Here is a 43,188-nt window from a genome sequence, read left to right on the forward strand (position 1 = left end):
CCTGCGGTTGCTCGAGCAGGCGCGAGCACATCATCGGCGTGAGCGTGAGCGAGACCACGAGCGACACGGCGATCGCGAGCGAGAGCGTGAGCGCGAACTCGCGAAACAGGCGCCCGACGATGCCGCCCATCAGCAAAATGGGCAGGAACACGGCCACCAGCGAGACGCTGATCGAGAGCACCGTGAAGCCCACCTCGCGCGCGCCGAGCAGCGCGGCCTTCATGCGCGGCACGCCGTTCTCGATGTGCCGCGAGATGTTCTCGAGCACGACGATGGCGTCGTCCACCACGAAGCCTGTCGCGATGGTGAGCGCCATCAGCGAGAGGTTGTCGAGCGAGAAGCCCATCAGGTACATGGCCGCGAAGGTGCCGATGATCGAGATCGGCACCGCCACGCTCGGGATCAGCGTCGCGCGCCAGTTGCGCAGGAACAGGAACACCACCATCACGACGAGCGCCACGGCGATCATGAGCGTGTGCTCGGTGTCCTTGAGCGAGGCGCGGATCGTGACCGAGCGGTCCGAGGCGGGGATCACGTCGACGTTGGCGGGCAGCGAGGCCTTCAGTTGCGGCAGCATCGCGATCACGCGGTCGACCGTCTCGATGATGTTCGCGCCGGGCTGGCGGTAGATGATCACGAGCACCGAGTGCTTGCCGTTGGTGAGGCCCAGGTTGCGCAGGTCTTCGACCGAATCGACGACTTCGCTCACGTCGGAGAGCTTCACGCCCGCGCCGTTGCGATAGGCGATGATGAGGTCCTTGTACTGGCTCGCCTTGCTCGCCTGGTCGTTGGTATAGAGCTGGAAGCGCTGCGGGCCGAACTCGATGTCGCCCTTGGGGCTGTTCGCGTTCGCCGAGGCGAGCGCCGCGCGCACGTCTTCGAGGCCAATGCCGTAGTGAAACAGCGCGTGCGGCTCCAGTTCCACGCGCACTGCCGGGTTGGCCGAGCCGTTCACGTCGACTTCGCCCACGCCGTCCACCTGCGAGAGCGACTGCTGCAGCACCGTGGCCGCCGAGTCGTAGAGCTGGCCCGCGCTGAGCGTGGGCGAGGTGAGCGCGAGGATCAGGATCGGCGCGTCGGCGGGATTGACCTTGTGGTAGGTCGGGTTCTGCCTGAGGCTCGTCGGCAGGTCGGCGCGCGCGGCGTTGATGGCGGCCTGCACGTCGCGCGCGGCCCCGTCGATGTCGCGGTTCAGGCCGAACTGCAGCGTGATGCGCGTGCTGCCCACCGAGCTTTGCGAGGTCATCTCGGTGACGTCGGCGATCGAGCCCAGGTGCCGCTCCAGCGGGCTCGCCACGCTGGTGGCCACGGTTTCGGGGCTCGCGCCGGGCAGCGTCGCCTGCACGGAGATGGTGGGGAAGTCCACTTGCGGCAGCGGCGCGACGGGCAGCTTCGCGAATGCGAAGAGGCCCGCGAGCGCGATGCCGATCGCGAGCAGCGTGGTGGCGACGGGGCGGTTGATGAACGGGCGCGAGAGATTCATCGCGTCAGTGCTCCGTCGACGAAGGCGCAGGCGAGGGCGAGCCGCCGCCGAAGCGCTGGCGCATGCGGCCGGCGATGCGGTCGAACGCCAGGTAGATCACGGGCGTGGTGAAGAGCGTGAGCGCCTGGCTCACGATCAGGCCGCCCGCAATCGCGATGCCAAGTGGCCGCCGCAGCTCCGAGCCCGCGCCGGTGCCCAGCATCAGCGGCAGCGCGCCCAGCAGCGCGGCCATCGTCGTCATCATGATCGGGCGGAAACGCAGCAGGCACGCCTGATAGATCGCCTCGCGCGGCGCCTTGCCTTCGTTGCGCTCGGCGTCGAGCGCGAAGTCGATCATCATGATCGCGTTCTTCTTCACGATGCCGATCAGCAGCACGATGCCGATGATGCCGATGATGTCGAGGTCGTGCCCGGTCATGATCAGCGCGAGCAGCGCGCCGATCCCCGCGGACGGCAGCGTCGAGAGAATCGTGATCGGATGCACGAAGCTCTCGTAGAGCACGCCCAGCACGATATACATCGTCACGATGGCCGCGAGGATCAGGAACAGCTCGTTGGCGAGCGACGCCTGGAACGCGAGTGCCGCGCCCTGGAAGCGTGTCTGGAACGACCCCGGCAGGCCGACGTCTTTCTCGGCCTGCTCGATCGCGTTGACCGCCGCGCCCAGCGAAGCGCCAGGCGCGAGGTTGAACGAGATGGTCGTGGCCGGGAACTGCGAGAGATGCGTGACGAGCAGCGGCGCGGGACGCTCGTGGAACTTGGCGATGGCCGAGAGCGGCACCTGGCCCGTGGTCGAGGTCGAGGAGGGCAGGTAGATCCCGTTCAGCGAATCCGTGTAGTGCTGCATCACCGGATCGGCTTCGAGAATCACGCGGTACTGGTTCGACTGCGTGAAGATCGTCGAGATGATGCGCTGCCCGAACGCGTCGTAGAGCGCGTTATCCACGGTCGCCGGCGTGATGCCATAGCGCGCGGCGCTCGCGCGGTCGATCTCGATATACACCGACTGGCCCTGGTCCTGCAGGTCGGTCGCGACATCGGCGAGCTCGGGAATCTGCTCGAGACGGTGCACGAGCTTGGGCACCCAGGTCGTGAAGTCCTGGATATTGGGCGTCGTGAGCATGAACTGGTATTGCGTCGGGCTCACGGTCGAGTCGATCGTCAGGTCCTGCACCGGCTGCATATAGAGCTTCGCGCCCGAGATATGCGAGACCGAGTGCTGCAAGTCGCGGATGATCTGGCTCGCCGTCTCGCTGCGGTCGTCGCGCGGCTTCAGGTTGATGAGCATGCGGCCGCTGTTGAGCGTGATGTTGGTGCCATCCACGCCGATGAACGAGGTGAGGCTATCGACGTTCTCGTTCTTGAGAATCTCGGTGGCGAGCGCCTGCTGGCGCTCGGCCATCGACGCGTACGAGACCGATTGTGGCGCCTGCGTGATTGCCTGGATCACGCCGGTGTCCTGCACGGGGAAGAAGCCCTTGGGCACGATCACGTAGAGCACGCCGGTGAGCACGAAGGTGATGGCGAACACGATCATCGTGAGACGCTGGCGCGCGAGGACCCATTCGAGCGCGACGCCGTAACGGCCGATGATGTAGTCGAAGAAACCATGCACGCGCGCCTCGAACCGGTGGCTCTCGGGCGGCGGCGTATGGCGCAGCATCTTCGCGCACATCATCGGCACTAGCGTGAGCGAGACCACGGCCGAGATCACGATGGTCACGGCAAGCGTGATCGCGAACTCGTGAAAGAGCCGGCCCACCACGTCGCCCATGAAGAGCAGCGGAATCAGCACCGCGATCAGCGAAACCGTGAGCGAGATGATCGTGAAGCCGATCTGTTTCGAGCCCTTGAGCGCGGCTTCGAGCGGCGTTTCGCCGTCCTCGACGTAGCGCGCGATGTTCTCGATCATGACGATGGCGTCGTCCACCACGAAGCCGGTCGCGATCGTGAGCGCCATCAGCGAGAGGTTGTCGAGCGAGAAGCCGCAAAGGTACATGACCGCGAGCGTGCCGATCAGCGAGAGCGGCACCGAAAGGCTCGGAATGATGGTGGCGTAGATGTTGGCGAGGAACAGGTACATCACCAGCACCACCAGCACGACCGACATCAGCAGCTCGAATTGCACGTCGCGCACCGAGGCGCGGATCGTGGTGGTGCGGTCGGTGACGATCTGCACGTCGAGCGAGGCGGGCAGCGCTTCCTGCAATTGCGGCAGCAGCGCCTTGACGCTGTCCACCACCTGGATCACGTTCGCGCCGGGCTGGCGCTGCACGTTCAGGATGATCGCAGGCGTGTTGTTGACCCACGCGCCGAGCTTGGTGTTCTCGGCGCCCTGCACGATGTTCGCCACGTCCGTGAGCATGACCGGGCGGCCGTTGCGGTAGGCGATCACGGCGTCCTTGTAGGCGTCGGCGTCGGTGAGCTGATCGTTCGCGTTGATCGTGTAGGCGCGCGTCGGGCCGTCGAAGTTGCCCTTCGGCGTGTTGACGTTCAGGTTCGAGATGGTCGTGCGCAAGTCGTCGAGATTCAGGCCGTAGGCCGCGAGCGCGCGCGGGTTCGCCTGGATGCGCACGGCGGGGCGCTGGCCGCCCGTGAGGCTCACGAGGCCCACGCCCGCGACCTGCGAGATCTTCTGTGCGAGACGCGTGTCGGCAAGGTCCTGGACCTGGGTGAGCGGCAGCGTCTTCGAGGTGATCGCGAGCGTGAGGATCGGCGCGTCAGCAGGGTTGACCTTCGCGTAGATCGGCGGCGCGGGCAGGTCGGAAGGCAGCAGGTTGCCGGCCGCGTTGATGGCCGCCTGCACTTCCTGCTCGGCCACGTCGAGCGACAGATCGAGGCTGAACTGCAGCGTGATGACCGAGGCGCCCGCCGAGCTTTGCGACGACATCTGGTTAAGCGACGGCATCTGCCCGAACTGGCGCTCGAGCGGCGCCGTGACCGAGGACGTCATCACGTCCGGGCTCGCGCCCGGATAGAAGGTCTGCACCTGGATGGTCGGGTAATCGACTTCGGGCAGCGCGGACAGCGGCAGGAAACGCAGCGCGACGAGGCCGACCAGCATGATCGCCGCCATGAGCAGCGCCGTGCCGACCGGACGCAGAATAAAGACGCGGGAGGGATTCATGCGGCTTACTGGCTCTGAGCCTCAGAGGCCTTGCGGTGATGGCCGTGGTGCGCCGAGGCGCCCGATGCCGCGCCGGCCCAGGATGCCCCCTTTGCACCGGACGCATGTTTGGGCCGCTCGGCGGGAATCGTGATCTTCGAGCCTTCGCGCAGGCGGTCCGAGCCGTCGGTCACGACGCGCTCGCCCACGGCGAGGCCCGAGGCGATGCTGGTGCGCTCGGCGTCGACCGGGCCCACCTTCACGAGCTGCACGGTCACGGTGTTGTCGGGCTTGATCACATAGACATACGAGCCTTGCGAGCCGTTGAGCACGGCCGAGGTGGGCACGATCACCGCATCGTGGATCGTGTCGACGAGCAGGCGCGCATTGACGAACTGGTTCGGGAACAGCGACTGGTCGTCGTTGGCGAAGCTCGCGCGCAGCTTCACGGTGCCGGTCGTGGTGTCGATCTGGTTGTCGATGGTCTGCAGGACGCCGCTTTCGAGCAGCGTGGTGTTGCTGCGGTCGTAGGCCGAGACCGACATTTTCGTGCCCGTGCGCAACGGCTTCATGATGCTCGGCAGATTGTCTTCGGAGGTCGTGAAGATCACGCTGATCGGCTGCAGCTGCGTAAGCACGACGATGCCGTTGGTGTCGCCGGGCGTGACGTAGTTGCCGGCATCGACCTGACGCAGGCCCACGCGCCCCGACACCGGCGCCGTGATGCGCGCATAGGTGAGGTCGAGCTTGTAGGTGTCGATGTTGGCCTGATCCGACTTGACGGTGCCCTCGTACTGCTTGACGAGCGAGGCCTGCGTGTCCACCTGCTGGCTCGCGATCGAGTCTTGCGCGAGCAGCGTCTGGTAGCGCTTGAGGTCGAGGCGGGCGGTGGCGAGCAGCGCCTGATCGCGCGCGAGCTGGCCTTCGGCGTTGGCGAGCGAGATCTGATAGGGGCGCGGGTCGATCTGCGCGAGCACGTCGCCCTTCTTCACCATCTGGCCTTCCTCGAAGTTCACGCTCTGCAGCGTGCCGGAAAGTTGCGTGCGCACCGTGACGTCGGCGAGCGGCGTGACCGTGCCGAGCGCCGTGATGACGATGGGCATGTCGCCGGACCTGGCGGTCGCCACGCTGACCGGCTGCGGCATGTTCGCCATCGCGCCGGGGCCGCCATGGCGCATGCGGCCGCCGCTCGCGGCGGCGGGGCTGGCAGCACCGCTGGGGTCCTTGCTCCAGGGCTGCCAGCGCAGCAGCACGAAGGCGGCGACGATCAGCACGATGGCGAGCGCGATCAGCTTGCCGCGGCCCTTGCGTGGCGCCGGGCCGCCCGAAGGGGCGGGGGCAGACGCGGGCGGTGTATTTCGACGAAGGGAATCCGGGCGCTTTTCTTCTTTATCCATCGGTCAGGTCGGTAACAAAATCGGTGACGTGCTTGTCGGTTGAGCGGATTGGTCGGGTGCGCGAGCGGTCGGCCGGGGGGCGGCGTGTGCCGCCTCCCTTAGCCACATCCGCTCACGTATGACGCGATGCTACGCGAGACGCGCGAAAGGTTGATGTCAGGTGCCTGTTGGGCGCCTGTTGGGCGCCGGTTGGCGGGCCGTCCGCGGCCATTGACACCTGACGGGACGGGCGACCAGCGCGGGCTACCGGACAGAGGTTGCCGGCGCGTCGCCGCGCCGATGCCTTGCACGCCGCGCGCGCTCACCGCGCAAAGGCGCCTGCCGCGGCCGGCGCAAGGCTAACCGATGTCAGGCCGGGTGCCAATCAGCCAAAAAGCATGATGCTACGTCGGTGCCTCCGTTACAGTCCAGCCCTGTATCTTTCGAGACGTTACGGCGGTTACAGCTTGTCCCATCTGTTGCAGGAAAGCGTGAAGGAATGTCGGAGAAATCGGAGAGCACGGATGCGGTAGAGGCGGGCGGGAAATGGCACAGAAATATTTGATGGCTCGCGTATTCTGGCGAGATTTTGCTTGACTTAGTCAGCGGCTGGATAAAAAATTCAACCTGATTTCGACCAGAACTAGAACTGAGAACCCCGCCCATCTTGTCATGCGGGGTTTTTAAGCGTTCCGGAGTATGCATTTCGCATAAATCTGGCGCTGATCCCGTGGTCGAATACCGTCTCTCAGGTTCTAGCACGGCCCTCGGAATGGCTAGAACTTTTCAAAGCGTCACGTTCGCACGTGGCGCTTTTTTTTCGTCGACAAGAAAGGACCTGGCGAGATCCCGACCACGGCGTGCGCTACGCGTGGCGCATGCGCGTCGCTGTTTTCGAACTAGCGCGCGATTAACCGCTCCACTTCGCTTACCGCCGTCGCCAGGCCATCTTCGCCAGCCATGCGGCTGCCCAGCGCGGCCGCTCGCGCCTTGACGTCGTCGCGCTCCGCGTAAGCAATCGCCTGTTTCAACGCCGCGGCGCGCAGGCGTCTGCCGTCGACGGCGGGCGGCGCCACGCCCAGCGCGGCGAGACGGTGCGCCCAGAAGAACTGGTCGCCCGCGAACGGCACGGCTACGGAAGGCACGCCGGCCCGGCAAGCCGAATGGGTCGTGCCCGAGCCGCAGTGATGAACGACCGCGCTCACGCGCGCGAAGAGCCAGTCATGCGGCGTCTCGCCGATCACGCAAAAATTCTCCGGCAACCGTGCGGTATCCACGCCGCTCCAGCCCGGATAAAAGAGCACGCGGCGTCCGTCGGCGGCCTCGGTCAGCGCCGTCACGAGCCCTGTGCGGTCGAACCCGGCCATGCTGCCGAAGCCGATGTAGAGCGGCGGTTCACCCGTGGCAAGAAAGCGGGCGAGGTGGTCGGGCGGCGTCCAGTCGCCCGATGGCGCTCGCCATTGACCGCAGACCGAGGCGTTCGCGGGCCAGTCGCGCGGGCGCGGCAGCAGATTCGGCGAGACGCCGTAGAGCATGGGATGGTCGGTCCATACGCCGCCGCGCGGCTCGAGACCACAGACCCGCGCACGCGCCGCGTTGGTCGCGCGCCGGAATGCCCGCCACAGCATGCCGTTCACCAGCCGATGGCTGGCATGGTTGAGCCAGCGCGGCATCTTGCCCGGCGGCAGGAACGGCGATGCGAAGCTGCCCGTGGGCGTGAGCGGGATCAGGCCCGCGCCAAGCACCGGAACGCGCCGGTATTCGGCCACCGAGAGCCCGACGAACGCAGCCAGCCCCGAGACGATGATGGCGTCGCTGCCGGCCGAGGCGTCGGCCGTCTCCTGCATCCACGCGTGCGTGCTGGCGTTCGCGATCGACGCGAGCGCCTTCGCCGTGGCGTTAAAGCGCGCCTTGCCACTCACCACGGAGCCGAGCGTTGCGCCGGGCATGAGCGCCGCGCGGATGTCGCCGGAAAGCGCCGACGCGGGGACGCCGAGCGCCACGGCCGAACCGAGTGTGGCGCGCTCGGCGAGCAGATGCGTTTCGTGCCCGGCGTCCATGAGGGCCCGGCAGAACGCGGCGAGCGGGCGGGTATCGCCTTCGGTTCCATAGGTGACGACGGTGAGCTTCATCGGATGATCTTCGTGCGTATGACGTCGTTCGTGTTGAAATCAGGTAATGTGCACGACGTATAATAATGCACACTGTGCAGATAACTCAAAGAGCGGGATCATGGAAGCTTTGCAGGAGAACGAGGGGCGGCGTGCGCGCAAGCGTCAGCAGATGCTGGCGCATCTGAGCACGGCGGCGGCGGCGCTATTCGAGGCCGCCGGCTACGACGCCGTCACGATGGAGCAGATCGCCGACCGGGCCGATGTCGCGCGGCGCACGCTCTACAACCACTTCGCGACCAAGGAGGCGGTGCTCGCATATTGGCTCGAGGCGGAGCTGGCGCGCGATCTCGCGCATCTGGAGCGCGAAGTGACGCGGCGCCGGAGCTTTGTTGCGCGGGTGAATTGCGTGCTCGATGCGTCGGCGCAATGGTGCGAGCGCCATCCGGCGTATCTGATGGCGTACCTGCGCCATCGTTTCTCGACCATCGGCGGTGGGGAAGGCGAAACGCCTGAGGGGGCCGGCGACATCGTTGCGATGTGGCGTCAGCTCATCGCCGCGGGACAGCGGGACGGCGAGCTGAGCAAGGGGGGCGATCCGGCGCAGCTGGCCGTGTGGTTCCATCACCTTTATCTGGCCGCGCTGCTGCGCTGGCTGAGCACGCCGGGCGTCGTGCTGCGCAAGGAGTTTCGGGCGATCGTGCGGCTGTTCGTGGACGGAGCCCGTGCGCGCGGGCCGAAGGCGGGCGCGCCGGATTGAGAGGAGGCGGTCGGGCGTACGCGGGCCGCGTGGGCGGCGCGCCATGCCTCGCCGCCGCCCACGCGCCCCAAAGCCTCAGGACACCGCTTCGCGCTCCGGCGTCGCGGTGATCTTGTGGATCGAGAGGTCGGCGCCGTTGTATTCGTCCTCCTGATCGATGCGCAAGCCCACGGTGGCGCGCAGCGCGCCATAGACCACGAAGCCGCCGAGCGAGGCGATCACGATGCCGGCTATCGTCCCGACAATCTGGGCGCCGAGCGAGATGCCGCCGGTTCCGCCCAGCGCGTGCGCGCCGAAGATGCCGGCCGCGATGCCGCCCCATGCGCCGCACAGGCCGTGCAGCGGCCACACGCCGAGCACGTCGTCGATGCGCCAGCGGTTCTGCACGCAGGTGAACATGTAGACGAACAGCACGCCGGCCACCGCGCCCGTCGCCAGCGCGCCGAGCGGATGCATCACGTCCGAACCCGCGCACACGGCCACGAGCCCCGCGAGCGGTCCGTTATAGGTGAAGCCCGGGTCGTTGTGGCCCGCGAGCCAGGCGGCGAGCGTGCCGCCCACCATCGCCATCAGCGAGTTCACGGCGACGAGGCCGCTGATCTTGTCGATGGTCTGCGCGCTCATCACGTTGAAGCCGAACCAGCCCACCGCGAGCACCCAGGCGCCGAGTGCGAGAAACGGGATGTTCGACGGCGGATGGGCGGCCACGCGTCCATCGCGCGAATAGCGCCCGTGGCGCGGGCCGAGCAGCAGCACGGCGGGCAGCGCGACCCAGCCGCCGAACGCGTGCACCACCACCGAACCGGCGAAGTCGTGAAACGGCACGCCGAACACGTGCGTGATCGCATCCTGGAAGTGCAGGCGGTTGTTCCACACCATGCCTTCGAAGAACGGATAGATGAAGCCGACGATCACGAAGGTCGCGAACAGCTGCGGGTTGAACTTAGAGCGTTCCGCGATGCCGCCCGAGACGATGGCCGGAATCGCCGCCGCGAAGGTGAGCAGGAAGAAGAAGCGCACGAGCTGATAGCCGTTGTGCTCGGCGAGCACGTCGGCATGCGAGAAAAACTGCACGCCATAGGCGAGCGTGTAGCCGATGAAGAAGTACGCGATCGTCGAGACCGAGAAGTCGACGAGGATCTTCACGAGCGCGTTGACCTGATTCTTCTTGCGCACGGTGCCGAGTTCGAGAAACGCGAACCCTGCGTGCATGGCGAACACCATGGCGGCGCCTAGCAGCAGAAATAGCGTGTCGGTACCGGTCTTGAGATTGTCCATCCTTGTGTCCTGCCCTTTGCCCAACATGAGCGCATAAATGGGCGCACACCTGAGCAAGATGCGGGCCAGCTTCGCGCCAAACTGGTGAGCGACGCCGCGCGGCAGGCCTTTTTACGGTGCGTGCGTGCACCGGAGCGGCTAGATCATGCGCCGCGGTTGCGCGCACGAAAGCTGTGCGCACGCGGTGGGTGCAGGCAGGCGCGGCACAATTGCAGTGCTCGCGCGCCAAGTTGGTGAGATAGCGCGCCAGATCGGGGCGAGTTATTCGATTTTCCTTTCTTGATCAGAGATTTGTCGGCGATTCGAAATATTGGGGCGGGCGGTGCGGATGCCGCGCTCGAGAATGCAGCACTTAGGCCGCACGTGGGGCGCAAACGCCGACATAATGGTCGAACTATTTCCTCAGTCGTCCGGACGCCCCGAACCGCCACTCAATGCGCCTCACCACCAAAGGGCTGCTGCTGATCGCGATCCCAGCCGTCTTCGAATTGACGCTGCTGTCGGCTATCGTGAAGGCCGAAGCCGACGCGGAAAGCGCCGAGTTTTTGGGCCAGCACAGCCAGGCCGTGCTCGCGCAGGCGGGCCGCGTGCTCGAGCCGGTGCTGGTCGAGTCGGTGCAGCTGCGCGGCGCGGTGGCCGCCGGCAATGCGCAGTTTTCGACGCCGGTCGAGATGTGGATGGATGTCGACCGCCGCATCGACCGGCTCGCGGAGCTCGTCGCCGACAATCCGTCGCAGGTCGAGCGCGCCGTGCAGATCCGCCAGGCGGTGCAAAGCTATCGCCAGTGGTCGGACCGCATTCAGGATCTGCTGCACTCGGGGCGCCGCGCCGACCTCGTCGAGCGCTTTCGCGCCTCCACGGACTTCGATGCGCTCGACCGAGTGCGCACCCAGGTCACCGCGTTCCAGACCGAGGAGCGGCGCCTCGACGTGATGCGCGTGACTGCCGCCGAGCAGGCCCGCGCCCAGCAGCAGTCCCTCATGATGATCGCGGTGATCGGCTCGATCATGCTGGTGGCGCTGGCCGTCTGGCTCTTCACGCGCGGCGTGCGCGGGCGGCTCGATGCGCTTTCCGACAATGCGGGGCGGCTCGCGGGCAACGAGCCGCTCGCGCCGCTTGCGACCGGCAACGACGAGATCGCCGAGCTCGATCTCACGCTGCATCAGATCAGCCAGCGGCTAGTCGAGGCGGAGCGGCTGCGGCTTGGCTTTCAGGCCGACCTCGCGCGGCGCGCCGAGCAGCTCGCGCGCATCAACGAGAATCTGCGCCAGCAGACCCAGGAAAACGAGATGTTCATTCACAGCGTGTCGCACGATTTGCGCGCGCCGCTCGTGAACCTCCAGGGCTTTTCGCGCGAGCTCAACCACGCCTGCGACGACTTGCGCGAGCGCGTGGAGCGCTCGCCGCTTCATCCCGAAGCGCGCGCGCGCATCGAACGGATCATCAACGAGGACATCGGCGAGGCGCTGCGCTATCTGCAGACGGCGGTGCTGCGCGCCTCGCATATCATCGATGCGCTGTTGCGGCTCGCGCGCGTGGGGCGTGTGGAGTACCGGCGGCAGCGCGTCAACGTGCGCGAGCTGGTGCAGCGGGTGGTCGACGCCATGCATGCATCGGTGCGCGCGCGCAACGCCCAGGTGAGCGTGCGCGAGCTGCCGCCGGTGTGGGGCGACCCCACAGCGCTCGAGCAGGTTTTCGCGAATCTGATCGGCAATGCGCTGAACTATCTCGATCCCTCGCGCGAGGGGCGCATCGAGATCGGCACGGCGAGCGCGCCGCCTGGGGTGGAGACGCTGCAGATTTTCTACGTGCGCGACAACGGTCTGGGCATTCCCGAGGTGGCCCAGCCGCGCCTCTTTCAGGCGTTCCAGCGCATGCACGGCAACGTCGCGCCCGGCGAGGGCATCGGGCTCGCGCTGGTGCGCCGCATGGTCGAGCGGCATGGCGGGCGCATCTGGGTGGAATCGGTCGAAGGCGAGGGCACGACGTTCTATCTTTCGCTGCCCGACGCGCTGGCCGTCGTGCCGCCGGCGCCGGGCGTGGCCGCGGCGCTCGTGACCGCGCACGAGCGCTCGCGCGAGCGGTACGGCGAGGGCACGGCCGAAGACGCTGCGGGTGGCGGCGTGACGTTGTCGACGGATACGGCCGGCAATGGCGTGCCGGGCGGCGCGGCTGTGGCCGGTGCTCCGGATGCCGGCCGGCCAGGGGCGGGTCGATAGACCAGACAGCAGGCCATGCAGCGGGCCATTCAGGAAGCCGCGCGAGAAGCCGGTTCGGGTTCGACCGGCACGCGGCTGACCGCCTGAATCGCCAGCCGGATCAGCAGGCGAAAATGCGTCGCGGCTTGAGCAGGCTGCGGCCGCGGATCGACCACAGGCAGCCCGCGACGGCCAGTGCGAGCACGACGGCCAGCGCCGCGTGAGGATTCAGATGCCCGATGGGCAAGCTGCCCGGCGAGACGAGGGTGCGCTCGAGCATGAACAGGGCGCTCCATAGCGCGATGGCGGCCTGAATCAGCATGCGCGTGCCGCGTGCATGGCGCGCACGTTCGGCCGTGGTCGCGCGCCGGCCCGTGCGCTTGCAAAAGAACGCGATTGCCATCAAGGCAATTGCGAGTAGAACAATCCAATCCGTCAGATCCATCGCCGCACATTCCTGCAATCAAAACGATATTGTCGGAAGGACGGGGAGGGGCTGACATCGGAGTGGTCTTAATCTTCGCGCAATTGGGTTAAAGATTGTCAGACCCGGCCAGCATGGCCCGAGGGGCGATGCTGGCGGATGAGGCACGCCGTCCGCGCACGGCGGCGGCGCGTGGCAGAGGCTTCAGGGCTCGATGCGGGTGCCGAGCAGTGCGAGGAATTGCCGCAGCCATTCCGGATGCGCAGGCCAGGCCGGCGCGGTGACAAAGGGCGCATCGGTCACGGCGCTGTCGATGGCGATATCGGCATATTCGCCGCCTGCGAGCCGGACTTCGGGCGCGCATGCCGGGTAGGCCGAAATGCGCTTGCCGCGGATGACCTCGGCGGCGGCGAGCAACTGTGCCGCGTGGCAGATCGCGGCGACCGGCTTGTTCGCGTGCGCGAAGTGCTGCACGAGCTCGATCACCTTCGGGTTCAGGCGCAGGTACTCGGGCGCGCGGCCGCCCGCAATGGCGAGCGCGTCGTAATCGCTGGGATCGATCTCGTCGAAGCTCGCGTTCAGCGCGAACTGATGGCCCGGTTTTTCGGTATAGGTCTGGTCGCCCTCGAAGTCGTGGATCGCGGTCTTCACGCGCTCGCCGGCCTTCTTGCCGGGGCAGACGGCATCGACCTTGTGGCCTACGGCCTGCAGCGCCTGAAATGGCACCATCGTTTCATAGTCTTCGGCAAAATCGCCCGTGAGGAAGAGGATCTTCTTGACTGCCATCGCCTGGCTCCTGTGGTGGTGGGACGGTGGAACGCAACGGGTGCCCACGCAGTCTACTCCAGCATGCTTGACGATTTGACGAAGGCCGGCACGGCCGATCCGCACACCCAGCGCGCGCATGACGCCGTGCTCTGGCGCGCGTACGTGGCGCAGCAAGACGCGGCGCCGCTCGCGGCGCTGTTTCGCGACGCCATCCTGACGCTCGCGGCGCCCCACTATGACGCCGCGCAGCGCGCGGCCTGGGCCTCGGCGGCCGACGACCTCGATGCGTTCGACGCCCGTCTCGCGCGTGGCGTGACGCTCGTTGCCTGGCACGCGGGCCAGCCGGTCGCGTTCGGGCAACTCTTGCCCTGCGATCACGTGGAGATGCTCTACGTCGCGCCGGCCTGGACGCGGCGGGGTCTCGCGTCCGCGCTCATCGCGCGCTTCGAGGTGCTCGCGCGCGAAGCGGGCGCAAGCACGCTCGACACCGACGCCAGTGCGCTGGCGCGCCCCGTGTTCGAGCGCGCGGGCTTTTCGCTGGTCGCAGAAGAGATCGTGCGGCGCGGCAGCGTATCATTGCCGCGCTTTCATCTTTGCAAGCCGCTCGATGCGGCATCTTTTTCAGGATGACTATGTCTTTGAAGGTTTCAAAATGGTTGGGCATCGTGCCGGTTCTGCTGTGCGTGGCGCTCGCCGCCGGCTGCGACAAGCAGAATGCGACGGTGTCCGATCTGAGCAAGAAGTCAGCCGATGCCGCGCAGCAGGCTGCTCAGCTCGCTGCGAGCCAGGCCGCTGCGCAGGCGGCGCAGACGCTGGACAAGGCCGCGAGCTACGTGAACCAGCAGCTCGACGCTGCGCAGCGCAAGCTCGATCAGGCCGCTTCACAGACGCAAGCGCAGGTGCAGCCTCAGTCGCAAGGCGAGGGCGCCAGCGCATCGATTGCAGAGGGCGCGAGCGCCTCGGCCGACGCGCTCGCCTCGCAGGCGCGCGGGCAGTGGCAAGCGGCGGCGAGCGCGGCCCACGCGATGCTCGGCAACGCGGCGGCGGCCACCGGCACGGGTCTGTCGATGGCGGGCAGTTCGCTGCAGCGCTGGGCCTCGAGCAGCAGCGCTGCAGCGCCCGGCCCGGCTTCGGACGGCAGCCAATGAGCGGCGCTGCGAAGACTCATGGGTTGACGGGCGGAATTAATGTAATTATGATGGTTACACTTTATCTCGCCGTGATTCCCGCGGCCGGTGTGTTGTGAATACGAGTAGCCGTTTTGCGTTTGCGGTCCATGTGCTTGCGCTACTGGCGTTGCAGGAGGGCGTGCCGCTGTCCTCGGAGATCATCGCGGGCAGCGTGAACACGAATCCCGCGCTGATCCGGCGGCTCCTGACGATGCTCGCCAATGCGGGGCTCACTGCGTCGCAGCTTGGCGCGGGCGGCGGGGCGCTGCTGGCGCGCGAGCCGCGCACGATCGCGCTGCTGGACATCTACCGTGCGGTGGACGACGCACAGCTCTTTGCCATGCATCGCGAAGAGCCCAATCCGGACTGCATGGTGGGGCGGCACATCCAGGAGACGCTGCGCGGCATCATCAGCGATGCGCAGCGCGCCATGGAGGCGTCGCTCGCCACGCGTACGCTCGCCGACGTCGTCGAGGACATGCAGCGCAACGAACGCAAGCTCGAACGCGCGCGTGTGGCGAAGGCGCCGCGACGGGCGTGAGCGCTACAAAGTCTGCACGCCAGGTGCAGACGCATATCGTGACGGGGCGTTGCCCCGTTTTTTTGGGTCTTTAACTGTAACTAGTGTAGTTACATAAATATTTCGTACAGGAGTCTGGAAATGAGCAAGTCACTGAAGATCGCCTTGTTTGGTGCAACCGGCATGATCGGCTCGCGCATTGCCGCGGAAGCGGCACGGCGCGGCCATCAGGTGAGCGCGCTGGTGCGCCAGCCCGAGCGCGTCGCGGCGGCGCCGAACGTCCACGCCGCGAAGGCCGATCTGCTCGACGCCGCGAACGTGGCGGCGGCGGTGCGGGGCCACGACGTGGTGGCGAGCGCCTATGCGCCGCCCGCGAACCAGCTCGACGACCTCCAGAAGGCAACCGATGCGCTCATCGAAGGCACGCGGGCCGCGGGCCTCAAGCGCCTCGTGGTGGTGGGCGGCGCGGGCTCGCTCGAAGTCGCGCCGGGCGTGCAGCTTGTCGATACCGCGGGCTTCCCCGACGCCTATAAGCCGATCGCGCTGGCGCATCGCATCGCGTTCAACGAATACCGCAAGGTGACGGATCTGGACTGGACCTTCTTCGCGCCGGCCGCGCTGATCGCGCCGGGCGAGCGCACCGGTACGTTCCGTACGGGTGCAAACACGTTGATCGCCGACGCCAATGGCGAAAGCCGTATCTCCGCCGAGGACTACGCCGTTGCGTTCGTCGACGAACTGGAGCAAGGGCGCTTCATCCGCGAGATTGCGACCGTGGCGTATTGAAGGGCGCAATGGCTAGATCGGCAGGGCAATCGGCGGCTCTACGGCGCGCTTGCTCTACCGCATTGAGTGGAAGGGCGCGGGCCGGGGCGCTCCCGGCGGCCGCTTGCATTCTGTTACGCACCCGTGACGCGTGCGCATGCCGACTGCGGCTACACTGAAGCGTCCTGATTGAGCCCCTTCGTCATGATTTCACGCTCCGGACGGGACGATGCGGGGGCGCAACCTGCCGCATCGCTTGCGTCACCCGCAAGGGATTGCGGACCATATCCACGCGTCGCTGGCACGACGCACCGCAGGCATTGGCTTTTGCGTCACGCCTGTGCGCTATGCGTGTGGCTCACACTTTGCCTCACCGCCTGCATGCCTGTGAAGGCGCTGGCCGCTGGCCCAGCGGCCAGCCCCGTGCTGCCCGCGCTGAAAAGCCTCATCACGGGCGCGCCCGCGTCGGCCTCGGGCGCCTCCGCGGCGCAGGCGGCTTCCGCCCCCTCGCCAGCGAGCCAGGCCGAGTTCACGCGTTCGCTCGACAGCGTGATCGCCACGCTCGACAACGATCGCCAGCGCAATGCGCTCGTCTCCCAGCTCAAGAAGCTGCGCAACGCCTCGCAGAGCGTCGCGCCCGCGCCGGCCTCGGGCGCCGTCGCCACGGCCACTTCGGGCCTGCTCGGCGCCATCGCATCGGGACTCGCGTCGGTCGAGTCGGACGCCCGCCGTGGACGCAGCCCGCTGCACTACTGGGCCGGCCGCTTCAGCGCGGCGGGCGTGGAGCTCTATGCGCTCGCGTCGGGCGGCGAGGGCGAGAGCCCGGGACGCATCGTCTTCGACATGGTCGCGATGCTGGTGGGCTGGGGCGCGTGCGCCGCCGTGCTGCGCTGGCTCGAACGGCGGCTCCTGCGGCGCCTGTCGATGGCGACGGGTCTGCGGCCCAATCCCACCACGCTCGAACTGGTGTTCTTCGCGTTGCACCGCGTGGCGCCATGGATCGTCGCCTTCGTCGGCGCGCTCGTGGTCGAGCGTTCGATGTCCCAGGCGCTCGGGCGCACGGTGGGCCTCGTCATCGCTTATGCGATGGTCGCGGGCGCGGTGTTCTCGGCGATCTGCCTGATCATGTTCTCGCTGTTCGGGGCGGGGCACCGGCGTGCCGCCGTGCATGTGCTGATCCGCGACTCGCGCCGTCTGCTCTTCGCGATCGGCGTGCTCGCCGCGCTCGGCGATGCCGCCACCAATTACGAAGTCGCGCATCAGCTCGGCGTGAGCCTGGCCGCGCTCGTCTCGACCTTCGCGAACATGACCGCCGCCGTGCTCACGGCCGTGTTCGCGATCGCATTCCGGCGCCCGGTCGCGCATCTCATCCGCAACCGCAGCTATACGCTGCGCCACGATCACAAGGCGCTGACCGAGATCTTCGATGTGCTCGCCTCGCTCTGGCAGTTGCCGATGCTGCTGCTGGCCGCCGCGTCGATCGTCGCGACGCTGGGCGGCTTGAGCAGCAACGAGAACGTGCTGCAGATCTCGGTCGTCACGGCGCTGTTGCTCGTGCTCGCGTTCTTCCTCTCGGCGGTGATCATGCGCATCACGCGGCCGAACCCCGCGCGGGTGCGGCGCCGCTCGCCCTACCTGCGCCGCCTGTTGCGCTTCGTGGGCACGCTGCTCGTGCTGTTCGTGTGGCTCGCGTTCTTCGAGTCGTGCGCGCGTCTCTGGGACATTTCGCTCGCGGCGATCATCGAGGCGAGCGTGGCCGCGCGCGGCATCGCGCACGCGATCTTCGCGATCCTCGCGACGGTGTTCCTCGCGTGGCTCGTGTGGATCGTGCTCGACACCGCGATCCTCGAAGCGCTCAATCCAAGCGGGCCGCGCACGAAGGGCCGCGCGCCCAGCACGCGCGCGCGCACCATGCTGCCGCTCGTGCGCAATGCGCTGCTCGTGACGATCCTCACGATCGCGGGCATCGTCACCGCCGCGAATCTCGGCATCAACGTGACGCCGCTGCTGGCCGGCGCGGGCGTGATCGGTCTCGCGATCGGCTTTGGCGCCCAGTCGCTCGTGACCGACCTCATCACGGGGCTGTTCATCATCATCGAGGAGACGATTTCGGTGGGCGACTGGATCGATCTCGACAACGGCCATGCCGGCACGGTCGAGCATCTGTCGATCCGCACCGTGCGCCTGCGCGACGGGCAGGGCGCGATCCACGCGATTCCGTTCTCGCAGATCAAGATCGTGAAGAACCTCTCGCGCGATTTCGCGTTCGCGGTGTTCGAGGTGCGCGTGCCGTTTTCGGTCGATCTCGACACGGTCACGCGCATCATTCGCGAGACGGGCGCCGAGCTCATCGCCGACTTCCGTTACCGGCGCGAGATCCTCGGTCCCGTGGAGGTATGGGGACTCGACCGCTTCGACCCGAACTGGATGGTCGTGAAAGGGCAGATCAAGACGCGGCCGCTGCAGCAGTGGAGCGTGGCGCGCGCGTTCAACGCACGTTTGAAGCGCCATATGGACGAGGCCGGTATCCAGACACCGGTGCCGCAGATGCAGGTGCATATGTCCTCGCGCAGCGGGGACGATGAGCGCTTCGACGAGCCGCGCGCGCAAGACGCGGACCATCCGGACCATGGGGGCCACGCGGGTCACGATCCCGCGGCGGCTCATGGCGTGAGCGCGCATGCGGATACGGCGGCACGCGGCGTGACGCGCGACGCCTCGCACGAACCGCGTCCGGCGCCGCCACCCACGGCGGGCCCCGAGGGTGCGCCACCGCAAATTCCCGCTGCCGGGCGGAGCTGAGCGCGTTTCGCGCACGCTGCGCGCCGCCGTGCGGCGCGGATTCGAGGCACATTTCGCAGAGCGAAACAGGTTAGCCATTCTGTTCGGCGCCGCGCGCCCCTATGCGAACATGACCGGCAAACATTCACTTGCCGGAGGCGACAGCGTGACTTCATCGATCCGCGCGATCCAGGTGGCCGAGTCGGAGGGGCGCGCACGCGGCGCGCTCGTGCAGATCGCTGCTGCCGAACGCGATACCGTCGCCGCTGGCGGTGTCGCTATCCGCACCGTGCACAGCGGCGTCAACTACAAGGATGCACTCGCCGTCACCGGGCGCGCGCCCATCATGCGGCGCTTGCCCTGCGTCGCGGGCATCGAGGCGTTCGGCATCGTCGAGGCGAGCGCCGACGCACGCTTTCGCCCGGGCGACGCGGTGATGGTGCACGGCTTCGGCATTGGCGTCGAGCACGACGGCGGCTTTGCCGAACGCGTATGCGTGCCGGCGGACTGGGTCATGCCGATACCGGCCGGGCTCGCGCTCTTCGACGCGGCGGCGATAGGCGTCGCGGGCTACACCGCTGCGCTCGCCATTCACCGGATGGAGCACAACGGCCTCACGCCCGGCGCGGGCCCCGTGGTCGTGACGGGGGCGACGGGCGGCGTCGCGAGCCTCGGCATCGCGATGCTGGCCGCCGCGGGCTATGAGGTCGTCGCGATCACGGGCAAGGACGATGCGGCGGCGTGGCTGCGCAGCCTCGGCGCGGCGAGCGTGCTGCCGCGCAGCGCCGTGGAGGCGCCGGGCAAGCCGTTGCGTCATGCGCGCTGGGCCGGCGCGCTCGACTCGGTGGGCGGCGAGACGCTCGCGTGGCTCGCCTCCACGATGCTTGAAGGCGCGCCCATTGCGGCCTTCGGCAATGCGGGCGGCCATGCCTTCGGCGGCAGCGTGCTGCCGTTCATCCTGCGCGGCGTGCAACTGATCGGCATCAACGCGAATAGCCCGATGCCGCTGCGCGAGACCGTGTGGGGCCGCATCGCGGGCGGTCTGCGTCCACGTGGGCTCGACGCCATCGCCCGCGTGATCCGTCTGGACGACGTCCTCGAGGTCTGCGAGCGCCAGGTGCGCGGCGAGACGCGCGGGCGTTCGATCATCGGCTTTCACTGAGCAGTTTTCACTGAGCCGCCGTGCCTGACCGGCCGTGCCTGGGCTGCGTGTTCGCGCACGCCGCAGCGGCACGCCGTCGTGACACGCCGACTGTCTTTCCCGCCGCCGTTCAAAACCAAGGAGACACCCTATGACCCGCCTGTTCAGCGAGCGCTTCCTGCACGCCCTCGAGCCCGACGAACTTCGGTTGCTCGAGACGACACGGCGTCTTTGCCGCGAGCGCATCGGACCGGATGCCGACGCCGTCGCGCGCGAGGACACGTTCGCCGCCGGGACGTTTCGCCTGCTCGTCGAGCATCGCATCGTCGCCACCGCGTTTCCGCGCCGCTTCGGCGGCAGCGAGGCGCGTCAGCGCTTGCGCATCCGCCTCGTCGAGGAACTCGGCCGCGTGTGCAGCGCAGCGGCCTCGCTCGTGACGGGTGCCGATCTGTCGTGCCGGGCGATCGTCGCGGGCGCGTCCGAGGCCGTGCAAGACCAGTTGCTCCCCGCGCTGTGCGAGGGCCGCCTGCAGGCGGCCTTCGCGCTCACGGAGCCGGGGGCGGGATCGGACGTGCGCAATCTCGCGACGGTGGCCGTGCGAGCGGGCGAGGGCTATCGCGTGAGCGGGCGCAAGAAGTTCATCACGCGCGCGAACGTGGCCGACTGGTTCGTCGTGGTCGCGCGTTGCCGCGATGAGCAGGCGCCGGCAGGCGCCAGCCCCGACGACCCCTTTGTCGCGCTGCTGATCCCGCGCGACGCGCCGGGCCTCACCGCCGGTCCCGCCGTCGACAAGCTCGGCTGGTTCGGCGTGCCGATCGCGGAGCTCGCATTCGAGGGTGTGGCCGTGGACGCGCGCTGGCGCCTGGGCGCCGAAGGCGAGGGCTTCGCGCTCGCACAGGACGCGCTCGTGCGGGCGCGCCTCGGCCACGCGTCGATGGCGCTGGGCCGCGCGATGGGCGCGGTGGAGATTGCCGCCGCGTACTGCTGCGAGCGCGACGTATTCGGCAAGCCGCTCGGCGCGCATCAGGGCGTGCAGTGGATGCTCGCCGACGCCATCACGCAGATCGAGGCATCGCGTGCGCTCGTGGACGCCGCGGCGGCCAGCTACGACCGCGGCGACGCCGACGCCGCCGTGCAGGCCTCGATGGCCAAGATGCACGCGACCGATCTCGGCATGAAGGTGTGCACGGATGCGCTGCAACTGACCGGTGGGCGCGGGTATCTGAAGGCGTTCCCGCTCGAGCGCTTCTTCAGGGATGCGAAATTGAACCAGATCGGCGAGGGTTCGAGCGAGGTGCATCGCACGGTGATCGGCCGCGACGCCGTGCGCCGCGCGGGCGAGGCGTCGCTCGAGCGCCACCCGTGCCTGCCTGCGGGCAAGCTCACGACCGACTTTTGAGCGAAGCGCCTTTCACCGCGACATGCGTCAGGACGGCGCGTGTCGCGGCGAAGGGGATTGGGCCCTGTTGTTAGCGTGAACAGGCCCTGGCCGCTTAAATCACCTGCTCGCTGCGCAACTGGGCGAGCGTTTGCGCATCGAGTCCCAGTGCGCCATACACCTCCTCGTTGTGCTCGCCGAGCGCCGGTCCGCTGCGCGGCGCCGGCACCGTGCGGCCCTTCACGCGCGGCACGATGCACGGCGCGGGCACCGTGCCCAACTCCGGATCGGGCAGCCGGATGATCGCCTCGCGTGCGATGAAATGCGGATCGGCGGCGATGTCGTCGATGGTGTAGATCTTCGTGTGCGGCACGCCCGCTTCGGTGAGGCGGGCGCTGAGCAGTTCGAACGGCAGCGCGGCGAATGCGCCCTGCAGCAGCGCGTCGAGCGCTGCTGCATGGGCGACGCGGCTGACGTTGTCGGCGAAGCGCGGATCGTCGGGCACGCCGCCGAGCTCGAGCGCCGCGCACAGCCGCCGGAAGATCGGCTGCGTTGACGCCACCAGCGAGAACGCCACGCCGTCCGCGCTGCGGTACATGTTCGAGGGCGCGGTATAGGTCGCACGATTGCCATGGTGGCCGCGCACGAGCCCCAACTGCTCGCGCTCGACAGCAAGTGGCTCGAGCATGCGAAAGAGCGCCTCGGTCGCGGAAAGATCGATTTCTACGCCGCTTGCCTCGGGGTCCGAGCGCATGCGCACCAATTCCGCGGCAATGGCGAATGCCGCGAACAGGCCCGCCACCGTGTCGCCGAGCGGAAAGTTCATGTGCAGCGGCGTGCCGTCGGCTTCGCCGGTGAGCTGCGTGAGACCGCTCATCGCCTCGAAGATGCGTGCGAAGCCGCCGCGCTGGCGGTATGGCCCGGTCTGGCCGAAGCCGGTCAGGCGCAGCACCACGAGACGCGGATTGGCCGCGTGCAGCGTCTCCACGTCGAGCCCCCATTCCTCCAGCTTGCCCGCGCGGAAGTTCTCGACGAGCACGTCGGTGTCCTGAACGAGCCGCAGGAACAGCGTGCGCCCGGCGGCCTTGCGCACGTCGAGCGTGATGCCGCGCTTGCCGCGGTTCGTCACTTTCCAATAGAGGGCCATGTCGTCCTTGACGGGCTGCAGCTTGCGCAGCGCGTCGCTGCCGTCGGGGAGCTCGATCTTCGTGACTTCGGCGCCGAGATCGGCGCAGAGCGTTGCGCCGAAGGGGCCGGCGACCACGGTCGAAAGATCGAGAATGCGTACGCCGGCTAGCGGGCCGCGCGGCGGCGAGGGTTGCGTGACCATCGTGTCTCCTGAAGTCCGTTTGGGAATCCGTAGTTCCAGACACACTAGGCGAGAGGGCCGCGCCAGTTCAACTGGCATACCGCAGAGCGAAACACTATGCTGATTTTCTTGACCAACTAAAGGCCTTTCTCGACTATGGGATCGTCATCTTCAAGGCCCGCTGCAAAGCGGCCCGCCAAGCGCAAAGCCACCATGCAAACCGAGCCGTCAACCGCTACCGCAAGCCGCGCCGTGCGTCCGGGCGCACCGGCGGCACAGGGCGAGAAGCCCGCGAATGCGCGCTCACGTGCGCACGCCGCCATGCCGGTGCCGGCGGCGGCGCACCGCGTGGGGGAGCCGCTCTTGCCCGTGCCGCCCGACGCCGAATCGACCGACCGCCAGTTCGCGATCAACCTCGCCCGCGGCCTGCAGGTGCTGCGCGCGTTCACCCCCGCCGAGCCGATGCTCGGCAACCGCGAACTCGCCGACCGCACGGGCTTGCCCAAGGCCACCATTTCGCGGCTCACCTACACGCTGACCTTGCTCGGCTACCTGAACCGCAGCGAGAAGTATCAGCGTTACCGGCTGGGCGCGGGCGTGCTCACGCTCGGCTACCCGATGCTCGCGGCCATGCAGGTGCGCCAGATTGCGCGTCCGTATATGGAGAAACTCGCGCGCGAGACGCGCTGCACCGTGAATCTGGGCATGCGCGACCGGCTCAATGTGGTCTATGTGGATACCTGTCGCCCTGGCCGCGACAACAATGCACAACCCGACATCGGCAGCACGCGGCCGCTGCTCGCGACCTCGATCGGGCGCGCGCTGCTGATCGCCGAGAGCGCGAAGGAGCGCGCGGCGGTGCTCAACCGGCTGCGTTTGAGCGACCCCGAGCGCTACGCACTCGACCGGGACATCTGGGAGGCCGACCGCGCCGCCTTCGCCGAGCGTGGCTTTACCCTGAGCCGCGGCGACTGGCTGCGCGACATCCACGCGATCGCCGTGCCGGTGCGCCAGCCGCCCGACGAGGAGCGCATCGCGCTGAACTGCACCGTGGTGAGCCGCCGTCTTGCCGACGATTGGCTCGAGCGCACGGTCGCGCCGCTCCTGCTCGAAGCCGCACTGCGTATCGAGCGCGCCTGCGGGGTGACCGATGCAAGCGCGGCGGGCATCAGGTAAGCCTCATTCGGCGTACCGCATACAAAACATCAGTATCACTAATCATATGAACAAGGAGACACGATGATTCGCGACGCCGCACGGCTCAATCACCTGCTGACGCAGCTCTACCGCTTCGTGCAGGACGAGTGCATCCCGCTCGAAGCCGAGATCGACCGCACCGATGTGCTGCCCGAAGCCATCGTCGCGCGCATGCGCGAGCTGGGTCTGTTCGGCCACAGCATTCCCGAAGCGTACGGCGGTTCGGGCCTCACGACCGAGGAGCTGGCGTGCGTGAACATGGTGGTCTCGCAGGCCGCGCCCACGTTCCGCGCGCGCTTTGGCGGCAACACGGGCATCGGGTCGGAGGCGCTGATCGCGGACGGCACCGAGGAGCAGAAGCGCCGCTATCTGCCGCGGCTCGCGAGCGGCGAGATCACGGGCTGTTTCGGCCTGACCGAGCCAGGCGCGGGCTCCGACGCCACCGCGCTCGCCACCACGGCGCGCCGCGAGGGCGACTATTACGTGCTCGACGGCAGCAAGTGCTACATCACCAATGCGCCCATCGCCGATCTATTCACGGTATTTGCGCGCACCGATCCCGACGACCCTGGCGCGAGCGGCATCTCGGCCTTCCTGATCGAGCGCGGGACGCCCGGTCTGACGACCTCGCCCGCGTACCGGATGATGGGGCAGCGCGGCTCGCCGGTGGGCGAGATTCATCTGGAAGGCTGCCGCGTGCATGCGTCGGCGCTGCTTGGCGGCGAGCCCGGACGCGGCTTTCGCAGCGCGATGAAGGCGCTCAACAAGCAGCGCATCAACCTGTCCGGCTTGTGCGTGGGGCCGGCCATTCGCCTGCTCGACGAGATGCTTGCCCGCGCGAAGTCGCGCGAGCAGTTCGGCAAGCCCATCGCCGATTTCCAGCTCGTGCAGCAGATGATCGCGCAGAGCAACACGGAGATCCATGCGGCGCGCGCGCTGGTGCTGGAGACCGCGCGTGCACGCGATCGCGGCGAGGACGTGACGATGACGGCTTCGATGTGCAAGCTGTTTGCCTCCGAGATGTGCGGGCGCGTTGCTGATCGCGCGGTGCAGGTTTACGGCGGTGGAGGCTTTATCGCCGATAACCCGGTCGAGCGGCTCTATCGCGACGTGCGCCTGTTCCGGCTCTACGAAGGCACGACGCAGATTCATGAGCTCAACATCGCGAAGCTCACGCTGCGTGCGCCCCTGCATGACGCGCGCCACCATCTGTTGCATCAGAGTGCCGAGTGAGCGGGTGCACATCGCACGCCGTTCACAACCCATAGTTAAGGACTCCGGAGACACCTCATGGCCCGCCTGGGACCCACCGCTATCTGCCGCGAGCTCGGCGTGCGCTATCCAATCTTCGGCTTCTCGCATTCGCCCGACGTGATCGTCGCGCTGGCCGAAGCGGGCGGCTTCGGCGTGCTGGGCCTCGCGCGCGAGATGCCGCAGGACATCGCGCCCCTCATCGCCGAGGTCGAGCGGCGGCTCGCCGGCAAGCCGTACGGTATCGATCTCATGCTGCCCGCGGGCGTGCCGAAGCAGGCCGACATCGTGAGCGTGCGCGCGCAATTGCCCGATGCCCACGTCGAATTCGTTGCGGGCCTGCGTTCGCGCTTTGGCCTCGACGCACCCACGCGGCCCGGCTTCTTCACGACCCAGGTGCGCAGCGAGGCGCTATTCGACGCCCAGATCGAAGCCGTGCTCGCATCTGGCGCGCGTGCGGTTGCGACCGCGATCGGCATACGGCCCGAGTTGATCGCCCGGGCGCGCGCAGCGGGCAAGTACACGATCTCGCTCGTGGGCTCGCCGCGCCATGCGCACAAGGCGCTCGCGCTCGGCGTCGATGCACTGGTCGCGCAAGGCGCCGATGCCGGCGGCCACACGGGGCCGATCGGCACGTTCTCGCTGGTGCCGCAGATCGTCGCCGCCGCGGCGGGGCGGCCCGTGCTCGCCGCGGGCGGGATCGGCACCGGCGCCCAAGTTGCAGCGTCGCTCGCGATGGGCGCGCAAGGCGCATGGCTTGGCACGCTCTGGCTCGCGGCCGCCGAGAACCATACGCCGCCCGCGTTGCTGAGCCGCCTGATCGATGCGCACAGCGAAGACACGCTCATCACGCGCGCCCACAGCGGCAAGCCGTGCCGCGTCGTGCGCAGTGCGTGGATCGACGCATGGCAGGAACAAGACGCACCCGCGCCTTTGCCGATGCCCCTGCAGCAGGCGCTCACGGGCGCCGACTTCAGCGCGATGCACGAGTACGACCGCGCGGACCTGATCTACGAGGCGGCGGGCCAGAGCGTGTTTGCGATCGACGCGCCAACCACGGTCGCCGCGCAGATGGCAACGCTCGTCGCGCAGGCCGACGCCGCGCTTGGGGCGCTGGAGGCGATGCTGCCCGCTTGATGTGACGGCGCGGCATGCACGATCAAAGAAGTCAGCAGACCAAAACAAAGCGACACGGAGACGACACAATGAGTGCAAGAGGTTCGACCCGCGCGTGGCTGATCGTAGCCATGCTGTTCCTGTTCATGGTGATCAATTTCGCCGACAAGGCCGTGTTCGGTCTCGCGGCCGTGCCGATCATGCATGACCTGAACCTGAGCCCACGCGAGTTCGGGCTCGTTGGCAGCAGCTTTTTCCTGCTGTTCTCGCTTTCGGGCATTGGCTTTGGATTCGTCGCCAACCGCGTGCAGAGCAAATGGCTGCTCGCGCTGCTCGCCGTGATCTGGAGCGCCGTGCAGTTCCCGCTCGTGACGGCGAGCGTGACCCTGCCGGTGCTGATCGTGTCGCGCGTGCTGCTTGGCGTCGGGGAGGGGCCCGCATTTCCGCTGGCGCAGCACGCCTGCTTCAAATGGTTCGACAATGCGCACCGCAACGTGCCGAACACCATCGTGCAGCAGGGCGCGAGCGCAGGCCTGATGCTGGCCGGGCCGATCCTCTCGTACATCATCGTGCGCTACGACTGGCACACGGCGTTCTTCGCGCTCGGGATTGTCGGCGTGGTGTGGACGGCGCTATGGCTGGTGATCGGGCGCGACGGTCCGGTGGGCGCCGCTGAGCCGGCTCGCGCGGGTCATGCGGCTGATACGGCCCATGCGGCCCATGCGGCCCATCAGGCTCCGGGTGCGGCGCAAGACAACGCCGGCGAGACGATCGCCTATCGCCACCTGCTGCTCAACCGCACGTTCATGGGTGTGCTGTTCATTTACTTCGTCGAGTACGCAGTCGTATCGCTCGCGTTTACGTGGTTTCCCGTCTATCTGCGGCTCGGCCTGGGCTACACGCCCATCGTCACAGGCTGGCTTTTCTCGACCATCGTCGGCTCGTTCATCCCGGTCACGCTGCTGCTCGCATGGGTCTCGCAGCGTTTGATCCGCAAGGGCGTCAGCTCGCGCCTCGCGCGCGGCGCGCTGGTGGGCGGCTTCGCGATGGCGGGGGGCGCGCTGTTCATCGCGATCTCGAGCGGCCTCGATCCGGTGCTCAAGGTCGCGTGCCTCGCGCTTGGCGGCGCGGCGAGTCAACTGGTGTTTTCATTCGGACCGCTGATGATCAGCGATATCGTCACGGTCAGGCAGCGCGGGGCGCTGCTCGGCATCAACAGCTCTATCGGCACGCTTGCGGGGCTGATCGCGCCGGCCTTGATGGGCGGCATCGTGCAGGCGAATCTCGGCAACCCTGCGCTCGGCTACGAGCACGGTTTTCTCGTGGTGGGCGCGTTGCTGCTCGTGAGCGGGGCGCTTGGGCTCGTGCTGCTGAACCCTGAGCAGTCGCGCCAGCGGATCCTCGACGCCGCACGGCGTACGCGCACGCAGCCGCTGGTTGGGGAGAGCCAGCAGCAACGCGCCGTGGCGCCGTCGATGGATTTGGGTCAGCGCTAGCTACGCCGGGCGTGCGTACCGGCGTGCCCGTTCGCCAGAGCGGGCTGCCTGCGCGGGCTTTGAGGGTTTCGGTCTTGAGTGGAACTCGTCAAACCGCGAGTGCCAAGATGTCGTTCACGTGGGTGGCCATCTGCTCGCCCGCTACGCCATAGACGTGCAGCGAAACGCAACTCGCGACGCTGTCGTTGGAAAGCCGATGAATGTTCGCGCGGCCGCTCGCACCGAAGGAGATGGCGCCCGGCGCGCGCGGGTGTGAGCGCACCGTGTCCGCGCCGCCGCGCGCCTCGTCCCAGCGATAAAGCGTTTCAGTCAGCGTGCCTTCGAGCACCGCGTAGCCGCACCACGTTTGATGCGCGTGGATCGGGCTCGCGTGGCCCGGCTGCCAGACCAGCGAGGCGATTGCATAGCGCCCATGCGGATCGGCCGCGATCAGGTGGCGCCGATACTTCTCTGCGCTGCCCTCGCGCTGCGCGGCCGTGACGAGGTCAGGGTCGGCCAGCGCCTGGGCCAGCGCGGCGCGCACGCCTTTCGCAAAAGCGGCGTGGCGTGCAGGATCGGCGGGCGTATCCGCTTCGCCCGGACGGCGGCATGCGTCGAATGCTGCGTCGAGCGCGCCGCACAGGCGCGCAACGGCGGCGGCGTGCTGGACGGCGGCGCTGGCCGCGCTGACGGCGCTCGCGGCCTCAAGCATGAAAAGTTCGGGAGCGTTCATCGCGGGCCTCATCTGTTGTCGTCTTTCTTACAGATAGAGTTATAGCGTCCGACGCCTAGAAAGAGTTTCCATTCTTTTTCCCCATCGCGGCGTAAGATAGAAGAAATTTCTAAGCTACGGGGAGGCCGGGAATGGATATCATCGACAGAAAGCTGGTTGAGCTGTTGCAGCAGGACGCGACCATGCCGGTGGCGGAACTCGCGCAGCGCGTGAATCTTTCGCAGACGCCGTGCTGGAAGCGCGTGCAGCGGCTCAAGGAAACCGGCGTGATCCGGGCCCAGGTGGCGCTGTGCGATCCGAAGAAGCTCGGCGTGGGCACGACGGTGTTCGTCGCCGTGCGCACCAACCAGCATACCGAGGCGTGGGCGCAGGCCTTCACGCGCGCGGTGCAGGAGATTCCGGAGATTGTCGAGGCGTATCGCATGAGCGGCGAGACCGACTATTTGCTGCGCGTGGTGGTATCGGATATCGACGACTACGACCGCGTCTACAAGCAGTTGATTCGCGCCGTGGCGCTTTTCGACGTGAGCTCCAGCTTTGCGATGGAGCAGATCAAATATTCGACGGCGCTGCCGGTGCGCGGCGTCTGAACGCCTGGCGGCGTCGGCCAACGGCGGAGCATCGCATTTGCCCGCAAGCCGTCTGCAAGGCGTGGCGGCGTAGAATGCCCGTTTCTTTTTTCATCTCCGAGGCAGGGCACGATACATGAACGATACGCGCAAGAAGAACCCCACCTTTGGCGTTGGCGTGATGATCGTGGTGGTGGTCCTCATCGTGATCGGCATCGTGCTTTTCAACGCGCTGCGCAGCAAGCACGAGTACGACGAGACCATGGGCGCACAGGCCACGAGTGCGGCTGCGAGCGCAGTCGCGTCGCCGGCGGCCAGCGCAGCAAGCGCCGCGCAGTGAGGCGCGCCCCGGCGCGGTGAGCGCCGGCGCGGCCCGATGCGGCGGCGACCGGGGCTGCCGCCGCCGCACCTTTATGCTTCGGGAAGCCGGATCACGCTCGCGTCCTTGCGCAGGACCCAGGACGCCGTGAGCATCTGCTTGCAGTGATGCGCGAGCAGCTTGACGTCCTGCGCGAATTCGCTGGCGGGGCCGAGCGTGCGTTCGGTCTCCACCACCATCGTGTCGAGCTCGCGCACCATGCGCCTCGTGATCTCGGTTTGATTGTCGGGTACCGGCGTGCCCGCTTCGGCGGCGACGAGATTCTCGCGCACGCAGTAGAGCGCGTGTTCCAGCGCATCGAGCTTGACGCCCGGTGCGGCATTCGCCGTGTCGCGCAAGAGCGGCGCGGTGGCCGTGATCTGCGAGGCCAGCACGTGGCCGCGCACGAGCAGGTCGTTGAGCTCGGGCACGAACTTCTGCGCCGACTTCGGCTCGAGCATCATGCGCTGGAACGCCTGGCCGAGATTGGCGAAGGCGACGTGCACGTTCTTGCGCGCGAGCCGGTAGCGGAAGTCACGCGCGAGCGCGGGGACGGCGGCACCCGCTGACGTCGACGGCGCGGAGCCCGTCTGTGCGGTTGCCTGAGCGGAGGGCTTCGTGCCGCCCGCCGATGCCGCAGACTGGCCGGGCGCGGACGACGGCTGCGTGTCGGCTTCGAGCGTGACGGTGGCTGGCTCGCCGGCTGCCTGTGCGGCTCGCGCCAATTCGCGCGCCGTGTTGGTGCCCACCGAGTCCGTGACCGGTATGTCCGCAACCGGCACGTCCGCAACCGGCACGTCCGCAACCGGCACGTCCGCAACCGGCGTGTCCGTGACCGCCGAGTCCGCAACCGGCGCCTCCGCAACCGGCATGTCTGCAACTGGCATGTCGACGACCGGCAAGTTTGCAACCGGCATGTCCGCAACGCGCGCACCGGCAACCGGCACATCCGCAACCCTTAGCTCCGCCACCGGCGCGCCGCTCGACGCCGTCGCGAACGCCGGCACGCGCGCGGCCGCCTCGGTGGGCATCGCCCCCGCAAAGGCCGGCTGTGCGCTGCGCGTGCGCCCGCTCCACCACCAGCTCGCCTCCAGATAGCTGCGCGTCGCGGCGATCATGTCGTTCACGAGCTTGCCCATCAGCCGGTATTCCCAGTAGGGGAACAGATGGCTCGCGCCAATGGCGATCATGCAGCCGATGACGGTGTCGATCGCGCGCTCGCCGATGATGCGCATGCTGCCAGGCGCGAGCAGATGGAACATCAGCAGCACATAGGCCGAGGTGAACACCACGCTCGCCGTGTAGTTGAAGAGCAGCAGGCTGTAGCTCATCACCATCGCCGCGAACATCGAGACGAGCAGCACGAGCGGCTGTTTGACGAGCAGGATCAGCGCGATGCTCGCCACGCAGCCGATCAGCGTGCCGACGATACGCTGCGCGTTGCGCTGGCGCGTGAGCGAGTAGCCGGGCTTGAGAATGATGATGCTCGTCATCACGATCCAGTAGGCGTTCGTGAGCGGCAACAGGCGACCGAGCCAGAAGCCCACGGCCACGGCAATCGTCACGCGCAGCGCGTGGCGAAAGCTGGGCGAGGCCATCGTGAGATTCGAGAAGATCTGCAGGAAGGGCACGCGCCGGCTCGTCACGAAGCGCGTGAGCGCCTCGTCGATACGCAGCTCCGTCTCGGTGGTGGGCACGTCGTTCGCGAGGTCGCGGCGCATGCGGTCGATCAGGCGCGTCGCGCTCCAGATGCGCCGGAACGAGGCCGAGATCGCCGCATAGGCCTCGGGGTCCTTGGTGGGCAGGTCGCGCTTCTTGAGCAGCTCGAGCTCATACTCGATCGCGCGCAGCTCGGCCTTCACGTTGACGCTCGCGCGCGGCGCCTCGTTTTGCAGCACGGCGAGGCCGATGTCCTCGAGATCGGCGGCGGCCTTGCGGATCAGGTCGCGGTAGAACGCCAGCAAATCCGAGCCGCCGAAGGTGTTGCGCACGAGCGGGTAGTCGGTATGCGCACCCACGAACAGCTCGTGCAGGTCGACGGTATTGATGAACAGGTTGAAGTGCATCGCGCGGCGCGCATCGATCTGCCCGCGCTTGAGCTTGGGCAGATTGCGCAGGACGATGTCGCGCGCGGCGTCCTGGCGCTCGACCGCCGCGATCTGCTTCGCGACGAGGTTGCGGTAGCACTCGTCGAGATCGTTGTCGAGGTCGAAGAACTGCGCGCGCGCGAGCAGATAGTCGGCGCACGCGAACACGCTTTCGGCGATCGCCTGCTGCTCGATGCGATCGACCATCAGCCGGCTCACGAGCGTGGACCAGCCCGTGTACCAGAGCCCGCCCAGCAGGATCCACAGTGCATTGACGAGCGCCTGGTGCGGCGTGAAATGGTCTTCGAGCGTCATCACCATCATGAACAGGGTGGCGAAGCTGATCTGCGGCCAGCGGTTGCCGTAGACGACGATCAGCGAGAGCGCGAAGGTGAGCGGCACGACGGCGGCCCAGAGCGCGACCGGGCTGAAGGTGGCGAGGCCCGTTGCGTAAGCGGAAAGAAAACCGATCACGCTGCACGCGAGCATTTCGTTGCGCTTGTACTTCAGCGGGCCCGGCATGTCGACCACGCACGCGCCGAGCGCGCCGGTCGAGATCGTGAAGCCGAGATCGCTCTTGTCGAAGACGAACAGGCACAGGATGGCCGGGAGCGAGATGCCGACCGCGATGCGCAGGCCGCCGTAGAAGTACTGGCTATAGAGGAATTTCCTGATTTCTACGGAGTAGCGCATCGACTGCCGGTGGTGTTCGGGTGCGGACGGTGCGCCGCGGACTGTGGCGGTGAGTTTAAATGATTTCGGGCGCGATCTGCCCGTCTCTGTATTGCGGCGTCGCGCGTGTGCGGCGTCAGTCTGCGCCCAGCGTGGAGGCGTCGCCGAGCAGGCCGCGCGTGCCCTGGATGCGGCGCATGCGCGTGCGATACCAGAAGGTCCACGCGAGCAGCGCGCCGAGCGCGCTATAGCCAATGATCGGCGAGACGATCAGAAAGCGCTCGACGGGCCAGGTGGCGGCGAGGTAGCTGCGCACGGCGCCGTCGGCGATGAGCCCGGCGCCCCAGACGAGGGTGAGCAGGCGCATGGCCGCGACGAAGCCGCGGTTCTCGGTCCACAGCTGTTCGAGCCGCGCGACGCCCTCGCGCGTTTCGCGTGCAACCGTGGCGCGCGTGAGGTAGAACACGAGCGGGCGTTTGGCCAGCAGCGAGAACAGGAACGCCGCGCCGATCGCGCCCGAAGCGAAGCATTCGCGCATCAGCAGCATGCGCATGCTGCCGCCGAACGCCATGGCGGCGAGCGAGAGGACGATGCCGAGCAGAATGATTGCCGAGAGCGCATCGATGCGCCGGAAGCGCACGAGCTCGATGATGCTCCAGGCGAGCGGCGGGATGGCCGAGGCAATGAGGCCGCCGACTTCGCCCCAGTAGGGCTGGGCGAGCCGGTACGCGATCCACGGCAGCAACAGGTTGACCGCCAGTTCGGCGACGAATGCTGGACGCAGCTTCATGGGCGATGCGCTCCAGAAAGGGATGAAAAATGGTTAAGCTTCGGGCCGGCCATCCGCAACTGACCCTCTTGCGACTGATGATACGCGCCTACGCATATCGTGTGCCCGAGCGCGTGTGGCGGGGTGCGTGTCCATGAGGGTGCGCGGCGCTGCGTCTTGCCGCATCTTGCTTCGCCTTGCGCGGCATGCCGAGCGCCGCTGGCCGCCGTATGCGACACTGCGAGGCTTGGCCCAGCCGGGCCGCTTTGCCGCTGTGTCCCCGCCCGCCATGACTGCCCGTTTGCCCGTTCCGCTGCACGAAGTCGAACTCGTTGCCGTTCGCGCTCAGGGCGCGGGCGGTCAGAACGTCAACAAGGTGTCGAGCGCGATCCACCTGCGCTTCGACATCCGCGCATCGTCGCTGCCCGAGGTGCTCAAGATGCGCTTGCTCGCGCTCGCCGACCGGCGCGTCTCGCACGAGGGCGTCGTCATCATCAAGTCTCAGGAATACCGCACGCAGGAGCAGAATCGCGCCGCCGCGCTCGCGCGTCTGGAGGCGCTCATCGACAGTGTGAGCGTGACGAGGAAGGCACGCGTGGCCACGCGTCCCACGCGCGCTTCCAAGCTGCGGCGCCTCGACAGCAAGGCCCGTAACAGCGAGGTGAAAGCCGGGCGCCGCCGCGTGCACGAATGATGCGGCGGATGGCGCGGCGACGTACGTCCCGAACCGCACACGAACCGCTATACGAACCGCAACATGAGCCGCAGCACGAGCCGCGCGGCCTCGCGCGCTCAACTGCATCGGCTAGCTCAGCGGCGCCTCGCGCAGCGCCAGCGCCGGCGGGAAATCCGCGCACAGCACATGCGTTGCGCCCGCGTAGTCGAGCGCGATGGCAGCGGTGTAGCACAGCGCGCCGTCATGAAGCGAGTAGTGCGGTCCCATCACGGTCACGCGGCCAGGCGCGGCGAGCGCGCGCCGGAAGTATTCGCGGCGCGACCAGTTGCTGTTCGTGTCCGGGTAGAACGGCGCGAGCCGCGGCGGCGGCCCGAGGCCCGGCGCCGCGATCGATGGCGCACGCTGTTCGCCCTGATCGTTCGCCGCGAAGACGCGCAGCGCATTGGCGCTCTCGAAAATCGCCGCCGCGGCGGCTTCGAGCGTGCCGCCCGAGGTCAGCACGCGCGCGCCGCGCAGCATGACGCGCGTCACCTCGCCAAGATCGACCTGCTCGTGCAGCCGGCTGCGGCGCCGATAGTCGGCGAAGCGTCGCCACATCGTTTGCGCGAGCGCGGGCGCGTCGGCGCTGGCCGCGCGCACCGAGGCATGCGGCTGGCCGAACCAGAAGCCCTGCACGAGATCGACGTCCGCCTCCATCAGCACCATCAGCTCGCTTTCGGTCTCGACACCCTCGGCGAGCACCATCGCGCCCGCATGGTGGAGGATCGAGACGAGATTGGCGATGAACGCGATCTGGCTCTCGTCGTTGGCCGCGCGCCGCACGAGCGAGCGGTCGAGCTTGACGATGTCGGGGCGGTAGCGCCAGACGCGATCGAAGTTCGAAAAACCCGCGCCGAAGTCATCGAGCGCAACGAGGAAATCGCGCCCGCCAGGCGGTGGGCGGGCCCCGAGGAACGAGGCGGGCTCGTCGCCGGCACGCTGCTCGAGCACTTCGATCACCACGCGCGCGTGCGGGAAGGCGAAGTGGCGGCACAGGCCGTCGATGGCGGCTTGCGTCGGCCAGTCCCCGGGCGTGGGGCGCGGCAGCGAGTTGAGGAAGAGCCAGCCCGAAGCGACCCCTTGCGCGGTGAAGTTGGCGAGATGCAGGCAACGCGCGAGCTCATCGAGTTCGCGGGCGGCCTCGGGCGTCGCGCGCGCGAATAGCGTGGCCGGACCGATGCCGCCGGGCGTGACGTCGGTGTCGGCGACGCGCAGCAGCGCCTCATAGCCGACCACGCGCTGATGCGTGATCGAGAGCACCGGCTGGAATGCGCTTTCGAGCAGCGTCCCGCGCCAGCGCGCCCGAAAGCCGCCGTCATGCGGTTCCAGATGCGTGAGCAGCGTGGCGAGCGATGCCTGCGTGTTCGACATGGCGCTTGGGGCGCACCTCGTGGCGGGTGATTGAAGTCGCGGGCCGGTTACAGCCGGTCAGGCGAAAGCGGATTTGACTGCGCTCGCGCGCGCAAGGACTGGCACGCAGACGAACGACAGGCGATGACGCGCAGGCTCAGGGGAAAAGGCGGTCTGGGCAGTACGCTTTACCGCCAGTGTTCGGAGGTTCGGCAAATTATGCCCGCCAGACGGCGGGCAGGGCGGCCGCGCGGGAAGGGCGGCTGACGGGCTCGACGCCGCGGCTCGAGGGCCGCGCGGGCACCGCTCAGGTGCCCCGACGTGCAGGGGGCACTCAATGAGCCGCTGATGTGTCCGTCGAGTGGCGTTAGTGGGCTGTATGGGGCACGTCGAGGATCAGGATGATGGTCCAGTCGGCGTCGCCTTCGTGGTGATACTGGCGCTCGGCGACGATGAACGGCTGCTGCTTGCCTTGCGGCCCGAGGAACAGCACGTCGCCTTCCATCGGCAGGCATTCGATGGGGGGCAGCGCGAGAATATCGTCGCCGCTTTTGCCGCGGGGCATCAGCTTTTCAATCTTGCGGGATGCCGCTTCGGTCCATTCGATGTCGAGCTGGATGTTGCTCATGGATGTTTCTCCGCGCGCGTCGCGCACAAACGGGTGGTGAATTCGGGGTGCGCGACTTTAGCATACCGCGCGCGAAGCGACTTGCAGGCATGCTGGCGGCCGAGGCAAGAAAAAAGCCGATACCGGGGACCGGCATCGGCTCGTTCGGCATGGCGCAGCGCGGACCCGCCGCGGCATGGGCCAGCATATGGCACCTGAGCGGCACCTCAGGGCGCCCCAGCGTTGCGCAGGCTCAGCGAGGACGGCAATGAGCGCGGCGACAAGCGGATGCGCGCTGCGCCCGCCTCGCACGGCCGATGCGCAAAACCTTACTCAGCAGCCTTGGCAGGCGCCATGTGATGCGAATGGCCTTCCTTCTTGTGATGCTTCATGGGCATCTTCTCGGCCGGCGCCTGAGCGGCGGCTTCCTGGCGCGACTGCAGATCCTGGGCACGCTGCTCGACGTCGGCAGCCCGGGCCGGGTCGGTGCTCATCGTGATGCCATTTTCCGTTTGCGCATAGGCAGCGCCCGTCAGGGCGGAGAGCGAAATCAGGACTGCGAGGGACACTTTTTTCATGACTACCTCCGAAGGAGCGGTTTATGGACCCAGCCGGTGCCTGCCAAGCAGGATTGGCATGCCATTCTAACGATCAAATACTCGTTCCAGATGACATCGCATAAGGCATACGCATGCCTGTTACATATCTTTACATATCCTCGCGGATCTTGTCGCGCATTGGTCATCGCGTGTCCTATAGCGTGTCCGTTTAGCCACGCAAGCTAGAACCAGCCGAGCATCCGGTACACATAAAACTGCGCAATCCCAATCAATTCGTGCAACGCGGTTTCCGCGTCGCGCAGATTGGCGAGGCGCGGCCAGATTCCCATGCTCACGCGGCGCACGTCGGACACGGCCGGCACCGGATTCATCCGGAAGCGCTGGAAGTCCAGCATCGCGCGTGGCATGTGATAAGCCGAGGTTACGACGAAGAGCGTGTCAGCGCGTTGGGCGTGCACGATCGGCGCAACATTGCGTGCGTTTTCCCAGGTCGTGAGGCTGCGGTTCTCGAGCACGAGGTCACGCCTGGCGACACCGGCGCGCAACAGCCATGGCGCGTAGGTATCGGCTTCGCTGGCAGCGTGATGCTGTGGGTTGCCGCCGCTCACGATCACCTTGCAGGTTCCGCCGGCCGCGAGGCACTTCGCCTGCAGCGCCGCGGCCAACGCGATGCGGGCGTACACGTCGTGCTTGGGCACGAGCGTGCCGTCGGCGCGTTTGTCCGTGCCGCCGCCGAGCATGACGATCGCCGTGCGCAGGCCGAACGCCGAAGCTGGCATGGTCGCCGGATCGTAGGGAGTGCGATAGTTCTCGGGCTGTGCCAGATCGACTAGCGGTTTGGCGAGCCATCCCGATCCGAGCAGCCAGAAAAGGACGACAGCGGCTATCGCGATCGGCCGACGGGCGCCATGCCACAGCATGAACAGCGCAAAAAATAGCGCAAATAATCCGAATAGAATCAATTTGAATGAGGTAACGTATTGTTTTCGGGATGATGCGTGTCGGACACCGGTGCGCCGCACGTTCGGGGGCCCGAATAACCTGCAGTCCTTGCCACGGCGCAAGGAAACGGCAGGGCGCCTGGCCGCGCATCGTGCAGCCGTCGCAGCCCTCGCCGGCATTGCGCCGCAGCAGGCGGGATGGCAGCAGGACTGCATTTTAAGAAAGAAGTGAGATGACCACGTATTCCAACGAAGCAGTACTCGAAGCGTTGCGGCGGGTGCAGTATCGGCAGGTCCCGTGGGCGCGACGCCCAGAAGTCTTTCAATATTTGCGCGACCTGGGGTTCATGGACACCGTCAGGCAGCGCACCGTTGCTCCCGCCCCTGGCTTTCATGCGCCGGTCGATATCGCCGTGCTCACCGACCGCGGACGCGCCGAATTCGCGCGCCTCGCCCGCGACGAACGCTCCCTGAACTGGACTGCGCAACGCATAGCCGACTATGTGGCCGACGCCGTCGTGCAGTCGTCCGACGAAGCCGGCCAATCCGGCTTATAGCCGCGCCAAAAAAAAGCCCGTATCGGAAGATACGGGCTTACCGGAATTACTGCTGCCACGCTGTGCTTGATGGCAAAGAGTAGACAGGCTTCAGGCGCGGTGGTTCCCCATCATCGACACGCAGATGTTGGCGCTGTGTTCGCCATCCAACGTTTTCCCGTTTCGTTTACCGTTTCTTTGTGCCGCCGCTTCGTGCCACTTCCCGACCGCGCGGTTATCGGTTGCGTGGGGTGTCCTGCCGGTCCTGGCGCGGCGGCGCGCTGCGACGCGCGTTATCGGCGATGTCACTGCGCAGGTTGCCACGTGGCACCGGTTGCGCGGCGCCTTTGGCGCGACGGTCGTCGACGAGTCCCCACGGTTGCTTGCCGGTGTGCGCCGCGGACAGCTGCGGCGTGCCGGAGCGCGGGGGCTGGGCGTTGGCGTCGGGTGTCAGCAAGGACGCGAGCGGGGCCGAGAGCGTGAGAAGCGCGAGGAGTGCGAGGGCGGAGAGCGAAACCATGAAGCCCCGGTTGAGCAGAGTCATGGTTTTCATGGCAGCCTCCCGTCAGAACGGGTAGTTCACGTTAGTAGACATGGCTCTAAGCTAATGGCCGCCGCGAAAGCGCGCTGTAAATATTGGTAAATAGATGTTTCGTACGCACCGATCCCGGTGCGGCATCGGTCCGGCCAGACCCGAACCCGGGCGGCCACGAAGGGGCAATGTTGTTGAGTCCGGTGGCGATCACGCAAGGCGCTTCGCGAGCCGCGTGAGACACAGACGATGATGTCCGGCAGACCGGGCCGGTTGGGGAGTGTCGCGTGGCATGCGCCGCGGAACTCGGGCGCCGGGCGCGTGCAGCGCCCGGCGGGAAAGGACAAAAGGCGAAAGGTACAGGCCGCGTGCCGAAGGCTCAGGCCATCTTGACGGGCGCGCGCCACGACTCGGGATTGGTCCAGAAGGCGCCGCGCAGGCGGTCGCGGCTCGGCGGCGCCGGCGGTTTCGTGGCCGTCGCGCCAATGCGTCCGCGCAGCGAAATTTCGCGGCCGCTCGTGCTCAGGCGCTTCACGATCTCGGCGAGCGTGCCGTCGGCCTGCCACTCGTCGAAGCGGCGGCGGCAGGTAGGCGGCGAGGGGTAGCGGCCCGGCAGCTTGGACCAGCCTTCACCGGTCGAGAGCACCCACAGCACTGCATTGACCACGGCGCGCGCTTCGACGCGGGGCCGCCCACGCCGTTCGCTCCGTGCGGGTTCCGCACAGAACAACGCCTCGACCAGCGCCCATTCGTTGTCTCTCAAATCGTCGAACAGCATCATGTTTCACCTCAGCGAAGCTATCTCCGGTGCGCTGCCCCGCGCTGCGCACTCTTCATGTACTTCCGGCCGGCTGGCGGAGTACCAGGCGGAATCGGTTTGGACGGGCCAGTCTCGAAAAGCCGTGGACCGTCCGGCGATCCTGTACGTGCCTTAATGCGAGAAGCGTGCCAGCTCGCACGCTTTCGTCTCGAAGCCGCGTGGCATCAAGCCCGCGCGGGTGCTTGCCAGGGCCGTATGAGACTCGAAAACGCATCGCCGGGAAATCGGGACAATCACCAATCTTGTGCACGCAGGCCCACTGGGCGTGCGTTTGCGCCGTATTGCTGCATTGCGGCGAAACAATCGCGGGCAACCACGACTGGACATGTGTGGCTGTAACATGCTTGTCGTAAGTCATAAAATTGCATGAAACCGAAGAATTCATGAGGCGGGCGGATGAATGTGACGTTGCGGCAGTTGCGGGTGTTCATCGAAGTGGCGCGCCTGCAAAGCTTCAGCCGGGCGGGCGATGAAATCGGACTCACGCAGTCCGCGGTGAGCCGCTGCGTGCGCGAGCTGGAGGCGGAGATGGGCGTGAAGCTCGTCGACCGCACCACGCGCGAGGTCCAGCTGACCGATGTCGGTGCCAACCTGATCGCGAGTATTCCGCGCCTGATCGGCGACCTCGACGACGCGCTGCGCGAGATCCGCGAAATTGGCGAGCAGCGGCGCGGCCGCGTCGTCGTGGCGGCGAGCCCGACCGTCGCGTGCCGGCTGATGCCCGAGGTCGTGGCCGCCTGCGGGCAGCAGTTCCCCTATGTGACGCTCGGCCTGCGCGACGACGTGCAGAGCGACGTGCTGCGCAAGGTGCGCTCGGGCGAAGTGGATTTCGGGGTGGTCATCGGGCCTTTTGCGGCGGAGGATCTCGAAACCGAGCTGCTGACCACGGATTCCTTCTGCGTGGTCGTGCGCAGCGACCACGCGCTCGCGCGCGAGGAGCAGGTCTCGTGGAAGGCGCTCGACGGTGAGGCGCTCGTGTTGCTTGACTACGCCTCGGGCAGCCGCCCGTTGATCGACGCCGTGCTGAAAGAGCAGGGCGTGCAGGCGCGCGTCGTGCAGGAACTGGGGCATCCGGCGACGGCATTCGGCCTCGTGGAGGCCGGGGTGGGGGTGAGCGTGCTGCCGCGGTTCGCGCTGCCGGTGCCGGCGGGCTCGTCGCTGCTCGCGCGCGCGCTCGTGCCGCGCGCCGAACGCACCGTCGAGCTCGTGCGCCGGCGCGACCGCTCGCTCTCGCCCGCCGCCGAGGCCGTGTGGGCGCTGATCCGCCAACTGGACGCCGGCCCCGAGGAGATGCGCAGCGCATGGCGGGCGTGAGCGACGCGGCGCGCAAGCCCCGCGGACGGGCCTTCGCCACGCCGCCTCGCGCGCTACACTGTTGACCTTTCGCAAACGCGAAATCCCTGCCGACCTTTCCGGAAGCCCCGATGCGCGATCTCGATCTGTCTTCGCCCGCTACTCGTTCGCTCGATTCCACGCTCGCCGCATCGGGTACCGCCGCCCCGGCCGCGGCGCGCGACGCGGTAAGGGCGCTGCGCTCGTCGCAGATCCGCGAGGTGGCGAACGCGGGCTTCGATGTCGCCGACGTCCTGCCGTTCTGGTTCGGCGAATCCGATCGCGTGACGCCGGCGTTCATCCGCGAAGCCGCTGCTGAGGCGCTCATGCGCGGGGAAACGTTCTATACGCACAATCTCGGCATCATGCCGCTGCGCGAGGCGCTCGCGAGATACGTGAGCGAGCTGCACGGCGCGACGCCGATGGAGAACGTCGCGGTCACGAGCGCCGGCGTGAACGCGCTGATGCTCGCCGCGCAACTCGTCGTGGGCGCGGGCGACCGGGCGGTTGCGGTGACGCCGCTCTGGCCGAATCTCGTAGAGATTCCGAAGATCCTCGGCGCGACGGTCGAGACGATCTCGCTCGACTACGGCGAGCGGGGCTGGGCGCTCGATCTGGACCGTCTCCTGAGCGCGCTCACGCCCGACACGAAGCTGCTCATGATCAACTCGCCGAACAACCCGACCGGATGGGTGATGACGCGCGACGAGCAGCGCACCGTTCTGGAGCATTGTCGTCGTCACGGGATCTGGATCGTCGCCGACGAAGTCTATGAACGGCTCTATTACGGCGAGGCTGGCGAGCGGACGGCGCCGTCGTTTCTCGATCTGGCGTCGCGCGAAGAGCGACTGATTTGCGTCAATTCATTCTCGAAAGCATGGCTCATGACGGGCTGGCGGCTCGGCTGGATCGTCGCGCCGCGCGTGCTCATGGACGACCTCGGCAAACTGGTCGAATACAACACGTCGTGCGCGCCTGCGTTCGTGCAGCAGGCGGGTGTCGTCGCGCTCGAAGAGGGCGAGGCGTTCACACGATCACTCGTGGCCGACCTGCGCGCCTCGCGCGATCATCTCGCGGCGGCGCTCGCGACGCTGCCGGGCGTCGACGTGAAAGTGCCGCACGGTGCGATGTACCTGTTTTTCAAGCTGGCTGGGGCGGAACAAAGCCTGGAATTGTGCAAGGCGCTGGTGCGCGACGTGGGCCTCGGGCTTGCGCCGGGCAGCGCGTTCGGCCCGCAAGGCGAGGGTTTCGTGCGCTGGTGCTATGCCTGTGATCCGGCCCGGCTCGACGCCGGCGTCGAGCGCCTGTCGCGCTATCTCGCGAGCCGCTGAGCGGGTTCGATGGCGCGGCGGGACGTTTGCACCACGGCGCGCGCCATGCAGGGGGCATCGGCGGGCCTCGCGGCGGATTCCGGCAGACAAAAGCGAGCCTTGCGCCGTCTTTACGCCCCCGGCGTTTTTGCGTAAGATGACGTTCAGTCACGCGATTCCCTGCGGGAATTTCGCTGCTCCGTCCGGCTGGGTCTGGCACTTTGCCTGTTTCTGTGTTGTATAACGGCCCCCCGGTGCGTGCTCCCATCAATATGACCGATCAGAATCGGGCGAGCGCGTCTCCAGTTCCACATCGTCTTTCGTCTGTCTGATCCGGTTCCTTGAACCTGATTTACCTTACTTAGGGTCTGACCTGGCTGCATGAATACCCAAGAGGCGAAAATCGTCCTCGAGACTGCATTGATCTGCACGCAGGAGCCGTTGAAAATTGGCGATCTGCGCAAACTGTTTGCCGACGACATTTCGGCCGACACAGTCCGCAACCTGCTCGAAGACCTGCGGCACGAATGGTCCGGGCGCGGCGTGGAACTGGTGGGCCTCGCGTCCGGCTGGCGCTTTCAGAGCAAGCCGGCCATGCGCACCTACCTCGACCGCCTGCATCCCGAGAAGCCGCCGCGTTATTCGCGCGCCGTGCTCGAAACGCTCGCGATCATCGCGTACCGGCAGCCGGTCACGCGCGGCGATATCGAAGAGATTCGCGGGGTGACGGTGAACACGCAGGTCGTCAAGCAGCTCGAGGACCGCAACTGGATCGAAGTGATTGGCCACCGGGATGTGCCGGGCCGGCCGGCGCTTTACGCAACGACGCGTCAGTTTCTGGACGACCTCGGCCTGAAGTCGCTCGAAGAGCTGCCGCCGCTCGACGACCCGTCGAGCCAGCTGGGCGAGCAATTGCTGGCCCAGCACGCGATCGAATTTCCCGAGAGCGAGGTAGCGCAGCTGGTTGCCGCCGGCATGCCGGAAAGCGGCGAAGCGCCTGCACCGATCTCGGCCGATGCGGCTATCGAGCAAGAGGCGCCTGCGCCGGGCATGGCCGATGCGGCCGCGCAGGATGCGGCCCATGCCGATGCATTGGCGCCGGCGCATGACGCGATTGGCGCCGCTGCAGACGCGGGTAGCGAAGCGGCCAGCGACGTGATCGATGGCGCGGCAAGCGGCGCAGCAAGCGGCGAGGCAGTGACCCCGCACGCGGACCGTCACGACGAAGTCCGCAGCGATACGCAGGAAACGACGGCGCCCGCCTGGCACACCGCCGGTGCGCCCGAAGAAGCACACCCGAGCCGCAGCGACGCGGCGCAGGACGACCCCGTCTCGACGACGGACGACGAAGCCGCTCCACGCGGCGTCTGACGCAACAAACACTTTTGACGCGCCTTGGGCAATCCATTGCGAGCGGGCGCGCAACCTGACATTTCGAGGTTGTTTTGACTGATATCCACGACACCGATTCGACCGATGCGTCCGAATCCGCGCGTCGCACGTCTTCGGCGCGCGACGACGACACGCGCGCCGACCAGGGCGACGTCGCTGGCCAGCCGGAAGGCGTTGCCGGGGGCGAGGACCGTCCCCGCCGCGGCCTGCGCCGCGGTCCGCGCAGCCTGATCGCGCGCCGCCGCGCGGGCGCGAAGACCAAGGCCGGCGAAGGCGCCGCTGCGGCTGAGTCCGCGCCG

The 43,188-nt window shown here is 67.4% G+C and carries 36 protein-coding genes and 2 pseudogenes (1 of these 38 cut by a window edge); 21 read left to right on the forward strand and 17 right to left on the reverse strand.

Features of this window, described 5'->3' with window-relative positions; genetic code table 11:
- The 4 genes from BO1_RS20305 to BO1_RS20320 form a co-directional block, all read right to left on the reverse strand.
- On the reverse strand, positions 1 to 1,483 hold the 5' end (the start) of the coding sequence (locus tag BO1_RS20305; protein WP_028219126.1) for an efflux RND transporter permease subunit. 1,826 nt of this gene lie to the left of the window's left edge; only the first 1,483 of its 3,309 coding nucleotides appear in the window; it begins with the start codon at positions 1,481 to 1,483; its stop codon lies beyond the left edge, outside the window.
- A 4-nt stretch (positions 1,484 to 1,487) separates the two neighbouring features.
- Positions 1,488 to 4,610: an MdtB/MuxB family multidrug efflux RND transporter permease subunit gene (locus BO1_RS20310; RefSeq protein ID WP_028219127.1), complete on the reverse strand. Its 3,123-nt coding sequence runs from the start codon at positions 4,608 to 4,610 to the stop codon at positions 1,488 to 1,490.
- A 5-nt stretch (positions 4,611 to 4,615) separates the two neighbouring features.
- Entirely contained in the window at positions 4,616 to 5,986 is a 1,371-nt protein-coding gene (locus BO1_RS20315) for an MdtA/MuxA family multidrug efflux RND transporter periplasmic adaptor subunit (RefSeq protein ID WP_028219128.1), read from the reverse strand.
- An 878-nt stretch (positions 5,987 to 6,864) separates the two neighbouring features.
- On the reverse strand, positions 6,865 to 8,097 hold the full coding sequence (locus BO1_RS20320) for a glycosyltransferase (protein WP_028219129.1): 1,233 nt from the start codon (positions 8,095 to 8,097) through the stop codon (positions 6,865 to 6,867).
- Between the two features lie 100 nt (positions 8,098 to 8,197).
- Here BO1_RS20320 and BO1_RS20325 point away from each other — a divergent pair, with 100 nt between their 5' ends.
- Entirely contained in the window at positions 8,198 to 8,836 is a 639-nt protein-coding gene (locus BO1_RS20325; RefSeq protein ID WP_028219130.1) for a TetR/AcrR family transcriptional regulator, read from the forward strand.
- Positions 8,837 to 8,911: 75 nt separating this feature from the next.
- Here the strand turns inward: BO1_RS20325 and BO1_RS20330 are convergent, their stop codons facing one another.
- Positions 8,912 to 10,114, reverse strand: coding sequence for an ammonium transporter (locus BO1_RS20330; RefSeq protein WP_028219131.1), 1,203 nt, complete (start codon positions 10,112 to 10,114; stop codon positions 8,912 to 8,914).
- Between the two features lie 434 nt (positions 10,115 to 10,548).
- On the opposite strand from BO1_RS20330, the gene BO1_RS51940 reads away from it, so the two are divergent.
- On the forward strand, positions 10,549 to 12,333 hold the full coding sequence (locus BO1_RS51940; RefSeq protein WP_084688069.1) for a sensor histidine kinase: 1,785 nt from the start codon (positions 10,549 to 10,551) through the stop codon (positions 12,331 to 12,333).
- A gap of 100 nt (positions 12,334 to 12,433) precedes the next feature.
- Here BO1_RS51940 and BO1_RS20340 read toward each other — a convergent pair whose 3' ends face one another.
- Together BO1_RS20340 and BO1_RS20345 are read right to left on the reverse strand one after the other, a co-directional pair.
- A complete protein-coding gene (locus BO1_RS20340) occupies positions 12,434 to 12,757 on the reverse strand; it encodes a hypothetical protein (protein WP_028219132.1) in 324 nt (107 codons plus the stop codon).
- A gap of 183 nt (positions 12,758 to 12,940) precedes the next feature.
- Positions 12,941 to 13,522 (reverse strand): DJ-1/PfpI family protein, encoded by a 582-nt coding sequence (locus BO1_RS20345; RefSeq protein WP_028219133.1) that lies wholly within the window; start codon positions 13,520 to 13,522, stop codon positions 12,941 to 12,943.
- Between the two features lie 63 nt (positions 13,523 to 13,585).
- Here BO1_RS20345 and BO1_RS20350 point away from each other — a divergent pair, with 63 nt between their 5' ends.
- The 7 genes from BO1_RS20350 (at position 13,586) to BO1_RS20380 (ending at position 21,279) form a co-directional block, all read left to right on the forward strand.
- Complete coding sequence (locus BO1_RS20350) at positions 13,586 to 14,134, forward strand: GNAT family N-acetyltransferase (protein ID WP_084688070.1); 549 nt, start codon at positions 13,586 to 13,588, stop codon at positions 14,132 to 14,134.
- Positions 14,135 to 14,142: 8 nt separating this feature from the next.
- Positions 14,143 to 14,652 carry a hypothetical protein gene (locus BO1_RS51945; protein ID WP_245643853.1) on the forward strand — a complete coding sequence of 170 codons (510 nt, stop codon included), beginning with the start codon at positions 14,143 to 14,145 and terminating at the stop codon, positions 14,650 to 14,652.
- Positions 14,653 to 14,746: 94 nt separating this feature from the next.
- A complete protein-coding gene (locus tag BO1_RS20360) occupies positions 14,747 to 15,214 on the forward strand; it encodes an Rrf2 family transcriptional regulator (RefSeq protein ID WP_028219135.1) in 468 nt (155 codons plus the stop codon).
- 120 nt (positions 15,215 to 15,334) lie between these two features.
- Complete coding sequence (locus tag BO1_RS20365; RefSeq protein WP_028219136.1) at positions 15,335 to 15,979, forward strand: NAD(P)-dependent oxidoreductase; 645 nt, start codon at positions 15,335 to 15,337, stop codon at positions 15,977 to 15,979.
- Between the two features lie 360 nt (positions 15,980 to 16,339).
- The gene (locus BO1_RS20370) at positions 16,340 to 18,760 is read left to right on the forward strand and encodes a mechanosensitive ion channel family protein (RefSeq protein WP_245643856.1); all 2,421 of its coding nucleotides are present in this window, start codon (positions 16,340 to 16,342) and stop codon (positions 18,758 to 18,760) included.
- A 145-nt stretch (positions 18,761 to 18,905) separates the two neighbouring features.
- Entirely contained in the window at positions 18,906 to 19,901 is a 996-nt protein-coding gene (locus tag BO1_RS20375; protein WP_028219138.1) for an acrylyl-CoA reductase family protein, read from the forward strand.
- 130 nt (positions 19,902 to 20,031) lie between these two features.
- A complete protein-coding gene (locus BO1_RS20380) occupies positions 20,032 to 21,279 on the forward strand; it encodes an acyl-CoA dehydrogenase family protein (RefSeq protein WP_028219139.1) in 1,248 nt (415 codons plus the stop codon).
- 94 nt (positions 21,280 to 21,373) lie between these two features.
- Here the strand turns inward: BO1_RS20380 and BO1_RS20385 are convergent, their stop codons facing one another.
- On the reverse strand, positions 21,374 to 22,588 hold the full coding sequence (locus BO1_RS20385; RefSeq protein ID WP_028219140.1) for a CaiB/BaiF CoA transferase family protein: 1,215 nt from the start codon (positions 22,586 to 22,588) through the stop codon (positions 21,374 to 21,376).
- 300 nt (positions 22,589 to 22,888) lie between these two features.
- Between BO1_RS20385 and BO1_RS51950 the strand changes: the two genes are divergently transcribed.
- The 4 genes from BO1_RS51950 to BO1_RS51960 all read left to right on the forward strand — a co-directional run bounded on the left by BO1_RS51950 (position 22,889) and on the right by BO1_RS51960 (position 27,627).
- On the forward strand, positions 22,889 to 23,743 hold the full coding sequence (locus BO1_RS51950; protein ID WP_043285606.1) for an IclR family transcriptional regulator: 855 nt from the start codon (positions 22,889 to 22,891) through the stop codon (positions 23,741 to 23,743).
- A 63-nt stretch (positions 23,744 to 23,806) separates the two neighbouring features.
- On the forward strand, positions 23,807 to 24,997 hold the full coding sequence (locus BO1_RS51955; RefSeq protein WP_043285567.1) for an acyl-CoA dehydrogenase family protein: 1,191 nt from the start codon (positions 23,807 to 23,809) through the stop codon (positions 24,995 to 24,997).
- Positions 24,998 to 25,054: 57 nt separating this feature from the next.
- Positions 25,055 to 26,152, forward strand: coding sequence for an NAD(P)H-dependent flavin oxidoreductase (locus BO1_RS20400; RefSeq protein WP_028219141.1), 1,098 nt, complete (start codon positions 25,055 to 25,057; stop codon positions 26,150 to 26,152).
- A 68-nt stretch (positions 26,153 to 26,220) separates the two neighbouring features.
- On the forward strand, positions 26,221 to 27,627 hold the full coding sequence (locus BO1_RS51960; RefSeq protein WP_052409530.1) for an MFS transporter: 1,407 nt from the start codon (positions 26,221 to 26,223) through the stop codon (positions 27,625 to 27,627).
- A gap of 88 nt (positions 27,628 to 27,715) precedes the next feature.
- Here the strand turns inward: BO1_RS51960 and BO1_RS20410 are convergent, their stop codons facing one another.
- Positions 27,716 to 28,339, reverse strand: a complete 624-nt coding sequence (locus BO1_RS20410; protein WP_174490602.1) for a cysteine dioxygenase family protein — start codon at positions 28,337 to 28,339, stop codon at positions 27,716 to 27,718.
- Positions 28,340 to 28,470: 131 nt separating this feature from the next.
- Between BO1_RS20410 and BO1_RS20415 the strand changes: the two genes are divergently transcribed.
- Both BO1_RS20415 and BO1_RS20420 read left to right on the forward strand, forming a co-directional pair.
- Complete coding sequence (locus BO1_RS20415) at positions 28,471 to 28,929, forward strand: Lrp/AsnC family transcriptional regulator (RefSeq protein ID WP_028219143.1); 459 nt, start codon at positions 28,471 to 28,473, stop codon at positions 28,927 to 28,929.
- Between the two features lie 115 nt (positions 28,930 to 29,044).
- Positions 29,045 to 29,248 carry a hypothetical protein gene (locus tag BO1_RS20420; protein WP_028219144.1) on the forward strand — a complete coding sequence of 68 codons (204 nt, stop codon included), beginning with the start codon at positions 29,045 to 29,047 and terminating at the stop codon, positions 29,246 to 29,248.
- A gap of 71 nt (positions 29,249 to 29,319) precedes the next feature.
- On the opposite strand, the gene BO1_RS20425 is transcribed toward BO1_RS20420, so the two are convergent.
- The gene (locus BO1_RS20425) at positions 29,320 to 32,046 is read right to left on the reverse strand and encodes an FUSC family protein (protein WP_028219145.1); all 2,727 of its coding nucleotides are present in this window, start codon (positions 32,044 to 32,046) and stop codon (positions 29,320 to 29,322) included.
- Positions 32,047 to 32,161: 115 nt separating this feature from the next.
- On the reverse strand, positions 32,162 to 32,815 hold the full coding sequence (locus tag BO1_RS20430) for a VC0807 family protein (RefSeq protein WP_028219146.1): 654 nt from the start codon (positions 32,813 to 32,815) through the stop codon (positions 32,162 to 32,164).
- 268 nt (positions 32,816 to 33,083) lie between these two features.
- Between BO1_RS20430 and arfB the strand changes: the two genes are divergently transcribed.
- Positions 33,084 to 33,488, forward strand: a complete 405-nt coding sequence (gene arfB / locus BO1_RS20435) for an alternative ribosome rescue aminoacyl-tRNA hydrolase ArfB (protein WP_028219147.1) — start codon at positions 33,084 to 33,086, stop codon at positions 33,486 to 33,488.
- 111 nt (positions 33,489 to 33,599) lie between these two features.
- Here the strand turns inward: arfB and BO1_RS20440 are convergent, their stop codons facing one another.
- From BO1_RS20440 to BO1_RS20455, 4 genes are all read right to left on the reverse strand, one after another.
- Entirely contained in the window at positions 33,600 to 34,880 is a 1,281-nt protein-coding gene (locus BO1_RS20440) for an EAL domain-containing protein (protein WP_028219148.1), read from the reverse strand.
- 346 nt (positions 34,881 to 35,226) lie between these two features.
- Positions 35,227 to 35,487, reverse strand: coding sequence for a hypothetical protein (locus BO1_RS20445; protein WP_028219149.1), 261 nt, complete (start codon positions 35,485 to 35,487; stop codon positions 35,227 to 35,229).
- A gap of 308 nt (positions 35,488 to 35,795) precedes the next feature.
- Positions 35,796 to 36,044, reverse strand: coding sequence for a hypothetical protein (locus BO1_RS20450; RefSeq protein WP_028219150.1), 249 nt, complete (start codon positions 36,042 to 36,044; stop codon positions 35,796 to 35,798).
- Between the two features lie 203 nt (positions 36,045 to 36,247).
- Entirely contained in the window at positions 36,248 to 36,946 is a 699-nt protein-coding gene (locus BO1_RS20455) for a YdcF family protein (RefSeq protein WP_028219151.1), read from the reverse strand.
- A gap of 254 nt (positions 36,947 to 37,200) precedes the next feature.
- Here BO1_RS20455 and BO1_RS20460 point away from each other — a divergent pair, with 254 nt between their 5' ends.
- Positions 37,201 to 37,524 (forward strand): hypothetical protein, encoded by a 324-nt coding sequence (locus BO1_RS20460; protein WP_028219152.1) that lies wholly within the window; start codon positions 37,201 to 37,203, stop codon positions 37,522 to 37,524.
- Positions 37,525 to 37,738: 214 nt separating this feature from the next.
- On the opposite strand, the gene BO1_RS20465 is transcribed toward BO1_RS20460, so the two are convergent.
- Together BO1_RS20465 and BO1_RS20470 are read right to left on the reverse strand one after the other, a co-directional pair.
- Positions 37,739 to 38,056 carry a hypothetical protein gene (locus BO1_RS20465; protein WP_156992335.1) on the reverse strand — a complete coding sequence of 106 codons (318 nt, stop codon included), beginning with the start codon at positions 38,054 to 38,056 and terminating at the stop codon, positions 37,739 to 37,741.
- Between the two features lie 361 nt (positions 38,057 to 38,417).
- Positions 38,418 to 38,813: pseudogene (locus BO1_RS20470) on the reverse strand (transposase); the annotation flags it as partial.
- Positions 38,814 to 39,251: 438 nt separating this feature from the next.
- On the opposite strand from BO1_RS20470, the gene BO1_RS20475 reads away from it, so the two are divergent.
- From BO1_RS20475 to BO1_RS20490, 4 genes and pseudogenes are all read left to right on the forward strand, one after another.
- Entirely contained in the window at positions 39,252 to 40,169 is a 918-nt protein-coding gene (locus BO1_RS20475; protein ID WP_028219154.1) for a LysR family transcriptional regulator, read from the forward strand.
- Between the two features lie 110 nt (positions 40,170 to 40,279).
- A complete protein-coding gene (locus BO1_RS20480; protein WP_028219155.1) occupies positions 40,280 to 41,518 on the forward strand; it encodes a pyridoxal phosphate-dependent aminotransferase in 1,239 nt (412 codons plus the stop codon).
- Between the two features lie 360 nt (positions 41,519 to 41,878).
- Entirely contained in the window at positions 41,879 to 42,868 is a 990-nt protein-coding gene (scpB, locus tag BO1_RS20485; protein ID WP_028219156.1) for an SMC-Scp complex subunit ScpB, read from the forward strand.
- Positions 42,869 to 42,942: 74 nt separating this feature from the next.
- Positions 42,943 to 43,188: pseudogene (locus BO1_RS20490) on the forward strand (23S rRNA pseudouridylate synthase B); the annotation flags it as partial.

It is taken from the genome of Paraburkholderia oxyphila NBRC 105797 (genome assembly GCF_000685075.1).
Taxonomy (GTDB): Bacteria; Pseudomonadota; Gammaproteobacteria; order Burkholderiales; family Burkholderiaceae; genus Paraburkholderia; species Paraburkholderia oxyphila.

Bases quoted from the DNA above. Each gene is read 5' to 3' on its own strand.
- BO1_RS20310 (WP_028219127.1), bottom strand. From the start codon at position 4,610: ATGAATCCCTCCCGCGTCTTTATTCTGCGTCCGGTCGGCACGGCGCTG.
- BO1_RS20315 (WP_028219128.1), bottom strand. From the start codon at position 5,986: ATGGATAAAGAAGAAAAGCGCCCGGATTCCCTTCGTCGAAATACACCG.
- BO1_RS20320 (WP_028219129.1), bottom strand. From the start codon at position 8,097: ATGAAGCTCACCGTCGTCACCTATGGAACCGAAGGCGATACCCGCCCG.
- BO1_RS20325 (WP_028219130.1), top strand. From the start codon at position 8,198: ATGGAAGCTTTGCAGGAGAACGAGGGGCGGCGTGCGCGCAAGCGTCAG.
- BO1_RS20330 (WP_028219131.1), bottom strand. From the start codon at position 10,114: ATGGACAATCTCAAGACCGGTACCGACACGCTATTTCTGCTGCTAGGC.
- BO1_RS51940 (WP_084688069.1), top strand. From the start codon at position 10,549: ATGCGCCTCACCACCAAAGGGCTGCTGCTGATCGCGATCCCAGCCGTC.
- BO1_RS20340 (WP_028219132.1), bottom strand. From the start codon at position 12,757: ATGGATCTGACGGATTGGATTGTTCTACTCGCAATTGCCTTGATGGCA.
- BO1_RS20345 (WP_028219133.1), bottom strand. From the start codon at position 13,522: ATGGCAGTCAAGAAGATCCTCTTCCTCACGGGCGATTTTGCCGAAGAC.
- BO1_RS20350 (WP_084688070.1), top strand. From the start codon at position 13,586: ATGCTTGACGATTTGACGAAGGCCGGCACGGCCGATCCGCACACCCAG.
- BO1_RS20365 (WP_028219136.1), top strand. From the start codon at position 15,335: ATGAGCAAGTCACTGAAGATCGCCTTGTTTGGTGCAACCGGCATGATC.
- BO1_RS20370 (WP_245643856.1), top strand. From the start codon at position 16,340: ATGCCTGTGAAGGCGCTGGCCGCTGGCCCAGCGGCCAGCCCCGTGCTG.
- BO1_RS20380 (WP_028219139.1), top strand. From the start codon at position 20,032: ATGACCCGCCTGTTCAGCGAGCGCTTCCTGCACGCCCTCGAGCCCGAC.
- BO1_RS20385 (WP_028219140.1), bottom strand. From the start codon at position 22,588: ATGGTCACGCAACCCTCGCCGCCGCGCGGCCCGCTAGCCGGCGTACGC.
- BO1_RS51950 (WP_043285606.1), top strand. From the start codon at position 22,889: ATGCCGGTGCCGGCGGCGGCGCACCGCGTGGGGGAGCCGCTCTTGCCC.
- BO1_RS51955 (WP_043285567.1), top strand. From the start codon at position 23,807: ATGATTCGCGACGCCGCACGGCTCAATCACCTGCTGACGCAGCTCTAC.
- BO1_RS20400 (WP_028219141.1), top strand. From the start codon at position 25,055: ATGGCCCGCCTGGGACCCACCGCTATCTGCCGCGAGCTCGGCGTGCGC.
- BO1_RS51960 (WP_052409530.1), top strand. From the start codon at position 26,221: ATGAGTGCAAGAGGTTCGACCCGCGCGTGGCTGATCGTAGCCATGCTG.
- BO1_RS20410 (WP_174490602.1), bottom strand. From the start codon at position 28,339: ATGAACGCTCCCGAACTTTTCATGCTTGAGGCCGCGAGCGCCGTCAGC.
- BO1_RS20415 (WP_028219143.1), top strand. From the start codon at position 28,471: ATGGATATCATCGACAGAAAGCTGGTTGAGCTGTTGCAGCAGGACGCG.
- BO1_RS20420 (WP_028219144.1), top strand. From the start codon at position 29,045: ATGAACGATACGCGCAAGAAGAACCCCACCTTTGGCGTTGGCGTGATG.
- BO1_RS20425 (WP_028219145.1), bottom strand. From the start codon at position 32,046: ATGCGCTACTCCGTAGAAATCAGGAAATTCCTCTATAGCCAGTACTTC.
- BO1_RS20430 (WP_028219146.1), bottom strand. From the start codon at position 32,815: ATGAAGCTGCGTCCAGCATTCGTCGCCGAACTGGCGGTCAACCTGTTG.
- arfB (WP_028219147.1), top strand. From the start codon at position 33,084: ATGACTGCCCGTTTGCCCGTTCCGCTGCACGAAGTCGAACTCGTTGCC.
- BO1_RS20440 (WP_028219148.1), bottom strand. From the start codon at position 34,880: ATGTCGAACACGCAGGCATCGCTCGCCACGCTGCTCACGCATCTGGAA.
- BO1_RS20445 (WP_028219149.1), bottom strand. From the start codon at position 35,487: ATGAGCAACATCCAGCTCGACATCGAATGGACCGAAGCGGCATCCCGC.
- BO1_RS20450 (WP_028219150.1), bottom strand. From the start codon at position 36,044: ATGAAAAAAGTGTCCCTCGCAGTCCTGATTTCGCTCTCCGCCCTGACG.
- BO1_RS20455 (WP_028219151.1), bottom strand. From the start codon at position 36,946: ATGCTGTGGCATGGCGCCCGTCGGCCGATCGCGATAGCCGCTGTCGTC.
- BO1_RS20460 (WP_028219152.1), top strand. From the start codon at position 37,201: ATGACCACGTATTCCAACGAAGCAGTACTCGAAGCGTTGCGGCGGGTG.
- BO1_RS20465 (WP_156992335.1), bottom strand. From the start codon at position 38,056: ATGAAAACCATGACTCTGCTCAACCGGGGCTTCATGGTTTCGCTCTCC.
- BO1_RS20475 (WP_028219154.1), top strand. From the start codon at position 39,252: ATGAATGTGACGTTGCGGCAGTTGCGGGTGTTCATCGAAGTGGCGCGC.
- BO1_RS20480 (WP_028219155.1), top strand. From the start codon at position 40,280: ATGCGCGATCTCGATCTGTCTTCGCCCGCTACTCGTTCGCTCGATTCC.
- scpB (WP_028219156.1), top strand. From the start codon at position 41,879: ATGAATACCCAAGAGGCGAAAATCGTCCTCGAGACTGCATTGATCTGC.